Annotated in this window: 73 protein-coding genes and 3 pseudogenes (1 of these 76 only partly in view); 25 read left to right on the top strand and 51 right to left on the bottom strand. The window is 27.2% G+C overall.

What is annotated here, in order from left to right; all coding sequences use genetic code 11:
• The 12 genes from I6E17_RS02385 to I6E17_RS02330 all read right to left on the bottom strand — a co-directional run.
• Positions 1 to 317, bottom strand: partial view of a hypothetical protein gene (locus tag I6E17_RS02385; RefSeq protein ID WP_235235285.1) — the start only. 400 nt of this gene lie to the left of the window's left edge; only the first 317 of its 717 coding nucleotides appear in the window; its start codon is at positions 315 to 317; its stop codon lies off the left edge, out of view.
• Between the two features lie 96 nt (positions 318 to 413).
• Positions 414 to 1,193, bottom strand: a complete 780-nt coding sequence (locus I6E17_RS02380) for a Cof-type HAD-IIB family hydrolase (protein ID WP_235235282.1) — start codon at positions 1,191 to 1,193, stop codon at positions 414 to 416.
• A 224-nt stretch (positions 1,194 to 1,417) separates the two neighbouring features.
• The gene (locus I6E17_RS02375; protein WP_235235280.1) at positions 1,418 to 2,446 is read right to left on the bottom strand and encodes a tyrosine-type recombinase/integrase; all 1,029 of its coding nucleotides are present in this window, start codon (positions 2,444 to 2,446) and stop codon (positions 1,418 to 1,420) included.
• A gap of 68 nt (positions 2,447 to 2,514) precedes the next feature.
• Entirely contained in the window at positions 2,515 to 2,694 is a 180-nt protein-coding gene (locus I6E17_RS02370) for a hypothetical protein (RefSeq protein ID WP_235235279.1), read from the bottom strand.
• Between the two features lie 17 nt (positions 2,695 to 2,711).
• Positions 2,712 to 3,020: a hypothetical protein gene (locus I6E17_RS02365; RefSeq protein ID WP_235235277.1), complete on the bottom strand. Its 309-nt coding sequence runs from the start codon at positions 3,018 to 3,020 to the stop codon at positions 2,712 to 2,714.
• Positions 3,021 to 3,194: 174 nt separating this feature from the next.
• Positions 3,195 to 3,464 carry a hypothetical protein gene (locus tag I6E17_RS02360; protein ID WP_235235276.1) on the bottom strand — a complete coding sequence of 90 codons (270 nt, stop codon included), beginning with the start codon at positions 3,462 to 3,464 and terminating at the stop codon, positions 3,195 to 3,197.
• Positions 3,465 to 3,477: 13 nt separating this feature from the next.
• On the bottom strand, positions 3,478 to 4,371 hold the full coding sequence (locus I6E17_RS02355; protein WP_235235275.1) for a hypothetical protein: 894 nt from the start codon (positions 4,369 to 4,371) through the stop codon (positions 3,478 to 3,480).
• Between the two features lie 497 nt (positions 4,372 to 4,868).
• Positions 4,869 to 5,273: a hypothetical protein gene (locus I6E17_RS02350; protein ID WP_235235274.1), complete on the bottom strand. Its 405-nt coding sequence runs from the start codon at positions 5,271 to 5,273 to the stop codon at positions 4,869 to 4,871.
• Positions 5,263 to 5,784: a hypothetical protein gene (locus tag I6E17_RS02345; RefSeq protein WP_235235273.1), complete on the bottom strand. Its 522-nt coding sequence runs from the start codon at positions 5,782 to 5,784 to the stop codon at positions 5,263 to 5,265. The genes I6E17_RS02350 and I6E17_RS02345 overlap by 11 nt, the downstream gene beginning before the upstream one ends.
• Before the next feature lie 394 nt (positions 5,785 to 6,178).
• On the bottom strand, positions 6,179 to 6,469 hold the full coding sequence (locus I6E17_RS02340) for a hypothetical protein (protein WP_235235272.1): 291 nt from the start codon (positions 6,467 to 6,469) through the stop codon (positions 6,179 to 6,181).
• Positions 6,470 to 6,472: 3 nt separating this feature from the next.
• Positions 6,473 to 7,204, bottom strand: a complete 732-nt coding sequence (locus I6E17_RS02335; protein ID WP_235235271.1) for a Rha family transcriptional regulator — start codon at positions 7,202 to 7,204, stop codon at positions 6,473 to 6,475.
• 69 nt (positions 7,205 to 7,273) lie between these two features.
• Positions 7,274 to 7,477 (bottom strand): helix-turn-helix domain-containing protein, encoded by a 204-nt coding sequence (locus tag I6E17_RS02330; protein ID WP_235235269.1) that lies wholly within the window; start codon positions 7,475 to 7,477, stop codon positions 7,274 to 7,276.
• Positions 7,478 to 7,639: 162 nt separating this feature from the next.
• Between I6E17_RS02330 and I6E17_RS02325 the strand changes: the two genes are divergently transcribed.
• A complete protein-coding gene (locus tag I6E17_RS02325; protein ID WP_235235266.1) occupies positions 7,640 to 8,269 on the top strand; it encodes a helix-turn-helix domain-containing protein in 630 nt (209 codons plus the stop codon).
• 1,190 nt (positions 8,270 to 9,459) lie between these two features.
• On the opposite strand, the gene I6E17_RS02320 is transcribed toward I6E17_RS02325, so the two are convergent.
• The 5 genes from I6E17_RS02320 to I6E17_RS02300 form a co-directional block, all read right to left on the bottom strand.
• On the bottom strand, positions 9,460 to 9,732 hold the full coding sequence (locus I6E17_RS02320; protein WP_235235264.1) for a type II toxin-antitoxin system RelE family toxin: 273 nt from the start codon (positions 9,730 to 9,732) through the stop codon (positions 9,460 to 9,462).
• A complete protein-coding gene (locus I6E17_RS02315; protein WP_235235261.1) occupies positions 9,726 to 10,028 on the bottom strand; it encodes a type II toxin-antitoxin system RelB/DinJ family antitoxin in 303 nt (100 codons plus the stop codon). The genes I6E17_RS02320 and I6E17_RS02315 overlap by 7 nt, the downstream gene beginning before the upstream one ends.
• 116 nt (positions 10,029 to 10,144) lie before the next feature.
• On the bottom strand, positions 10,145 to 10,390 hold the full coding sequence (locus tag I6E17_RS02310; protein ID WP_235235259.1) for a hypothetical protein: 246 nt from the start codon (positions 10,388 to 10,390) through the stop codon (positions 10,145 to 10,147).
• Between the two features lie 26 nt (positions 10,391 to 10,416).
• On the bottom strand, positions 10,417 to 10,818 hold the full coding sequence (locus I6E17_RS02305) for a hypothetical protein (protein WP_235235257.1): 402 nt from the start codon (positions 10,816 to 10,818) through the stop codon (positions 10,417 to 10,419).
• Positions 10,808 to 11,179, bottom strand: a complete 372-nt coding sequence (locus I6E17_RS02300; protein ID WP_235235255.1) for a phBC6A51 family helix-turn-helix protein — start codon at positions 11,177 to 11,179, stop codon at positions 10,808 to 10,810. The genes I6E17_RS02305 and I6E17_RS02300 overlap by 11 nt, the downstream gene beginning before the upstream one ends.
• A 923-nt stretch (positions 11,180 to 12,102) precedes the next feature.
• Here I6E17_RS02300 and I6E17_RS02295 point away from each other — a divergent pair.
• Genes I6E17_RS02295 through I6E17_RS02285 form a run of 3 tightly spaced genes read left to right on the top strand, consistent with a single transcriptional unit; the run spans position 12,103 to position 14,330 of the window.
• The gene (locus I6E17_RS02295; RefSeq protein WP_235235253.1) at positions 12,103 to 12,813 is read left to right on the top strand and encodes an amino acid ABC transporter permease; all 711 of its coding nucleotides are present in this window, start codon (positions 12,103 to 12,105) and stop codon (positions 12,811 to 12,813) included.
• A complete protein-coding gene (locus I6E17_RS02290) occupies positions 12,806 to 13,534 on the top strand; it encodes an amino acid ABC transporter ATP-binding protein (RefSeq protein ID WP_235235251.1) in 729 nt (242 codons plus the stop codon). The genes I6E17_RS02295 and I6E17_RS02290 overlap by 8 nt, the downstream gene beginning before the upstream one ends.
• A 52-nt stretch (positions 13,535 to 13,586) precedes the next feature.
• Positions 13,587 to 14,330, top strand: coding sequence for a basic amino acid ABC transporter substrate-binding protein (locus tag I6E17_RS02285; protein ID WP_235235250.1), 744 nt, complete (start codon positions 13,587 to 13,589; stop codon positions 14,328 to 14,330).
• A gap of 104 nt (positions 14,331 to 14,434) precedes the next feature.
• Here the strand turns inward: I6E17_RS02285 and I6E17_RS02280 are convergent, their stop codons facing one another.
• Positions 14,435 to 14,800 (bottom strand): hypothetical protein, encoded by a 366-nt coding sequence (locus I6E17_RS02280; RefSeq protein ID WP_328225535.1) that lies wholly within the window; start codon positions 14,798 to 14,800, stop codon positions 14,435 to 14,437.
• A 212-nt stretch (positions 14,801 to 15,012) separates the two neighbouring features.
• Here I6E17_RS02280 and I6E17_RS02275 point away from each other — a divergent pair, with 212 nt between their 5' ends.
• From I6E17_RS02275 to I6E17_RS02255, 6 genes and pseudogenes are all read left to right on the top strand, one after another.
• Complete coding sequence (locus I6E17_RS02275; RefSeq protein ID WP_235235248.1) at positions 15,013 to 15,264, top strand: hypothetical protein; 252 nt, start codon at positions 15,013 to 15,015, stop codon at positions 15,262 to 15,264.
• Positions 15,265 to 15,269: 5 nt separating this feature from the next.
• Positions 15,270 to 17,165 carry a hypothetical protein gene (locus I6E17_RS02270; protein WP_235235247.1) on the top strand — a complete coding sequence of 632 codons (1,896 nt, stop codon included), beginning with the start codon at positions 15,270 to 15,272 and terminating at the stop codon, positions 17,163 to 17,165.
• A 244-nt stretch (positions 17,166 to 17,409) separates the two neighbouring features.
• The gene (locus I6E17_RS02265) at positions 17,410 to 18,033 is read left to right on the top strand and encodes a hypothetical protein (RefSeq protein WP_235235246.1); all 624 of its coding nucleotides are present in this window, start codon (positions 17,410 to 17,412) and stop codon (positions 18,031 to 18,033) included.
• Positions 18,033 to 18,770, top strand: coding sequence for a DUF6339 family protein (locus I6E17_RS02260; RefSeq protein WP_235235245.1), 738 nt, complete (start codon positions 18,033 to 18,035; stop codon positions 18,768 to 18,770). Before I6E17_RS02265 ends, I6E17_RS02260 begins: the two co-directional genes overlap by 1 nt.
• Positions 18,771 to 18,936: 166 nt before the next feature.
• Positions 18,937 to 19,197 (top strand): annotated as a pseudogene (locus I6E17_RS10025) (helix-turn-helix domain-containing protein); the annotation flags it as partial.
• The gene (locus tag I6E17_RS02255; RefSeq protein WP_235235243.1) at positions 19,187 to 20,239 is read left to right on the top strand and encodes a DNA cytosine methyltransferase; all 1,053 of its coding nucleotides are present in this window, start codon (positions 19,187 to 19,189) and stop codon (positions 20,237 to 20,239) included. The pseudogene I6E17_RS10025 and the gene I6E17_RS02255, both read left to right, overlap by 11 nt.
• Before the next feature lie 119 nt (positions 20,240 to 20,358).
• On the opposite strand, the gene I6E17_RS02250 is transcribed toward I6E17_RS02255, so the two are convergent.
• The 4 genes and pseudogenes from I6E17_RS02250 to I6E17_RS09965 all read right to left on the bottom strand — a co-directional run.
• Positions 20,359 to 21,573 (bottom strand): IS256 family transposase, encoded by a 1,215-nt coding sequence (locus tag I6E17_RS02250; protein WP_235235241.1) that lies wholly within the window; start codon positions 21,571 to 21,573, stop codon positions 20,359 to 20,361.
• Between the two features lie 160 nt (positions 21,574 to 21,733).
• A pseudogene (nagE, locus tag I6E17_RS02245) lies at positions 21,734 to 23,199 on the bottom strand (N-acetylglucosamine-specific PTS transporter subunit IIBC).
• A 237-nt stretch (positions 23,200 to 23,436) separates the two neighbouring features.
• On the bottom strand, positions 23,437 to 23,868 hold the full coding sequence (locus I6E17_RS09970) for a hypothetical protein (RefSeq protein WP_235235465.1): 432 nt from the start codon (positions 23,866 to 23,868) through the stop codon (positions 23,437 to 23,439).
• A gap of 234 nt (positions 23,869 to 24,102) precedes the next feature.
• Positions 24,103 to 24,464 (bottom strand): annotated as a pseudogene (locus I6E17_RS09965) (DNA polymerase IV); the annotation flags it as partial.
• A gap of 165 nt (positions 24,465 to 24,629) precedes the next feature.
• Here I6E17_RS09965 and I6E17_RS02230 point away from each other — a divergent pair.
• Positions 24,630 to 25,508 carry a mechanosensitive ion channel family protein gene (locus tag I6E17_RS02230; protein ID WP_235235239.1) on the top strand — a complete coding sequence of 293 codons (879 nt, stop codon included), beginning with the start codon at positions 24,630 to 24,632 and terminating at the stop codon, positions 25,506 to 25,508.
• A gap of 120 nt (positions 25,509 to 25,628) precedes the next feature.
• Entirely contained in the window at positions 25,629 to 26,918 is a 1,290-nt protein-coding gene (locus I6E17_RS02225; protein ID WP_235235237.1) for an MATE family efflux transporter, read from the top strand.
• A gap of 62 nt (positions 26,919 to 26,980) precedes the next feature.
• Here the strand turns inward: I6E17_RS02225 and I6E17_RS02220 are convergent, their stop codons facing one another.
• Together I6E17_RS02220 and I6E17_RS02215 are read right to left on the bottom strand one after the other, a co-directional pair.
• Complete coding sequence (locus I6E17_RS02220) at positions 26,981 to 31,237, bottom strand: 2-hydroxyacyl-CoA dehydratase (RefSeq protein ID WP_235235235.1); 4,257 nt, start codon at positions 31,235 to 31,237, stop codon at positions 26,981 to 26,983.
• 66 nt (positions 31,238 to 31,303) lie between these two features.
• A complete protein-coding gene (locus I6E17_RS02215; protein WP_235235232.1) occupies positions 31,304 to 31,672 on the bottom strand; it encodes a hypothetical protein in 369 nt (122 codons plus the stop codon).
• Positions 31,673 to 31,962: 290 nt separating this feature from the next.
• On the opposite strand from I6E17_RS02215, the gene ald reads away from it, so the two are divergent.
• From ald to I6E17_RS02180, 7 genes are all read left to right on the top strand, one after another.
• Entirely contained in the window at positions 31,963 to 33,069 is a 1,107-nt protein-coding gene (gene ald / locus I6E17_RS02210; protein ID WP_235235230.1) for an alanine dehydrogenase, read from the top strand.
• A gap of 158 nt (positions 33,070 to 33,227) precedes the next feature.
• Positions 33,228 to 35,252: a BglG family transcription antiterminator gene (locus tag I6E17_RS02205; RefSeq protein WP_235235228.1), complete on the top strand. Its 2,025-nt coding sequence runs from the start codon at positions 33,228 to 33,230 to the stop codon at positions 35,250 to 35,252.
• 108 nt (positions 35,253 to 35,360) lie between these two features.
• Positions 35,361 to 35,798: a PTS sugar transporter subunit IIA gene (locus tag I6E17_RS02200; RefSeq protein WP_235235225.1), complete on the top strand. Its 438-nt coding sequence runs from the start codon at positions 35,361 to 35,363 to the stop codon at positions 35,796 to 35,798.
• 44 nt (positions 35,799 to 35,842) lie between these two features.
• Positions 35,843 to 36,118, top strand: coding sequence for a PTS sugar transporter subunit IIB (locus I6E17_RS02195; protein ID WP_235235223.1), 276 nt, complete (start codon positions 35,843 to 35,845; stop codon positions 36,116 to 36,118).
• A 44-nt stretch (positions 36,119 to 36,162) separates the two neighbouring features.
• On the top strand, positions 36,163 to 37,533 hold the full coding sequence (locus I6E17_RS02190) for a PTS ascorbate transporter subunit IIC (protein ID WP_235235222.1): 1,371 nt from the start codon (positions 36,163 to 36,165) through the stop codon (positions 37,531 to 37,533).
• A gap of 27 nt (positions 37,534 to 37,560) precedes the next feature.
• Positions 37,561 to 38,457: a carbohydrate kinase family protein gene (locus I6E17_RS02185; RefSeq protein WP_235235221.1), complete on the top strand. Its 897-nt coding sequence runs from the start codon at positions 37,561 to 37,563 to the stop codon at positions 38,455 to 38,457.
• Positions 38,458 to 38,462: 5 nt separating this feature from the next.
• On the top strand, positions 38,463 to 39,422 hold the full coding sequence (locus I6E17_RS02180; protein ID WP_235235220.1) for a ketose-bisphosphate aldolase: 960 nt from the start codon (positions 38,463 to 38,465) through the stop codon (positions 39,420 to 39,422).
• Between the two features lie 79 nt (positions 39,423 to 39,501).
• Here the strand turns inward: I6E17_RS02180 and I6E17_RS02175 are convergent, their stop codons facing one another.
• Together I6E17_RS02175 and I6E17_RS02170 are read right to left on the bottom strand one after the other, a co-directional pair.
• Positions 39,502 to 40,197, bottom strand: a complete 696-nt coding sequence (locus I6E17_RS02175; protein ID WP_235235219.1) for an ATP-binding protein — start codon at positions 40,195 to 40,197, stop codon at positions 39,502 to 39,504.
• 76 nt (positions 40,198 to 40,273) lie between these two features.
• Entirely contained in the window at positions 40,274 to 40,930 is a 657-nt protein-coding gene (locus tag I6E17_RS02170) for a Crp/Fnr family transcriptional regulator (RefSeq protein ID WP_235235218.1), read from the bottom strand.
• A gap of 157 nt (positions 40,931 to 41,087) precedes the next feature.
• Here I6E17_RS02170 and hcp point away from each other — a divergent pair, with 157 nt between their 5' ends.
• The gene (hcp, locus tag I6E17_RS02165) at positions 41,088 to 42,716 is read left to right on the top strand and encodes a hydroxylamine reductase (protein ID WP_235235216.1); all 1,629 of its coding nucleotides are present in this window, start codon (positions 41,088 to 41,090) and stop codon (positions 42,714 to 42,716) included.
• A gap of 100 nt (positions 42,717 to 42,816) precedes the next feature.
• On the opposite strand, the gene I6E17_RS02160 is transcribed toward hcp, so the two are convergent.
• The 25 genes from I6E17_RS02160 to I6E17_RS02040 all read right to left on the bottom strand — a co-directional run bounded on the left by I6E17_RS02160 (position 42,817) and on the right by I6E17_RS02040 (position 51,890).
• The gene (locus I6E17_RS02160; protein ID WP_235235214.1) at positions 42,817 to 43,731 is read right to left on the bottom strand and encodes a LysR family transcriptional regulator; all 915 of its coding nucleotides are present in this window, start codon (positions 43,729 to 43,731) and stop codon (positions 42,817 to 42,819) included.
• Positions 43,732 to 43,910: 179 nt separating this feature from the next.
• Entirely contained in the window at positions 43,911 to 44,921 is a 1,011-nt protein-coding gene (locus I6E17_RS02155; RefSeq protein WP_235235212.1) for a tyrosine-type recombinase/integrase, read from the bottom strand.
• Positions 44,922 to 44,964: 43 nt separating this feature from the next.
• The gene (locus I6E17_RS02150) at positions 44,965 to 45,135 is read right to left on the bottom strand and encodes a hypothetical protein (protein ID WP_235235211.1); all 171 of its coding nucleotides are present in this window, start codon (positions 45,133 to 45,135) and stop codon (positions 44,965 to 44,967) included.
• A gap of 16 nt (positions 45,136 to 45,151) precedes the next feature.
• Positions 45,152 to 45,706, bottom strand: coding sequence for a dUTP diphosphatase (locus tag I6E17_RS02145; protein WP_235235210.1), 555 nt, complete (start codon positions 45,704 to 45,706; stop codon positions 45,152 to 45,154).
• The gene (locus I6E17_RS02140; RefSeq protein ID WP_235235209.1) at positions 45,707 to 46,069 is read right to left on the bottom strand and encodes a helix-turn-helix domain-containing protein; all 363 of its coding nucleotides are present in this window, start codon (positions 46,067 to 46,069) and stop codon (positions 45,707 to 45,709) included.
• The gene (locus I6E17_RS02135; RefSeq protein WP_235235208.1) at positions 46,070 to 46,285 is read right to left on the bottom strand and encodes a hypothetical protein; all 216 of its coding nucleotides are present in this window, start codon (positions 46,283 to 46,285) and stop codon (positions 46,070 to 46,072) included.
• Positions 46,286 to 46,296: 11 nt separating this feature from the next.
• A complete protein-coding gene (locus tag I6E17_RS02130) occupies positions 46,297 to 46,578 on the bottom strand; it encodes a hypothetical protein (RefSeq protein ID WP_235235207.1) in 282 nt (93 codons plus the stop codon).
• On the bottom strand, positions 46,578 to 46,793 hold the full coding sequence (locus I6E17_RS02125) for a hypothetical protein (protein ID WP_235235206.1): 216 nt from the start codon (positions 46,791 to 46,793) through the stop codon (positions 46,578 to 46,580). Before I6E17_RS02125 ends, I6E17_RS02130 begins: the two co-directional genes overlap by 1 nt.
• The gene (locus I6E17_RS02120; protein ID WP_235235205.1) at positions 46,780 to 47,133 is read right to left on the bottom strand and encodes a hypothetical protein; all 354 of its coding nucleotides are present in this window, start codon (positions 47,131 to 47,133) and stop codon (positions 46,780 to 46,782) included. Before I6E17_RS02120 ends, I6E17_RS02125 begins: the two co-directional genes overlap by 14 nt.
• On the bottom strand, positions 47,117 to 47,401 hold the full coding sequence (locus I6E17_RS02115) for a hypothetical protein (RefSeq protein ID WP_235235204.1): 285 nt from the start codon (positions 47,399 to 47,401) through the stop codon (positions 47,117 to 47,119). Before I6E17_RS02115 ends, I6E17_RS02120 begins: the two co-directional genes overlap by 17 nt.
• Entirely contained in the window at positions 47,394 to 47,783 is a 390-nt protein-coding gene (locus I6E17_RS02110; protein WP_235235203.1) for a YopX family protein, read from the bottom strand. The genes I6E17_RS02115 and I6E17_RS02110 overlap by 8 nt, the downstream gene beginning before the upstream one ends.
• Positions 47,784 to 47,873: 90 nt before the next feature.
• Positions 47,874 to 48,014 carry a hypothetical protein gene (locus tag I6E17_RS02105; RefSeq protein ID WP_235235202.1) on the bottom strand — a complete coding sequence of 47 codons (141 nt, stop codon included), beginning with the start codon at positions 48,012 to 48,014 and terminating at the stop codon, positions 47,874 to 47,876.
• An 85-nt stretch (positions 48,015 to 48,099) separates the two neighbouring features.
• A complete protein-coding gene (locus tag I6E17_RS02100) occupies positions 48,100 to 48,384 on the bottom strand; it encodes an HU family DNA-binding protein (protein WP_235235201.1) in 285 nt (94 codons plus the stop codon).
• A 114-nt stretch (positions 48,385 to 48,498) separates the two neighbouring features.
• On the bottom strand, positions 48,499 to 49,167 hold the full coding sequence (locus I6E17_RS02095) for a hypothetical protein (RefSeq protein ID WP_235235200.1): 669 nt from the start codon (positions 49,165 to 49,167) through the stop codon (positions 48,499 to 48,501).
• On the bottom strand, positions 49,157 to 49,342 hold the full coding sequence (locus tag I6E17_RS02090; RefSeq protein ID WP_235235199.1) for a hypothetical protein: 186 nt from the start codon (positions 49,340 to 49,342) through the stop codon (positions 49,157 to 49,159). The genes I6E17_RS02095 and I6E17_RS02090 overlap by 11 nt, the downstream gene beginning before the upstream one ends.
• The gene (locus I6E17_RS02085; RefSeq protein ID WP_235235197.1) at positions 49,320 to 49,457 is read right to left on the bottom strand and encodes a hypothetical protein; all 138 of its coding nucleotides are present in this window, start codon (positions 49,455 to 49,457) and stop codon (positions 49,320 to 49,322) included. The genes I6E17_RS02090 and I6E17_RS02085 overlap by 23 nt, the downstream gene beginning before the upstream one ends.
• Before the next feature lie 12 nt (positions 49,458 to 49,469).
• Positions 49,470 to 49,772: a hypothetical protein gene (locus I6E17_RS02080; protein ID WP_235235196.1), complete on the bottom strand. Its 303-nt coding sequence runs from the start codon at positions 49,770 to 49,772 to the stop codon at positions 49,470 to 49,472.
• A gap of 11 nt (positions 49,773 to 49,783) precedes the next feature.
• Positions 49,784 to 50,089 carry a hypothetical protein gene (locus tag I6E17_RS02075; protein WP_235235195.1) on the bottom strand — a complete coding sequence of 102 codons (306 nt, stop codon included), beginning with the start codon at positions 50,087 to 50,089 and terminating at the stop codon, positions 49,784 to 49,786.
• Between the two features lie 9 nt (positions 50,090 to 50,098).
• Positions 50,099 to 50,299: a hypothetical protein gene (locus I6E17_RS02070; protein ID WP_235235194.1), complete on the bottom strand. Its 201-nt coding sequence runs from the start codon at positions 50,297 to 50,299 to the stop codon at positions 50,099 to 50,101.
• A gap of 9 nt (positions 50,300 to 50,308) precedes the next feature.
• A complete protein-coding gene (locus tag I6E17_RS02065) occupies positions 50,309 to 50,467 on the bottom strand; it encodes a hypothetical protein (RefSeq protein ID WP_235235193.1) in 159 nt (52 codons plus the stop codon).
• Between the two features lie 164 nt (positions 50,468 to 50,631).
• A complete protein-coding gene (locus I6E17_RS02060; protein WP_235235192.1) occupies positions 50,632 to 50,955 on the bottom strand; it encodes a hypothetical protein in 324 nt (107 codons plus the stop codon).
• A complete protein-coding gene (locus tag I6E17_RS02055; protein WP_235235190.1) occupies positions 50,939 to 51,136 on the bottom strand; it encodes a hypothetical protein in 198 nt (65 codons plus the stop codon). The genes I6E17_RS02060 and I6E17_RS02055 overlap by 17 nt, the downstream gene beginning before the upstream one ends.
• Positions 51,130 to 51,324 carry a hypothetical protein gene (locus I6E17_RS02050; RefSeq protein WP_235235188.1) on the bottom strand — a complete coding sequence of 65 codons (195 nt, stop codon included), beginning with the start codon at positions 51,322 to 51,324 and terminating at the stop codon, positions 51,130 to 51,132. The genes I6E17_RS02055 and I6E17_RS02050 overlap by 7 nt, the downstream gene beginning before the upstream one ends.
• 15 nt (positions 51,325 to 51,339) lie before the next feature.
• On the bottom strand, positions 51,340 to 51,618 hold the full coding sequence (locus tag I6E17_RS02045; protein ID WP_235235187.1) for a hypothetical protein: 279 nt from the start codon (positions 51,616 to 51,618) through the stop codon (positions 51,340 to 51,342).
• A gap of 35 nt (positions 51,619 to 51,653) precedes the next feature.
• The gene (locus I6E17_RS02040; RefSeq protein WP_235235186.1) at positions 51,654 to 51,890 is read right to left on the bottom strand and encodes a hypothetical protein; all 237 of its coding nucleotides are present in this window, start codon (positions 51,888 to 51,890) and stop codon (positions 51,654 to 51,656) included.
• Positions 51,891 to 52,017: 127 nt separating this feature from the next.
• Here I6E17_RS02040 and I6E17_RS02035 point away from each other — a divergent pair, with 127 nt between their 5' ends.
• The 5 genes from I6E17_RS02035 to I6E17_RS02015 all read left to right on the top strand — a co-directional run bounded on the left by I6E17_RS02035 (position 52,018) and on the right by I6E17_RS02015 (position 54,997).
• Complete coding sequence (locus I6E17_RS02035; protein WP_235235185.1) at positions 52,018 to 52,479, top strand: helix-turn-helix domain-containing protein; 462 nt, start codon at positions 52,018 to 52,020, stop codon at positions 52,477 to 52,479.
• Positions 52,480 to 52,498: 19 nt separating this feature from the next.
• Entirely contained in the window at positions 52,499 to 52,906 is a 408-nt protein-coding gene (locus I6E17_RS02030; protein ID WP_235235184.1) for an ImmA/IrrE family metallo-endopeptidase, read from the top strand.
• A 219-nt stretch (positions 52,907 to 53,125) separates the two neighbouring features.
• Positions 53,126 to 54,184 carry a hypothetical protein gene (locus tag I6E17_RS02025; protein WP_235235183.1) on the top strand — a complete coding sequence of 353 codons (1,059 nt, stop codon included), beginning with the start codon at positions 53,126 to 53,128 and terminating at the stop codon, positions 54,182 to 54,184.
• Complete coding sequence (locus tag I6E17_RS02020; RefSeq protein WP_235235182.1) at positions 54,172 to 54,555, top strand: hypothetical protein; 384 nt, start codon at positions 54,172 to 54,174, stop codon at positions 54,553 to 54,555. The genes I6E17_RS02025 and I6E17_RS02020 overlap by 13 nt, the downstream gene beginning before the upstream one ends.
• Complete coding sequence (locus tag I6E17_RS02015) at positions 54,539 to 54,997, top strand: hypothetical protein (protein ID WP_235235180.1); 459 nt, start codon at positions 54,539 to 54,541, stop codon at positions 54,995 to 54,997. Before I6E17_RS02020 ends, I6E17_RS02015 begins: the two co-directional genes overlap by 17 nt.
• The last annotated feature ends 119 nt before the right edge of the window (positions 54,998 to 55,116 follow it).

Here is a 55,116-nt window from a genome sequence, read left to right as displayed (position 1 = left end):
ATTGGAAGTTTGTATAAAAATTTATCTAAAGAAAATGTTTTTTCTTTTTCAGAATCTTCTTTTTCAAAAGAGTTAATTTTATTAAGAAATTCATCTTTTTCTTTTTTTAATTTATTATTTTCTTCTCTTAATGCCTTAAGATTTTTTTCAAGAAGTTCAACTTGCTTAGGAGGCATATATGTATCTTTTATAACCTGTGTTTCAATTTTAAGCCTTTGTATCTCAACTTCTTTTTCTTTAATTATAACATTTAACTTTTCAATTTCTTTATTAATGTTGCTATCTTTGTCTTTGAATAAACCCTCTAATAATCCCATCAGACAAAACCTCCATTATTGATAAAGTATCTCTCTATTGATTATAATTTATTTTTTATAAAACTTCAATCTGTTTTAAAAATAGAATTCTAAACTCTAAAGGCTGAAAAACTCTTCAAGATATTTTGCAACACCATTGTCTGTATTTTTAGGAGCTCTGTTCTTTATTTTTTCTTTTAAAGAATCAAGTCCATTTTCCATTACAACAGGATGTCCTACTGCTTGAAGCATATCAAAGTCATTTTCTCCATCTCCAAAAGCCATAATATTTTCTAAAGGTATATTTAATTTTTGAGAGATAAGTTTTATTCCTTTTCCTTTACTACAGTCTTTATCAACTATATCAAGACATCTTGGCTGTGAAATGGTAATATCAACTAAATGAGAAAATTGATCTTTCATATCATCACGAAGATGTCTTATTACTTCAGGATCATCTTTAACAATCATCTTTGTCATAAAAGGAAATGTTTCTGCTTCTTTTAGTTTTACAAAATTAAATCCTGTTTCTATTGTAAGAACAGATTCTTTTGTTCCTTCATCTGTGAAAAGATTTTTTTGATAAAAACCATTGTAAGTAACTTTTTTTTCTCTGAAATATTTTATAAGTTTTTCTATAACTTCACTGCTCATTACTCTTTCAAAAATAACTTCTTCATTTTTATTATATATATTAGCTCCATTATTGCAGATAAGATAAATATCATGTCCTATTCTTTCTTTGAAAGCTCTTACAGAACCTATTCCTCTTCCTGTTGCAATAGCAAAGTCTACACCATTTTCTATAAGTTTTCTTATAGCATTTCTTGTCTCATCAGAAATTTGGCTGTTTTGGTTTAGAAGTGTTCCGTCTAAATCTGATACTACTAATTTCATAAACTCCTCCAATTATTCTAAATGTTCTGATACTATTTTAACATTAATTTGATTTTATTAAAACAAAATAAGTAATTAAAAAAATATTTTCCTTTAAAATCAATATGTTATGTAAATACCTTTTCTTATATTTTTTTTGTTCTCTTATTTTTACCTTAATTTTAGGCATTTTTTTTGTTGTAGCAAACAAATAACAAACAAATTTTTTTCTTTTTTTTGTTATGTTATTGTATTAAATCCATAGCTTTTTTTAATTCAGTTTCACTCTTATGAGTGTATACCTTAGCAGTCATTTTGGCATAATCTGTATGTCCTAAAATATTAGCAATGCTTACAGGATTAGCACCTGCATTACTTAATAGAGTGGCTGTTGTATGTCTACAATCATGGATTGTATGGTCATTTATACCTATTTTTTCCAAAACATTTTTAAAAGCCACACGGAATAAGTTATAAAGAACTTTTTTCTTTTTGTGTGTTATTAGATATTCACTATTATTATTTTTCATTCTGTCAGTTATTAATTTTAAAATCTGACTGTTTATTGGTATAGTTCTTATTCCAGCCTCAGTCTTACTTTTTGTAACAAACAATTTTTTATTTTCTAGGTCAATATCATTTATTTTAAGATTTAAAAGTTCATTTATTCTTAAACCTGTATAAATCATTATTAAAATAGTATCTACAAATTCAAATTCAATATTATTCCATAATATGTTTATTTCTTCATTTGTAAAAATTCTTCTTTGTATTTTTGGTTTATGCTTTCTTAGTTCTACAAACTCAATAATATTTTTTTCTACTATGTCATTTTTAACGGCAAACAAATATATCATATTTAGCATTGCTTTTATTTCTTTGATAAATCCAGTAGATAAATTTATATTATTAAAAAAATCTTGTATAATGATTAGCTTTATATCTTTAAAAATGAATTTATTAAAAAATGATAAATGATTGTCATAGATTGAAATTAATATCTTTATTCTTTTTTCAGATACTCTTTTATAATGCTCTTTGCTCCACATTTCATATATGTTTTTAAAGGTCAACTTATCTGTATTAAGTTTGTCAGGATTTTTATAATACTCCGTTAATTTTTCTATTGCTTGTACTTTTGTTTCAAAACTTCCTAAAGTTTTTCTTTTTTGTTTTCCGTCAATGGTATAGCCTACTGTTATAACTGCTATATAAGGTTTTCGCCTTTTTCCTGATAGCTTGTAAACACTTCCAAAACCGTTAGGATTTTTCATTTTTTACCTCACTTTCTAAAAGAAGAGGGATTTTTATTTTGTCCCTCTTCCTGTACTCTCCACTGTTGTTATTCTTTTATATTTAATCGTTCATATAAATAAACCTTGCTTACTCTTCCACTTAGGATATAATATCCTTTTTCTTTTAGTTCATCATTTAAGGCTCTAATAATGTTATATGCTTTAGTAACTGATACATCACAAATTTTACTTACATCTTCGGCTCTTAAAAATATATCTTTACTCATATGTTATCAACTCCCATTTATAAAATAGTTACTGGTTTTTTAATAAATTCAGTTTTTGTTTTTATAGCTTTTCCCACTTCCTGTATATCATTGAAAATCATTTTTAAATCTTTCTTAAACTCAAATATAGAATTTAATAATACAGTGATGTTGGTATCATATTTTACAATAGTGTATTTATCAATTTTGTAATTTTCAGCAGCCCTATTTATCTTTTTTATTAGTTCTTTGTATCCGTTGCAATTTCTAGAAAATACAATTTTTTCATTTCCAATAACATAAAGATTTATATTATTACGGTTTTCTAAGTTTATAAATAATAACATTCTTTTCTCACTTCCTTATTTTGTTTTTTCTCTCTCTACTCTATTTTATAAAATCAATTTTGAGGTCAGAAAGTAAGCCTATACACCTGTTTTTTTATCATCGTTTACTTTTTAGGTATAAAGTATCGGGCTAAACTTTCCAAGTGTCTAAAACCCCACTTTTTTTAATTATTTTTATATTTCTTCAACATAAATATTTTTTAATAAAGTTTGTACCATTGCATCTATTCTGACGGCTTTGTCATATTCCACTAACTTACTTATTAATCTTTCTTTTTCAGCTAAAGGCATTTCTAAGGTATTTATAAAATCACTCATATCTTGTACAAGTTGTAAATACTTTTCACTTCTTACAATTCCTATTGCTGTATTATCTAGGTCAAATTCTATAGAGTTGTTATTTTTATTAAAATGGTCAATGTTTTTTATTTTGATTTTTTTCATTTTGTCATCACTCCTATTTTTTATTTTTTAATAAATCAAATACATTTATTCCTACCTCTTCCATATCTTCAATATTGATATAATAAAGATTTTCCATATTTCCTATGCTTATTGTTTCAATTTCTCCATCTATTGTAGTAACTTCAATTTCTTTTGTATTTTTTTTATAATCTGTTAATACTGTTGTATCTTCCAATTTATTAAAAAGTTCATTATAAATATGTTCTTTGCTTAAGTCATATAAAAATCTTATCTGTTTTTTATTATATAAATCTTTTTCTGTTAAGGCTTTTATATATGGACTTATTGTCTGTCGCACCATTCCTGTGAACTCAACTATATCTTTAATATTAAACCTAGCAAATAAATTATTATATAGTTCTCCATGGAAGAAAGCTATTTTCTTAATGATTAGAAATAATATTAAATGTTTGTTTGTGATTTTAGCCCTAAGTTTTATTTTTTCATTTTCTTCATTTGTTTTTGTTTTACTCCAAGCATTTAAAAAATATAAGTCTGAAATATTAAGATATATTCCTTTTTCTCCATTTCTTAAAAATATATTGTTTTCAGGAATAATAAATCTTTCTGCATTTTTAAAGTTTTCATAATTTATATATCTTCGTGAAATTCCTGTTTTAAATCTTCCTTTTCCGTCTGTAAACCTTTCTGGATTGCATGAAATATATTTTTTTCTTTTTAAATTCTCAAAAATTATTTTTATCATATAAGTATTTAAAGATAAAATTTCTGATAATGTTTCAGCTTTTGCATTATATTCAGTTCTTCCGGAATGAATTTCTTTATTATAAATATCAGACAAAACTAATTTTTCATTGATATTTAAATTCTTTATAGTCCATATTTCAAAAGGTATAAATATACCTTGTTCTTTTTTATCTTCCATATTTTTATACCTCTTTAAAAAAACAAAATGATTGATTGATGAGCCGTCAGGCGAACACTCCAACACCTGAAAGGTGTGTTTATCATCAGTGTTTATATTAGTGTTTATATATTTATATATAGTGTTTATATTATAACGGTAAAATTTAACATCCACATCGGTAAAATTTAACATTTAAATTTTTATATTTATTTATTTTTTCAGCATTTATGATTTTAACCACATCGGTAAAATTTAACACCATATCGGTAAAATTTAACATACCACAAATAAGAATTTTGACATTCCACAAACAAGAATTTTAACATTTTTATAATAAATCCTTTGTTTCCAATGCTTTTTAATTTTAGTACCTACATCCAATGTACATACATTTTGTATAGGTAGTAACATCTGATGTAGGTGGTATCCTTTATAAAATAAGTCTTTACTAGTAAAGTACAGTTTACTGCACTAGTACAGTCTTTTATACTAGTACAGTATTATGTACTACTGATTTATAAATCAATTTCTTTTTGAACTTTTACCAATACACCCAAGATTTTTATATTATTTTTTCTTTTTAGTACCCTTTTCAATTTGTCATCTAATATAAAACAGTCAAACTCTTGGTTATATTCTCCATACAAGTGAATAGCTTTATTTCTTGAGTTTATTTGTAAAAGATAGATATTTTTATTTCTTAATTCTGTTTTATTTTTATCAAATATTAAAAGGTCATCTTTATTAATGGTTTTATAGCTTGTTAGAGCCTTAACATATTTATATGATGTTTGTCTATTTCCCTCTTCTATGGTTTTTTTATACTCTTCTATAACTTCATTAAGATTTTTACCTGTTTGTTTGGCTTTTACTTCAAGCATTAATAAAATACTTCTTGGTAACTGTGTTTTATCTTCCATTTATTTTGTCATCTCCATAAAAATTAATATTTTTTATAAGTTTTATTATAGTATTCTCTAATATCTCACAATTATTTTTTAAAACTTCGGCTGTTCCTATATGATAATAATTTATTTCTTCATCTGTTCCGGGCTTGTTTTGGCTTATCATTCCATTTAATAAAGTTGTTGCTAATGAAGAAATTAAAACGATTTTATTTAATCTTTCGTTAAGGTTATCTTTTAATTTTTCTTTTAATGTCTCCAATTTATCATCGCCGTTTATATTGTTAATGTCATTTTTTAATGCTTCTAACTCTTCAATTAGTGTTTCAAGTTCGTTCTTTAAAATATCAGCCACTCCACAAAATTCAACGGATATTGTGTCATCTTCTTTGAAGTTATAACCCATAACTTTTATAAGGCCATGTATTTTGAAAAAATTAAATCTTAATTCTTTTATTCCTTTGTAATAATCTCTGTTAAATTCAATCATTCCTTTTCTTTGCTCTGATATATTTCTATTTTCCATTTATTTTGTCATCTCCATTGCTTGTTTTACTGTTGTATACCCTAGGGCAATTAAACAATTTATAAAATCTATACAATTTAAATTATTATCTTTTAAAGTTTTAACTTTCATTTTAAATTCTCCTTTCTTGACTATAAAAGGGCTTTATAATATAATAAAAATAAATCTAGGAATATTTAAAATAGCTTTGGTCGGCAAATATTAAATTTTCCTTTTGGTCGTTAGTAGGTTAAACTGCTAACGATTTTTTTATTTTTTTTCTCCCTCTTCTGTATCTTAAAATCAATTTTAATCTTTCTAGCTATATCTATTTTATAGTTTTGATAACTTCGTTTCTTTCTCACGATAAAATACTCAAGTGATAAATTCCTCTTCAAATATTCGTTAAATAGCTTTATATTTTCCCTCTGTTTTCTGCTCCCATTCTGTAACGGTATAGATAACACTCTTTAAATTCACAATTTCTTACATCAGGACTATAAAATCCACTACAATTTAAACATCTTTGTCTAATTGCTTTTGATTTAGTCAGCTTTGGTTTATTTGGATTTTTACCCCTTCTATACTCATATAAACTACAATTAACAGAAATACAATTTTTTACTTCTTCACGGTTACCACCACAACATTCTGTACAATATTTTCTAATTGATATACTGCGATTTAATCTTTTTTTCTCTTCCATGTCTTACACCTCTTTAAATGGTCTTGTACAAGTAATAACCATATTATCAAATTCTTTTTGTTTTAATTCTGCATATGCTTTCTCTAGGGCTTTTATATGGTATGTATTTATAAAGTATCTCCCTTTGACTTTCCCTTTTTTAATGTTGTGTTTGTATATTCTCCCAATAGGAAGATTTAATTTTTTTGAAATTGTAGTCGCTTTTATTCCTAAAACTTTAGGTATATACTCCCAATTATTTAAATGCTTACTTTCTGCAAATTCTGAAACAGTAATACAAGTTTGATTATATCCAATAAAATTATTATTTTTTTCTAGGTTATCAATTCTGTTTTCTATATCATCAAGTCTTTTTTCATATTCAACCATTAATTTTGCTTGTTCCAATAAAAACTCTGATGTACTTAATATCTTTTGTTTAGGTTGTCCATTCTCTAACTCTTCCAATTTGTGTATCACTGCTTTTCTTACAAATCTGCTTTCACGAGTTAATACCTGTTTTCCTTGTGAAATAGTCAGTATATACATTGGTCTAAGTTCTCCCTTTTTATCTTTATAAGTAACGGGCAAAATTTTTTGCTCGTTAATTTCTTCTTCAAATTCATTTCTGATTATTTCTAATAATGTTTTATGTTGTAGTGGTTTTTTGTTTCCCTCTTCTTTTCTAAAAAAATTAATCTGTTCTAGTAATTCAAGGCTTGTTATTGTTTGTTTATTCATAATAGCTTTGGTCATTTTCTCAACTCCATTTTTATATATTTGGTTGTTTTCAGTTGTCAACCTCAACCGTACCAACATATTTTATTAATTTTCCTTTTCCAGTAGTTCTGTTACATCTACATTTAAAGCTTTAGCAATTTTTCCAACTGTAACAGTTCTTAAATTACTGTTTTCCTTTCCAATTTTATATAAAACAGCTGTTGCAACTTTGGATTTTTTAGAAAGTTCTTTTAATGTCATACAGTTTTTTGCTAATGCTGTATCTAAGTTATTTTTATTTATTTTCATTTTTTCACCTCTCATTTAATTAAATTTATCTTTTAAAAGATTAATTTATATATTTTTTATCACAAAAAAGATTAATTGTCAAATAAATTTATCTTTTTTTGTCTTTTTTATGATAATATGATATATTTTATTTATACTATTCAATATTAGAAAGGGGGCAAAATGGGCTTTAAAGAAAATTTGAAAATGTTAAGAAAGTCAAAAGGAATGACACAAGAAGAATTTGGAAAATCAATAAATAAAACTTTATTAACTATAAGCCGATATGAAAACGGTGCTATTTTCCCGACAAATAAAACTTTAAAAGAAATTTGTAAGGTTTTTAATATTGAACCTATTGAAATTTTAATGAATATTGAATACAAAAATAAAAAATATAGTTTTGAAGAAATTGAAAAAATGTTAAAAAATAAAAGAAATGAAATAATTCATAAAAATTCATCTGAAATTGAAAACCAAAATATAATAAAAAATGCTGATGAAAATCATGCCTTTCACATCACTATTTCAAGTAAAAAAATATGGGATGAAATTAACAAGCAAGTAGAAAACTACGATTTTTCAAAATTATTTGAAAATAAAGCAGATATAAAAAATTTTATTCATGATTTTTCCTTAATGCTTAGATATGACCTTATAGAAAATCATAATAATATAAGTCATGATGATAGATTGAAAATACTAGAAGATTTAAAAAAATATTACTTCTTTCTAATGTCAGACTATAAAGAAAACTTTAATGTTGCACATGAATTAGGGCATGAAATTTTAAAAGAAGATGATAAAAAATAATATTTACTTTCCCTCTTCTTGCATGGAAGAGAGATAAATATAATATCGTTTATACTCTGTTATAGATATAAGGGGCTTATATGTCAGTATTATTAATATTTTTTAGTCTTGTTATAATTGGTATTATATTACTTATATTTTGTAGTGATGTTCTAGAAAAGATATTTTCTTTTATGGTTTTTATATCTAGAGTTTTTCAGAATTTATTTTTATTAGTAGTTTATTTTTTTATTCTTATATTAGCAATAATAATTATAATATCTATTTTTGAATGAATTTATAAAAATTTTTTAATTTTAATATTGCTTTAATATCCTTTACTTATCTTTTTTTGACATTTTTATATATTTTTGATATACTTTTGATATAAGGTACAACCCTTAAGGGCAACCTTTAAGATTGGAATGTAAATACTCAAGGTCAGAATATTAGCTCTCAAGAAATTGGGAGCTTTTATTCTGTCTTTGACCGGACAGAACATTCTAATCTTAAAAGGGGGCTTTACTATGAGTATTTACATTCAGAACATCAATATTGATACAGGATTTATTATAATTCTATGTATTTTTATATGGTGGTGGTGTACTAGAAAATAGTAGCCCAGCCCTTAGGGGCAACCTGAATAGAAAATGTTATGAATTGTTTTAGCTTAGAATATCAGCCCTCATATATTGGGGGCTTTTATTCTATATTTTTTATTATATATATAACTTAGTTATGATATAATATATCTGTTCCAAGACTTCATTTTTTATTATTTGAAGTTCATTATATCAATCTCTAAAAAGTCATAGTTGTATAGGCTCACAACTGTGGCTTTTTTTCTTTTGTTCCTATTTACTTGATAAAAACTATTAAGAAGTTATTAGAAGTATGAAAAATGATTAAATAGGACATGAAAAAACATTAAAAAAATTATAAAAATTATAAGATTTTTAAATATATCTTAAAAAATGCGTGCAAGATACCCCCCTATTTTTTAAATATCCAAAATATAAAACTGTTCTTCTTGTATCTGGAATTAATAAAAAAGTGTAATAGTCAGAATAAGAAAAGTATTGAAAATATTATGTTTTTTAGTGGTCCACTTAAAAAATAAGTTTTTAATCAGATACAGCCTTATTGTTTTTTTATAGGGAAAAATGTAATAAGAAGAGGGAAAGAAAAAAAGAACGGCTTACACCGTCCCTTTATCTTTTAAATTGCTTGTATATTTCGCCTCTGTTTCCTGCTAGGATAGTATTAATTATAATTATTTTGCCGTCTACTATTTCAAAAAGTATTCTGTAATCATTTACCCTTATTCTATAAATAGGCTTTTTAGTTCCTTGCATTTTCTTAATGTCTACTTTCTCGCCTGCATAAAGTGAATAGATAGTTTTTTCAAATTTGCTTTTTACAGCTTTATGTTTTGATAAAAATTTATTAGCTTGGTTTGAATATTCAAATTTAACATTTACCATGTAACCACTTCTGATTTAACTATCTTTTTATCTTCCTCGCTCATAGAGTTTAGGGCTTGTAGTAATTCTTGGTTTTCTTGGTCGTCGCATACTTCCGCATTTTCAAGAGCTTTTAAAAAATTTTCTTTACTTGGTTTTTGCCCTTTAACTTCAAAAGGTATACCCCATTCTTTAACAGCTTTTTTAATAAAAATATTAATAGCTGTTGTAACATTCATCCCTAAATCATCACATAATAGATTAAATTCTTTTTTTAGGTCTTCATCTAATCTGATATTAATATTTGTTTGTCCCATGATAACACCTCATTTTTTTATATTTTATATTAATATTATAACGCTATATAATTACATTGTCAATATAATGTTAATATATTTATATAAAAAAAGTATTTGACAAGTCTATTTTTCTTTTATTTTATAATATTACAATTTATTACAACACAATTTTTATTATCTTCCTTGTCTTTTAAATACTCTTTTAATTCATTTTCATTGTTGAAATAAAGGTCTTTAGGAGTAAAACCATCGCTTTCTTGAACTTTATATCCTGTTCCATTTGGGTAAATCACTATAAGCATATATTTATCATTTTTCTTTTTCAAATACTCATCTAATCTATTTATAATCTCATCATAATTAATTCTTTTTCTTTTCATACATTCAACCTACTTTTCCAAATTTATTATTTTAAAATATCGCCTTTTTTCTCTGTCAACTCTTCAAGATTTCTTTTTAATATTTGCCCGATTTCTTTTTCTTGTCCCTCTTCTTCGTTCAATATCTTATAAAGTTCCTCATCTGTGGAAGTAATTAAAACTTTACTTGCCATTTCTTTAGGGATACAGTTTAAAATATCGTCAATTATAACAGTACATTTATTTTCATCTATTTTTTCAAGAAAATTATTGAATTTTTCCTCGCCCTCTATAATAAAATCTTTTCTTTTATAGTTCTCAAAGGTTTCAGCTATCTGATAACTTCCATTTTCTAACTTTTCAGCTATTATAATTATAGGTGTTTTGTTGCTCTCTGGGATTTTTATTTTATCCATTCTTTTTAAAATCAGCTTATAATTACTCTTCATCTTGGTTCATCTCTCTTTCCAATGCTTCCAATTTCTTCAAAATAACTTCTTGGTCAAACATAGATTGCCCGAACTCTATCATTTTACAGCTTGCACTCACTCTACTATTGTGCGGTGCTTCTTCATCTCTTGCAATGTTCATTAATATTTCTAAGGCTTCCAAGCTGTATGCTTGGGCTTTGGTCATAGTATTACTGAATAACTTTTCTTTCTGCTCGTTTAAAATTTTTATGAAGTCATCTTCTTTTCTAAGCCTGTATAAAGTGGCTTCACTGATTTTATTCTTTTTACAAACTTCTATATTTGAAGAGCATAACAGTAAATCTAATGCTATTTGCTCCCTGTTATATTTATTCGCCATTTTATCATCTCCTTAAATCCTTTCATTTCTTTTCAATTCTGTTCTGTGGTAGTCAACTAATAGTTTATAACCACCTAACCATTTTGCCTTTTAACCTAACCGTTATTAACTTTTTAAATTTATGCTATTGTGAAAAATTTCTATTTTTACCTAACCGTTTTTATGTTTTGTCTGTCCTGTGTCTATTTTTATAAAACCAAGTAGGAAAAATTGAATTCATTTTTCTTTCCCTCTGCTCTATCCTGTAAAATGAATTTTAAGGTCAAAATACCCCACTTATTTGATGTTTTTGGCTCGTCGTTTTGTTTTTAGGTATAAAGTATCAAGCAACTTTTACAACTGCTTAAAAGTGTCAAATACTTAATAATATTTTATAAAAATTATATCATAACTAAGTTATAGTATAAAAAAGAGAAAAGAGGGTATATTTTCACTCCCTCTCTTCATGTTATATGAAAAATCTTTAATATTACGGTAGCAAACAAATAACAAACAAGGTTTATTCATAGTTTTTATAACTTTATAAAAATAAAAGAAATATAAACTAATAAAATTTAACAATTTTATCAAAACAAAATATAATTAAATAAAAAATAAATTGACATTTATATATTTATCTGTTACTATTGTCTTAATATAATATGAAATTATTTCGGAGGAAGAAGATGTTATTTATTATTAGGAGAAACAGGAACAGATAATTATATAATTTAATATACCGGTTTCTTTTGATATGGCTGAATAATGACTTTATTCTTTTGTAAAGATTGGAAATTTTTCCATGAGCATAGATTGATTTATTAGCCAATAGTTTCACTATTGGTTTTTATTTTATGGTTATTACAGGTTTAGCTTGTCAAAAGCTAGACCTTTTTATTTTAGTTTAATAAAAAAATTTAGCATAGATTTTAAGGAGGAAAAAAATGTTTCAGTATCTTGATACATTAAAAGAAATTTTTATTGATGGAGCCAGATATAATTATATTATTCAAGGGCTTATTTTTTCTGTGGGAGTAACATTTTTCTCAGCAGTAATCGGAATTATTTTAGGAATACTTTTTGCACTTATGAGAATTTCAAGATTTTACCCTTTAAAACATTCTAAAAGATTTAAAGATTTTAATCCTCTAGAATGGCTTGCAATATGGTATACTGATATTATAAGAGGAACACCAGCAGTTGTTCAGCTTATGATTCTTGCTAATGTTATTTTTGCAGGATTCAGAGATATGCCAGTTTTTCTTATAGCAAGTATGTCATTTGGAATAAACTCTGGAGCTTATGTTTCTGAAATTATAAGAGCAGGTATAGAAGGACTTGATAAAGGACAGATGGAAGCAGCAAGAGCATTAGGAATGCCTTATGGAACTGCCATGAAAGAAGTTATTATTCCTCAGGCTGTAAAAAAGATTCTTCCAGCTCTTGTAAGTGAGTTTATAACACTTTTAAAAGAAACTTCAATAGTAGGATTTATTGGAGGAGTAGATCTTCTTCGTTCAGCAAATATTATAACAAGCCAAACTTATAGAGGAGTAGAACCTCTTCTTGCTGTAGGTATTATTTATCTTATTATGACAGGTTTATTTACTAAATTTATGAGAAGAGTGGAAAAGGGGATGAAGGTAAGTGATTAGAGTAGAGCATTTATATAAAAGTTTTGGACAGCTTGAAGTTTTAAAAGATATATCAGTAAATATAAAAAAAGGTGAAGTTATTGCAATAATAGGACCTTCAGGAAGTGGAAAATCAACTTTCTTAAGATGTTTAAATCTTCTTGAAGAACCTACAGGGGGAGCAATATATATTAAAGATAAAAATCTTATGGATGATAAAACAGACATTAACCTTGTAAGAAGAAATGTAGGAATGGTATTTCAGCATTTTAATCTTTTTCCACATAAAACAGTTTTAGAAAATTTAACTCTTGCTCCAATGAAAGTAAAAAATATGAAGCAAGGAGATATAGAAAAGAAAGCATTTATGCTTCTTGAAAAAGTTGGACTTAGAGAAAAGGCTTCTGCATATCCTAATCAGCTTTCAGGAGGACAGAAACAAAGAATAGCTATTGCAAGAGCTCTTGCAATGGATCCTGAGGTAATTCTTTTTGATGAACCTACATCAGCACTTGATCCAGAAATGATTAAAGAAGTCCTTGATGTTATGAAGGACCTTGCTGAAGAAGGAATGACAATGATAATTGTTACTCATGAAATGGGATTTGCGAAAAATGTTGCAGATAGAGTTTTCTTTATGGACAGAGGAAATATTCTTGAAGATACAACTCCTGAAGAACTTTTTAGTTCTCCAAAACATGAAAGAACTAAAGAATTTTTAAATAAAGTTTTAAACCGTTAAAATTTTGTAAGTTATTTTATAAAAATAAATATTATTATTTAGGAGGCATGAAATGAAAAAAGCACTGAAGGTATTAAGTATTTTAATGTTAATGTTAGTTTTTGTGGCATGTGGGGGAGAAAAGAAAGCTGCAGAAGAAAAAGCTCCTATTTATGTAGGAACTAATGCTGAGTTTCCTCCGTTTGAATATCTTGACGGAGATAAAATAGTAGGTTTTGATATTGATTTTATCAATGCTATAGGTAAAGAAATGGGAAGAGAAATTATTGTAAAAGATATGAGCTTTGATGGACTTCTTCCAGCTTTACAAACTAAAAAAGTTGATGTTGTTGTAGCAGGAATGACTGCAACAGAAGAGAGACAAAAAACTGTTAATTTTTCTCAGCCTTATTATTCAGCAAATCAAGTTATAATTGTGCCAGAAGGAAATACAACTATAGCAGATTTTAATGATTTAAATGGAAAGAAAGTAGCAGTTATGCTTGGATTTACAGGAGATGTTGTTGTAAGTGAAATGCCTGGTGTTGAAGTAGAAAGATTCAATGCAGCTTATGCAGGTATTATGGCTCTTCAGTCAGGAAAAGTTGATGCTGTTGTTTTAGATTCTGAGACAGCAAATAATTATGTTGCTAAAAACAGTGGATTAAAAATAGCTGAAGGAAAAGGAGAATCAGAAGATTATGCTATTGCTGTAAGAAAAGAAGATTCTCAGCTTCTTGAAGAAATTAATGCTGCTATAGATAAAATTAAAGCAGATGGTACTTTCAGTGAAATAATAGAAAAGCATTTTAACTAATATTTTATTAAAGAATAAAGAAGGAAACTGTAAGATTGCAGTTTTCTTTTTTTGTTGTATATAAGAAAACTGCCTTAGAATTTTCTAAGATAGTTTTATAAGATTTATTTTTTTAAATCTAATTTTTTTATTAGTTCAACAGTATATTCTTGACACCAAATTGCTGTTTCAGGATTAAAATCTTCATTATGTACATCTGTGTTTGAAAGTATTCTTACTCCCATAAAAGGAACATTAAATGCTTTTGCTACTTGAGCTGCTGCTACTGTTTCCATTTCTTCTGCTGATGTTCCATATCTTTCATGGATAAATTTAATTCTTTCAAGTTCTCTGTTCCATTGGTCTGCTGTTCCAATAGTTCCTACTACTACTTTTCCATTTTTATAGTCAATAGTTTTTGCTATTTCCATAACTTTTTCATCACTTGAAAAATGAGGATAATCTACTGTATTACCTTTAGAGTCTCTTATCTTTTGAATATCTTCAAAGAATATACCATAAAATTTTATATTTTCTTATATTTTTAAATAATTTCAAATTATAATTAAAATATTATTATATATTTAAAATATTATTTTCTATTTAATTGATAATATTTTAAAAATATTATATAATATATTAAAAATAATATTTAATATTTTAATTTCTTTATATATAACAGAACATAAAAAGGAGGTAAAATATGAAAAAACAAGCTGATGAAAGTAAACATGATAAATTTATCAGGCTTGTAGAAGCTAGGACTAATAAAATAATTGATACTTTAAAGCTTCTTGGCAACTGTTCAAATACTTCTATCTATGAATATACTCAAGACGAAGTTGAAGAAGTCTTTAAAGCAATAGAACAAGAGTTACATGAAGCTAAAAAAAAATTTACAAAGCCTGAGCCTGAGAAGATTTCAAGATTTTCATTAAGTAAGAATAAGAGGTGATATATATGTTTAGTTTTACACAAGAATGGAACTTTCCTTCAAATAATTATGGACAAATTTTTGGTATTTCTGATTCTGGTGTTGAAACTTTCAAAGGAAATCCTATTAAATCACTTGCAAGAGAAATTTGCCAGAACTCCTTAGATGCTACACTTGAAAATGGAAAACCTACTCGTATTGAATTCAAAACCTTTGAAATTTCTCCAGATAAAATTCCAGATTATCTAAGCTTAAAAGACTCTCTTAAACGTTCTTTAGATTTTTGTTCAGAGCAGAAATCTAATAAGGCAAAAAATTTTTTTAAGCAAGCATTGAAAGAAATGAATAAATCTACAATCACATGTTTAAGAATTAGTGATTTTAATACTTCAGGTCTAACAGGTTCTCATGAAGAGTATAATTCACCTTGGTGCAACTTAATAAAATCTTCAGGAACATCAGATAAATCCGGCAGCAACGGTGGTTCTTTTGGAATTGGTAAATTTGCACCATATGCCTGCTCAGTTTTGAGAACAATTTTTTACAGTACTTGTGATAAAGATGGTATTTGTGCTTCTCAAGGTGTTTCAAGATTAACTTCTTTTAAAAATAGAGAAAATGAAATCACTCAGGGAATTGGTTTCTATGGCAATAAACATAACAGTCCTATGTATAAACAATTTTCTTTAGACCCTGATTATTTTCGCAGTGTTGAAACTTCCGGTACTGATATTTATATCATCGGCTTTACTGGTGACAGCGACTGGAAAGAACAGATGACAGCTTCTGTTTTAGACGGTTTCCTTCATGCAGTTTACAATGAAACATTAGAAGTAAATGTTGATGGAATTATTATTAACAAAGAGAGTCTTTCAGATTTGATAACTTTGTATAAAAATTATTTTAAAGAACATGCTGATGAATATTTTCAGACACTTACAGATTCAGTGTCTGCCAGAACTTTTGTTAAAGAATTTACAGATGACCCTGAAACTGCTGGTAAAGTTACTTTAAAACTGATGATTATGCCTTCTTTCAGCAGGCGTGTTGCAATGATTCGCCAGACAGGAATGAAAATTAAAGATAAAGGAAATATTAATGGATTAATTCCTTTCGCTGGAACTTTATTCATTGAAGGAAATGCAATAAATTCATATCTTCGTAATCTAGAAAATCCACAGCACCTTGAATGGGAAATAGAACGTGCAGAAAATAAAAGTAAAGCAAAACATCTTCTTCAATCATTAACACGTTTTATTAAAACATCATTAGATGAAATGAAAAATGATGACAGTGAAGAAGCACTTGACCCAACTGTAGGAGAATATCTTTCTGCTAATGATTTTGAGGATTCTTCTAATCAAGAATGTGCAGAAGCTCTACGAGATACTGTCAAAGACATTAAAATTCGTGTATCTGAAGTTATATCAAAACCTTCAAATCCTAAGAGTGAAGAATTTAGTACTTCTCTTATAGACGAAGAGGAAGAAGATTTTGTTGATGATGATTTTTCTGGTGAAGATATTAGTCTTAATCATAAAGGAAAAAGCAACAATGGAAATAATCACAGGACTAAAGAAGAAAACATTCCTGCAGAGAATTATAAAAAAATATCAGAAATTCCTATAATTAATGCCCGTAATGTTGTTCGTAACAAAGATACCGGAGAATACACTATTGTATTTACCCCTGATTCTTCTGCTGTAAATGGTATTTTAGAAATATTTATGTCAGCTGAATCACAAAGTTATGAAGCTTCTATTATTGCAGCTTCCTGTTCTGAATGCCCTAAATTAAAATTCAAAAAAAATAAAATATTTAATCTAATATTTACAGAAAAAAAAGCTCTTCGAGTTAATATTCAGCTTGATTATTATGATTATTGTTCTCTGGAGGTAAAAGCATATGGAAATCAAATATAAATTATATCCCTATCCTGTCTTAACTTTTTATTCTAATGACTATAGTTCCGGTAGTTTTGAGACATCTGTTAATGTTATTCGCGATGGATACGATTTATGTATTAATTTCTCTGCATCTCTTACCTGTCAAAGTCTTCAAGATTGTATAAATCAGGGTACAGCTAAGTTTGTTTATCATTTAGAATGCTCACAGACAGGGTTTCGTACAGTTGTTCAAACAGATAAATTAAAAGAAAAATATACTTTGCTAAGTAGAACTGTAAATGGAAAATTACAAATATGTCCATTTATCGTAGCAGTTGATGATTTAAATTCTTATACAAGCCCTAATTTTCATGAAGATTATCAAGGAATTACTTTTAATATAGAAGCAGGGTGTGTTATGGCTGTAGGTAAAATGGTAACTGTAAATATTTCTAAAGATATTGATGAGATTGCAGATACACCTTCCATTTTTAATATCAGTAAAAATCCTGATGAAAGCTGCAGACAAATGTTAGTTGATATGTCACAACGTAAGATTATTATTAAGCTACCACTTAGTGATTTTTACAGCTATAAAGTTTTGAGTTCTACTCCGTCAGCACAGTATATTCTTAACTCTCTTACTGTTATACCTGCACTTGTATTTGTTTTGGAAGAATTAAAATCTTTATCTATCCATGAAAGAAGTGAGTATTCTGATACACTATGGTATAAAGTCTTATCAAAGGTCTTACAGACACAGTTTGAATGCAATATTGAAAGTGAAGAATTTAATAGTCAAAATTGTCTTGAACTTGCTCAAAAATTAATAAATAATCCTATTACAGACGCTTTTACATTCTTGACAAGCAGTTTTGGTATAGCCGGCGGAGGTGATGAATAATGAAGCTTCAATTTATAAGCTATGACAATATCGATATTATTAAAACTAATATTAACAGCTGGGTTGATAATTTTAAAAAAGATTCTTCTGATTGGCTGCAGGAAGAATTCAATAATACATTATTCATTGATACAAAGTTCCCTGAAGTTCATGACTTTGGCTTAGATATGAGTGCTGATAAACCTTTTCTTACAGAGCCTGAAAATGTTAAACGTATTTATGAAAATCTACATTTTTTATCTGATTCTCAGGCATCTGATGAACGTTTATGGGCTGGATTATGTCTTGGAACTTTTTGGAATTATGTAAAATATAGATGGAATATTGATAAAAATTGTACAGTTTCTAATGTGTTGCAGCATTTCTTCTTTGATTTCGGAAACAGACGTTCTTTAACAAGAAATGCCCTTGCAAGGCTGTGGTGGATTGGACGCCTTACCTATGATAAAAATCGTTCTAATCCTTGGGAACTTACTGAATTTGTCTGTGAAAATTCTGACTATATTATGCACATTTTAGAACGTAATACATCAAACAACCCTTCTATTATCCGTCCTTTTCTTGGTGCTGTAATAGAAGCTAGAGAACAAGGACTGAGTATCAATACAGATGTCGTTGGTGAGTTAGCTAAATACTTAAATTTATTAGGTGGTACATATATTCTGGATTGTCTTCCAGAAGAACGTATTCACGATAAAATCCTTATTAAAGCAATAGAAATATGTCAAACTTCTTAAAAAGTTAAATCTATAAAATACCGAAAAAATTTTTCGGTATTTTTTTTATTTTTAAAGAAAAATATTTGATTTTTAGCAACAAATATGATATGCTGCATTTAGAAGTGCAGTTTTATGAAATATGTTGGGAAATTATTAAATAAAGAGCGTTTGAAAAAATTTAAGTTTAAAACAAGTTCAATACGCAACAGGAATTCCTGATTCTACATTAAGCAGAATAGAACAAGAGAAGATTACAAGACCTTCCATTAAAATTATAAAAAAATTAGCAGATTTTTATAAAAGTAGCATTATTCCCCTTTATATTTCTTGTGGATATTTGCAGGAAAGCGATTTAGAAAAGTATCAACAATATTTTTCTGAGCATATCCAAAATTTAATCAATTTACTTTTAAAAAATAAAGGAGATGAAAATAATGATATTTAAATTAGGTGAACTTTTCTGTGGACCGGGAGGACTTGCCTACGGTGCAATAAATGCTTCTATTGAGAATCCTTTATTCAAAATAGTACATCAATGGGCAAATGACTATGATGCTGACACATGTGAAACATATAGATTTAATATTTGTCCTGATAAACCAGACACAGTCTATCATGCAGATATAAGGCATTTTGATTTGTCAAATCTTGCTCCAATAAATGCTTTAGCTTTTGGTTTTCCCTGCAATGATTATAGTATTGTAGGAGAGCAGAAAGGAATAGGAGGGCTTTATGGACCTTTATATTCTTATGGGATTAAAGCTTTAAATTTATATCGTCCTTTATGGTTTTTAGCTGAAAATGTTGGCGGATTAAGAAGTGCTAATGCTGGAAATACATTCAAAAAAATTCTTAAAGAAATGGAAAATGCAGGCTATACTGTTACACCTCATTTATATAAATTTGAAGAATATGGTGTTCCTCAAGCTAGACACAGAATTATTATCGTCGGAATCCGTAATGATTTAGATGTTATTTATCGTGTTCCATCACCTGTACCATATAGTAGCTTAGATAATACTTGTAAAACAGCTATAGAAATTCCACCTATTCCTGTTAATGCTTTAAACAATGAGCCTACAAGACAATCTGAAAAAGTTATAAAAAGACTTAAATATATAAATCCGGGGGAAAATGCTTTTACTGCAAATATTCCTGAAGAGTTGCAATTAAATGTTAAAGGAGCAAAAATTAGCCAGATTTATAAAAGATTAGACCCAAATAAACCTGCATACACTGTTACTGGAAGTGGTGGTGGTGGAACTCATATCTACCATTGGTCTGAACATAGGGCATTAACTAACAGAGAAAGAGCAAGGCTACAAACTTTTCCAGATTCATATAAATTCTTTGGTTCTAAAGAAAAAGTTCGTAAACAGATTGGGATGGCTATTCCATGTAAAGGAGTTCAAATCATATTTGAGGCTATACTGAGAAGTTTCGCTCATATAGATTATGAATATATAGAAGCAAATATTAAAGAGTAAAAAATAGTGCGATGGGTGTAGTGAACCAATTTTCTTAGATACTGAGAATGTAAATAATTTTGTGTATTTATCATCTCTTGATTATTAATTTTTAAATTACTTTAAAGGCTGAAAGGAAATTAAAAACCTTTCAGTCTTTCTTCATATTCTATTGCCAATTGTCCTTTTATCAAATGCCAATCTTTCGCATAACCTGTTTTCCATTTTTCTGTTAAATTAATTGTTGATAAATATAATAATTTCATTAGAGCCATATCTGTTGGAAAACTACTTCTTGTTTTTGTTACTTTTCTGTATATTCTATTTAAATTTTCAATTGCGTTTGTTGTATACATAATTCTTCTAATCTCTGGACTAAATTTAAAAAATGTTCTTAATTCACTCCAGTTATTCTCCCAACTTTTCAGCGCATAAGGATATTTTTTAGACCATTTTTCTTTTAATTCCTCCAGCGCAGAAAACCCTGTTTCTTCATTAGGAGCTGTATATATTTCTTTTAAATCTTTTGCAAATTCTTTTTTCTCTTTGTAACTAATAAAACTTAAAGTATATCTAATTTGATGAATAATGCATCTTTGAATATCTACATAAGGAAATACTGTTTTAATAGCCTCCGAAAATCCTGTTAAACCATCTACAGAAGCTATCAAAATATCTTTTACTCCTCTATTTCTTAAATGATTTAAAACAGATAACCAGAATTTAGCTGATTCATTTCCACCTATATAGATTCCTAATACATCTTTTTTTCCTTCAGAATTAACTCCTAAAACTATGTAAGCAGCTTTTTTTACTATTGCTTTATCTTCTTTCACATGAAAATGGATTGCATCTAAAAAAGTAAAATAATATACTTCTTCAAGAGGTCTATTTTGCCATTCTTCACTTAAAGGAATAATTTTATCAGTAATTTTGCTTACCATTTCAGCAGAAACATCAACACCATAAATCTCTTGGATATGTTTGTTAATATCTCTTGTAGACATACCTAATCCATACATAGAGATAACTTTTTCTTCCAAGTTAGAGATATCACGCGAATATTTTGGAACTATTTTAGGTTCAAACTCACTGTTTCTATCGCGTGGAATATCAAGTTCTATTTCTCCAAAAGAAGATTTAACTTTCTTTTTAGAATATCCATTTCTAGAGTTATCACAATTCTCTTTTTTCTCGTATTTTTCATATCCTAATTGATTGTTCAATTCAGCTTCAAGCGATTCTTGTATAAACTCTTTCATTAAATCTTTAAGAGCTTCCTGGATATCAGTAGCAGACTTAAAATTTCCTTTTCTAACAATCTCTTTGATAAGTTCTTTTGGTAATAAAGACATAAAAAAACCTCCCTTAATATTAATTAAATTATATTTATAATTCATTAATAATCAAGAGAGATTTTTATTTACACAAAATTTATTACACTAACCGTGTAAATTAATAATTTTAAGTTACTAATTTACAACAGTTCTTATTTTTTAATTATTTACTTTTTAATTAAACAAGTTTTTTCATTTCATCAGCAACGAATTCTACTTGAGTACCAACTATAACTTGAACATTTGTTTTATTAGGTTTTAAAACACCAGGTACAAGTTTTTTGATTTCAGCATCATTAACTAAAGAGCTGTCTTTTACTTCAAGTCTTAATCTTGTAGTACAGTTATCAACACTTACAATATTTTCTTTTCCACCTAAAAGAAGAAGAAGTGCTGCAGCAAGTTCAGCGTGTGATGCATTTCCAGAAACTGTATTTTCAGCTTCTTCTAAATCAGCCTCTTCTCTACCAGGAGTTTTGATGTTGAATTTAGAAATAGCAAAGCTAAATATTACATAGTATAGAACAAAGAAAATAATTCCAAGAACTATTAACATATATGGTTGATTTGCATTTGGATTACGAAGTGATAAGAAGAAATCAACAAATCCTGCAGAGAATCCAAATCCAGCCATCCAGTTAAATGAAGCAGCAAGGAATACAGCTATACCAGTTAAAACAGCATGAAGAAGATATAATACTGGAGCAACGAACATGAAAGCAAATTCAATAGGTTCAGTAACTCCTGTAAAGAAACTTGCAAATCCAGCAACTAACATGATAGATTTGATTTTAGCTCTGTTTTCAGGTTTAGCAGTTTTAATAAATGCAAAACAAGCTCCTAATAATCCAAACATCATGATTGGGAAGAATCCAGCTTGATCATTCCAACATGGTAAGAACCAGCTACCGCTGCAGGAAGATCTGCATATGCTGCTGCAGGGTCTCCCCAGAATCTTCCAATGTCGTTAATTCCAGCAACATTAAACCAGAATACAGAGTTAAGAGCATGGTGTAATCCAACAGGAATAAGAAGTCTGTTAAAGAATCCATAAACTCCAGCTCCTACAGGTCCTAATTTAGCAATTCCTTCTCCGAAAGTAACAAGTCCACTGTAAATAACAGGCCATATATATAAAAGAATAAAAGATACAACAAGCATTACAACTGATGTAATGATAGGAACAAATCTTTTTCCACTGAAGAAAGCAAGGAATTTAGGAAGTTCTAAGCTATGGAATCTGTTATATAATTCTCCAGCTATAACCCCACAAAGGATTCCAACGAACTGGTTGTTTATTTTTCCAAATGCAGGAGAAACCTGATCAGGAGAAACACCAGTCATTTGTGCAACAGCACCAGCAGAAAGTAAAGTAGTAACTACTTCAAAAGCAACTAACCCAGCAAGAGCAGCAGCTCCATTTTTGTCCTTAGATAGTCCAAAAGCAACACCAACAGCAAATAATATAGGCATATTGTCTATTATAGCAGCTCCTGCTTTAATTAAGAATGCAGCAAGTTGGCTGTTTCCTCCCCAACCAGTAGGGTCAATCCAATATCCAATACCCATTAGAATAGCAGCAGCTGGAAGAACTGCAACTGGAACCATTAAGGCTTTACCAATTTTTTGTAAATAACCAAACATAAAATTTCCTCCTCAAAGTTAAATTATAGAATTTTTATAAATATACTACCTATACTTTATTTTACTTTAAAATAGAAAAAAAGCAAGCATAATTTAGGCACCTTTTATAAAAAATGTACAGAAAGTAGCAGAAAACTATTGTAAAACAACACTTTTTGTTAAATTATTTTTTCAAAAAAATTTTTAAAATTTTTGAAAAAATGAATTTATAATTCATATTTTATTTCATTTTTCCTTCTAAAATTTAAAGGATAATTGAGTTTTAAGAATATTTTTTTTAATTAAATGGGAAAAAGAAACTCCCACAAGTCTTATTTCATTTCTGTATTCAATATTTTCTATAAGATTAACTACGATTTCAAAAAGGTCTGTCTTATTGTCAGTGGGAGTAGAAAGATGTTTAGATCTTGTAATAGAACTAAAATCTTTATATTTTATTTTTATATTAACACATGAACATAAGAAATTTTTTTCTTTAAGTCTTTTGTAACTTTTTTCAAAAACTGCAGTATATTCTCTTTTTAAATCTTCATCTGTTTGGAGAGAAAATCTATATGTATTTTCATTTCCAACAGAAGCTGCTTTTCGCTCTTTTTTTACAGGCCTGTCATCAAGTCCTCTAGAATAATAATATAAAAGAGAACCTCTTGATAATCCAAAAAGAGAAATAAGTTCATGAAGAGAAAAGTTATATATATCTTTAGGTTTAAAAATATTGTTTTTTTCAAGTATAGGAATAAATTTTTTACCAACTCCTGGAATTATACTTATACTTTTATTAGAAATATAAGCTGTGAATTCTTTTGGAGAATTAAATATATAGAATCCATTGGGTTTATTACAGTCACTTGCTATTTTAGCAGTGAGCTTGTTATAACCGATTCCTACAGAACATGTAAGTCCTGTATTTTTAAAAATTCTTTCTTTAAATTTTTTTGCAAAATATTCTTTAGAAGGATAATTTTCTATAATACTTGTAACATCAAGAAATCCTTCATCAAAAGCGATATATTCAACTTTATCAGTTACTTTTTCTACAAGAGTATGAATATGATTAGATTCAGCTGCGTATTTTTTTTGTTACATGGAAGAATAATAAGTGAAGGGCAAAGTCTTTTTGCTTCAGCTGTGCTCATAGCAGAATGTATTCCATATTTTCTAGTAGCATAGCTTGCTGTAGTGACAATGCTTTCTCCTACAACCAAAGGTTTGTTCTTTAAACTTTTATTATCTCTTATTTCTACAGAAGCATAGAAGGCATCCATGTCATAATGAAGAATAACTCTTGGCATTTATTACTCCTTTTTTAAAAATATTTACAGATATATATTATCATAAAAAATAGATAATTAAAAGGTAAGCTTTGGTTTTTTTTAATTATGGTATATACTATAAAGTGGAGAGATAAATTTATCTTTTTGGAGGGTGCTATGAATAATAATATTTTAAGCATTATTAAAAATGTAGAGGATAAGAATGGAAATCTTATCTTCCAAATTTTTGTAACAGATGCAGTTATTCTGCTTATAAAAATTATTTCTTTCATTATTATAATGTATGTAGGTAAATTTTTTGTGAATGCAGTTGATAAATATGTAGATAAAATATCTATAAATAAAATAGATGCAGGGGCAAAACAATTTACAAAATCTTTTGTAAAACTTGGAATATATGGAATATTTTTTCTTTTTGCTATGCTTATGTTTGGATTTAAAGAGCAGTCAATTATAACAATGATAAGTGCTATAAGTTTAGGTATAGGTATTTCTTTAAAAGAATTTCTTTCAAATTTTGCAGGGGGAGTCGTAATTTTATTTTCAAGACCATTTACTGTGGGAAATTTCATAGAGATGAATGATGCAGTTGGAGAAGTAAGTGAAATAGGTGTATTTTCTACATGTATTAATACTCTTGACAGCAGAAAAATAATAATTCCTAATAATGTTGTTATAAGTAAAAATATTACAAATTATGATGCCAATAAATACAGAAGGATACAGCTTACTGTTCCTATTGCATATGAAGCAGATCCAAGAGCTGCTGTATTAGAACTTCAGGATATCACAAAGACATTTAAAGGGATAGAAAATGACAGAATACCTTTTATAAATATAATGTCTTATGGAAGTTCTTCAGTGAATATAGAATATCTTGTATGGACAGAAAATAAAGGATATCATGATTATTATAATGTTCGTGGAGATCTTATGCAATATATTATAAAAAGATTTGCAGAAAAGAATATTGAAATTCCATACAATAAATTGGATGTTCATTTTTATAATTATGATGAAAACAAAGAAAAATAAAAATTGAAGGAAAAAAGAATTGTTTTATGATATAATCTTACTGTTTTTAACAATATATTTTAAAACAGAAAAGAGGGATTTAAAACGATAGACTTAACTAATGGAAATCCAACAAAAAAGATGTTAAAATTTGCTCTTCCTGTGTGTCTTGGAAATATTTTTCAGCTTTTTTACAGTCTTGCTGATACAAGAATAGTAGGAAGTACATTAGGGGAAACTTCTCTTGCAGCAGTGGGAACAACTACTTCCATAAGTACTTTGCTAATAGGGTTTCTCCTTGGGCTTACAAATGGTTTTGCAATAGTAGCAGCTCAAAAATTTGGAGAAAAAAATGAAAATGAAATAAAAAAAACGGTTGCAGGGACAATTTTTCTTGGAATTTTAACAACAGTAATAATTACAGTTATAAGCATATTTTTTCTTGATAATATTTTAAATTTATTAAATGTTTCAGATGCTCTTTATTTACAATCAAAAGCATATATAAAAGTCATTCTTTTTGGAATAACAGTTACAATGCTTTATAATGCTTCTGCAGGAATATTAAGAGCAGTTGGAGATACTGGTGCTCCTTTAATTTTTTTAGTACTATCATGTGTATTAAATATTTTTCTTGATTTTTATTTTATTCTTGTTCTTAGAACAGGAACATCAGGAGCAGCTTGGGCTACAGTAATTTCACAAAGTATTTCTGTTTTCCTTTGCTTTGCTTATATGTGGTTAAAATATCCAATGTTCAGGATAAAAAGAAAAGATTTTAATTTTAAAATAAAATTCTTAAAAAATCTTTATTTTTCTGGAATTTCAATGGCACTTATGATGTCTCTTGTATTTTTCGGAACACTTATACTCCAGACAGCAATAAATACTTTTGGAACAAATACAATAGTTGCTCATACAGCAGCAAGAAAAATTACAGAATTTTTTATGCTTCCTTTCGCAGTTTTGGGAATTACTATGGCTACATACTGTGGGCAAAATAAGGGTGCTGGAAAAAATGAAAGAATAAAAAAAGGAATTATAAGTGCACTTATAATAACTTCAGTTTGGAGTTTAATAGTAATTATTATGAGTTATAGTATAGCTCCAAAACTTATTTATATGGTAACAGGAAGTAAAATACAAGAAATTTTAGATACAGCTGAAAATTATTTAAAATTAAATACAATTTTTTATTTCATTCCAGGTGCAATAAGTGTTTTAAGAAATGCGATGCAAGGAATAGGAGACAGAGTTACTCCTGTTATTTCAAGTTTTCTTGAACTTGCAGGAAAAGCAGCAGTTGTTATTTTTATTGTACCTTATACTAAATATTTTGGAATAATTATTTCAGAACCCATTGTATGGATAATAATGGTAATTCCTCTAATAGTAAGAATAATAAAAAATCCTGTTTTTCAAAAAAATTAAATATAAATAAAAAACAACCTCGTATATAATTAAACGAGGTTGCTTTTATAATATATTTTTTATTATGCTTTTTGTAAGTTATGAGTCAAAAGATTTTTCTTAGCTACAGAAAGCATAAGTTTTATTCTGTTTATTTGATTAACTTCAGAATAAGCAGGATCATAATCTATTGAAACAATATTTGAGTAAGAATATTCTTCTTTTAATTTTTTTATCATTCCTTTTCCAGTTATATGATTAGGAAGACATCCAAAAGGCTGAACACATACGATGTTTGGTACGCCGTGTTCTATAAGTTCTATCATTTCTCCAAGAAGAAACCATCCTTCTCCAGATTGATGTCCTATTGAAATATATTTTGAAGTTTTATCAGCAATATTTCCAATAAAATCTTCTTGTCTAAATCTTTCGCATTTGCTTAAAGCTCTGTTTACAAATCCTGTATAGAATCCTGTTACAGCAAGAGCTGCTTTTTGTTTTAAAGAAGAAAATCTTCCGTGAAATCTTTCCTGAAGAAATTGTTCACTGTAAATACAATAGTTTACGAAACTCATAAGGCTTGAAGTACGAGCTTCTCCTCCTTCACTTTCAATAAAATCAACAAGATGGTTGTTTGCAAAAGGACTGAATTTAACAAGTATTTCTCCTACGACTCCTACTTTTATTTTTTCTTCTTGATTTATAGCTATTTGTGAAAAATCTTTTACTATATTATTTAGATTATTTCTAAACTGTAAAAGTTTTCCATTTCTGATATTTGGTCTTACAAGTTCGTACCATTTATCAAAAATTTTATTTGTCATACCTTTTATTTTTTCATAAGGTCTTGTACGATAAAGTAATTTCATAAGAATATCCCCATATGAAACAGCCATAAGTGTTTTATGAGCAAGCTTCATAGTAATTTTAAATCCTTCTTGTGCTTCATATCCCATTGAGTTAAGAGAAAGCACAGGAACATTTGCAAACCCACTATCTCTTAATGCTTTTTTTAGAAATCCTATATAGTTTGTAGCACGGCAACTTCCTCCAGTTTGAGAAATAAGAACAGCAGTTTTATGTATATCATATTTTCCAGATTTAAGGGCTGAAATTAATTCTCCAATTACAAGAATTGAAGGATAACAAGCATCATTATTTACAAATTGAAGTCCTGCATTTAAAGCTTCTTTTGTTTCTTCTAAAACTTCCAATTTATATCCTTCAGCAGAAAAAGCATCTTTTAGAAGTCCAAAATGGATAGGAGACATCTGAGGTGCAAGAATTGTATATTCTTCTCTCATTTTAGCTGTAAATAAATTTTTTCTGTATTCTATTTTATTTTTAACAATCTTTTTTACAGCTTTCTTTTTATCTTGAAGAGCAGCTAAAAGACTTCTTATTCTTATTCTTACAGCTCCCATATTGCTTACTTCATCAATTTTAAGAAGAGTGTGAACCTTTCCATAATTTGATAATATTTCCTCAACCTGATCAGTTGTAACAGCATCAAGTCCGCAACTGAAACTGTTAAGCTCAACAAGTTCAAGGTTAGGGTGTTTTCCTACAAATGTAGCAGCTCTGTAAAGTCTTGAATGGTAAGTCCACTGATCAATAACTCTAAGTCCATCTTCAAGTGAAGTAAGACTTGCAACAGCATCTCCAGTAAGAACAGCGATTCCAAAAGAATTTATAATATTTGGTATTCCATGGTGAATTTCTTTATCGTTATGGTAAGGTCTTCCACAAAGAACAATTCCTGTTTTTCCTGTTTTTTCAAGCCATTCCATAACCTCTTTTGCTTTATTCTGCATATCTTTTCTGAAATTATATCTCTCTTCCCAAGCTGCATCAACAGCATCTTGAGCTTCTTTTTTATCAACTCCATATTTTTGGAATTCTTCATAAACTGTTTTATAAAGAACTTCTTTGCTTGCCATTGAGAAGAATGGAATCATCATATCAATATGTTTTTCTTTAAGGATATCAAGATTATTTTTTATAACTTCAGGATAAGAAATTACAATTGGGCAGTTGAACTGATTTTGAGCTTTCTTATCTTCTTTTTCCTCAAAAATAACACAAGGATAAAAAATGGTTTTTACTCCTTTTTCAATCAGATTAATAATGTGTCCATGAACCATTTTAGCAGGATAACAAATAGAATCTGATGAAATAGTATCAATTCCTTTTTCATAAATTTTCTTTGATGAATCATCAGAAATTATGACTCTGAATCCTAATTTTGTAAGCAAAGTAAACCAGAATGGATAAGAATCATAAATATTAAGAACTCTAGGTATTCCTATTTCTCCTCTTACAGCTTTTGAAGGTTCAAGAGGCTGGTAGTTAAAAAGTCTGTTATATTTATATTCAAACATATTAGGGGCAGAATCTTTTTTTCCTTTTCCAAGAGGTTTTTCACATCTGTTTCCTGAAATAAATCTTTCTCCATTTTGAAACTTATGAATAGTTAAAAGACAGTTATTTCCACAAATACCACATCTTGTAAGATTTGTAGCAGCAGAAAAACTATACAAGTCTTTTTCAGTTAAAATTGAAGACTTTTCAAGAGAATGTTCTTCAGCATATTCTTTTGAAATCAGAGCAGCTCCAAAAGCTCCCATAAGCCCAGCTATATTAGGTCTTATTGCTTCTCTTTCTGAAATTAACTCAAAGGCACGAAGAACACAGTTGTTAAGGAAAGTTCCTCCCTGTACTACAATTTTATTTCCGAATTCTTCTTTGTTTTTCATTTTAATAACTTTGAATAAAGTATTTTTTACAACAGAATAAGAAAGACCAGCAGAAATATCTCCTACATCTGCTCCATCTTTCTGAGCTTGTTTAACTTTTGAATTCATAAATACAGTACATCTTGTACCTAAGTCTGAAGGTGCTTTTGCTTTCATTCCAAGCTCTGCAAATTCTTGTATTTTCATTCCTAAACTTCCTGCAAAAGTTTCAAGAAATGATCCGCATCCTGATGAGCAAGCTTCATTTAAAAGAATAGATGTTATTACACCATCTTTTATTTTTAAACATTTCATGTCTTGACCTCCAATATCAAGAATGAAATCAACATCAGGAGAGAAAAATTTTGCACCTTTATAGTGTGCCATTGTTTCAACAATTCCTACATCTACATTAAGAGCAGCTTTAATAAGATTTTCTCCATATCCAGTGACACAAGAACTTCTAATTGTAATTTTATCTGAAAGTTTTGAATAAAGAACTTTCAAGTTTGAAATAATGTTATCAAGTGGATTTCCTTTGTTGTGCGAATAATGAGAATAAAGAATTTCATTATTTTCAGAAACAAGTACAAGTTTTATTGTTGTAGAACCTGCATCTATTCCAAGATAAGCATTTCCTTCATAACTTTCAATATCTTTTGATTCAACAGTCTCTTTTTCATGTCTTTCCATAAAGTCTTTAAGCTCTTTTTCATTTTCAAAAAGAGGAGGCAGACTTGTTGTTTCTGGAAGCCCTTGGTTGTTAAGAATTTTTATTTTATTTTTTAATTCTTCAAAAGATAATTCTTTTGTATTTTCTTTTGAGAGAATACAAGCTCCTTGAGCGACAAAAAGCTGAGAATCTTTAGGAAATATAATGTTTTCAGGAGTAAGTTTAAGTGTTTCTATAAATCTCTTTCTAAGTTCACTTAAAAAGAAAAGAGGCCCTCCCAAAAAGGCAACTTTTCCTGTTATTTTTTTACCACATGCTAGACCTGTAATGGTTTGATTTACAACAGCCTGAAAAACAGAAACTGCTATATTTTCTTTTCTTACTCCTTCGTTTATAAGTGGCTGAATATCTGTTTTAGCAAAAACTCCACATCTTGAAGCTATTGGATAAATTGTATCATACCCTTTTGCTAATTCATTAAGTCCCGCAGCATCAGTATCAAGAAGAGAAGCAATTTGATCTACAAAAGCTCCTGTTCCCCCTGCACAGCTTCCATTCATTCTTTGTTCCATATCATTTTTAAGATATGTTATTTTTGCATCTTCTCCACCAAGCTCAATAGCAACATCAGTTTCAGGAATAATAGTTTCAATTGCTTTTATACAAGCAATTACCTCCTGAACAAAATCTACATCAATCCATTTTGATACTCCAAGCCCTCCGGAACCAGTGATGCTTACTTTAAAACTAATATCAGTTCCATAAGTTTTTTCAATGTAAGCAAAAAAATCTTCAAAAAGGTCTTTTGAAGTTTCTCTTACATTAGAAAAATGCCTTTGGTAAACTGAATAAACAACATTGTTTTCTTCGTCAAGGCAGACGATTTTTACAGTAGTTGAACCTACATCAGTTCCCACAAATAATTTTTTCATTTTGGCAGTTCTCCTTGTATAAATTTTATTTAATTGTATTTTTTAAAATTACAAAAATAAAATTTATCAAATAAGGAGAATCCGTTCTTTATATCTTTGCAGAATAGAACATACAGCAGCTATTTCTCCTGCATTTCTTTCTGATAATCTGATTACTTTTTTAAAAAATGTATACTCTTCTACTTTTTTGACAAAACTTGGAAGAGTATCTCTTCCCATAAAAATTTCAAAAACACCAGTTCTTGAAATTCTCATAGAAATATAATTTTCTGATCCATTTGATCTTTCAAAGAAAATAGCACTTTCTTTTTCAGCTTTCAGAGGAATATTTACTCTGCTGTTATTTATATTTAAGCTTTGCATGAAAACAATAAATACAAACGAAATAATAAAAGGTATTATATAAAGTGATACTTTATTATTTTTTTTCAGCATAATTATCCCTCCTTTTTCAGAAAATTTTTAAGTTTGTTATATCTTTATATATTAAAGATATAAGACTTTTTAAGTTAACTAAATTATACTTCAATTAATAAAAAAAATCAAAAAAACATATGTAATTCATAATTAAAATTTTAAAATGTATAAAAATTAAAAAAGAAGTATAAATTTTTGACATTAAACTTATTTAGATTTTTTATTTAACAGTTTTAAAATTTGCCTATTTTTTAAAAATTATATATAATTAAAATGACACTGAATTGAACTGGACATAGGAGGATTGTATGAAGATAGGTATTCCAAAAGAAATAAGAAATAATGAGAACAGGGTTGGGTTAACTGCTGCAGGAGTAGGGCAGCTTGTTCTTGATGGGAATGAAGTCTATGTACAAAAAGGAGCCGGACTTGGTGCAGGAGTCTTAGATGAAGATTATATTTCAAGTGGTGCAAAAATGGTTGACACTGCTGAGGAAGTTTTTGAAGAAGCTACTCTTATTATAAAAGTTGAAAAATTTCAAAAAGAAGAAAGAAAATTTATAAAACCTCATCACATTTTATATTCTTATCTGCACCTTGCAGCAGATAAAGAAACTACTTTAGATCTTGTTGAATCTGGAGCAACATGTATTGCATATGAAACTATAGTTCTTGATGATGGTTCTATCCCTCTTCTTACACCAATGTCTGAAGTAGCAGGAAGAATGGCTGTACAGGTTGGAAGCTTTTATTTACAGAAGAACACTGGGGGAAAAGGAATTGTACTTGGAGGAGTTCCTGGAGTTGAAAGAGGAAAAGTTGTAGTTTTAGGTGCTGGAGTGGCAGGTCAAAGTGCTATAAAAGCAGCAGTTGGTCTTGGTGCAGAAGTTATTGCCATTGACATAGATGTAAGCAAACTTAGATATTTAGATGATACATATAGAAGTCAGGTTACTACCCTTTATTCTACACCTAGAAACATTGAAAAAGCAGTAGAAAAAGCAGACCTTCTTATTGGGACTGTTCTTATTCCTGGAGGGAAAACACCATGCCTTGTTACTAAAAAATATATTGCAAATATGCAAAAGGGAAGTGTAATTGTTGATGTGGCAATAGACCAAGGAGGTTGCTTTGAAACTTCAAAAGTTACATCACATGAAAAACCTACTTATATAGTAAATGGTGTTCTTCATTATTGTGTAGGGAATATGCCAGGAGCTTATCCTATAACAGCAACTATTGCTCTTGAAAATGCAACTTTAAAATATGCAAGAGCTATTGCAAATATGGGACTTAGAGATGCCTGCGGTACTTATCCTGAACTTCTTAGAGGAATAAATATTATGAATGGAAGAGTTACATGCAGAAAAGTAGCAGACAGTTTAGCTCTTGATTATGTAGGAGTAGGATTCTAAAGAATAGATAAAAGGCAGATTTTATATCTGCCTTTTGTATTTAAAAAATAAAAAATTATTTCCCAAAAAAAGAGAATAGGGTATAATATGAATATGTATAATTATTTTACAAAAATAAGTACTTTAATTTGTTGTTCATATTTTGAAAGGGGATAAGAATGCTAACAAGTAAATCTATAGAACTATTAAAATTCTTATTGGATAAAAAAGATAAAATATTATTGAAAGAAGCTGCTGAGCATTTTAATCTCAGTGAAAGAAGTATAAGATATGAAATAGAAAAAATAAAAGAAGAAACAGAAACTGAAAATTTTAAAGTTATTCTTAATAAAGGTGAATGCTGGATTGAAAATTATGAATTTCTTGAAAACTTTTTAAAAAATAATAGTGGTTATGTTCCTTCTCCTAAAGAAAGAGAATTGTATATACTTTTAAAAATATGTTTTGAAAGAGAAATAAATCAGACTATAATTTCTGATGAACTGGAAATAAGTAAAAGTACTGTAAAAACTCATCTTCGTGACATAAGAAAGATTTTAGAGGTATATAATTTAGAGCTTGATCTTCTTCCTAAAAAGGGGCTTATTATAAAAGGAGATGAAGAACAGTTACGCCAATGCACTTTAAAGGCTGTATATCTTTCTAAAAAACAGAAAAGTAAATTTTTAGATGATATTATTTTTGGTTATTTGAAAAATATTGATAAAGAAGGTTTAAAACTTTTTATAAATTATTGCCAGAAACTGATGAATAAGATAATTTCAGATGAAGCTTATGGAATTATTTTGAGATATCTTACAATGGTAATTTATTTTAATAAAAAAGGTTATGTTATAAAATCTATTAAAAATGAAAACTTTTTAAAGGGAACTAAGGAATATGAATCTGTACAGAAATCAAAAGCCCTTCTTGAAGGATACTATGAAACTGAATTTTCTGAAGCAGAATATTTGAAAATAACAGATTACTTTTTAGGAAGTCATACATATAATATTTCATATTCATATTATGAAAATTGGGTAGAGATAGAAATAATTGTAAGAAATTTCATTGAAAAAGTAAATAAAGAATTAGATGTTGATATTTCAAATGATGAAACTCTTATTTTAGGGCTTGTGAATCATATAAAACCTACTATTTATAGAATAAAAAATGGAATAGAACTTGAAAACACAATTTATGAAGAGGTAGCTGAAAGTTATCCAAAACTTTTCTCTCTTGTTAAAAGCAGTGTGGGAGAATTAGAAAAATTTATAAATAATAAATTTACTAATGATGAGATTGCATTTATAACAATTCATTTTAAAGCAGCTATAGACAGAAATGTTAAAAAGAAAAGAGAAAAAATAAAAGTCTTAATTGTGTGTGGTTCTGGGTACGGAAGCTCAAGACTTCTTGCACAGCAAATAAAAGATATTTACAGAGTGGAAATCATAGATACAATTCCAAGATATCTTTTAGAAAAAGTTAATAAAAGGACAGATATAGATGTAATATTAACAACTGTTCCTATTGAAAATTTTAAAACAGACAGACAAATAATAAAAGTCAGTCCTCTTTTAACAAAAGAAGATCTTTTAAAATTAGACAGTTATCCGATTCCAAGAGATAGTAAAAAAATATTATTTTCTGAACTTATAGATGTTATTGAAAAAAATACAGGTGAAAAAGTTTCAGATAAATTAAAAATAGGATTGAAAAATTTTCTTGATACGAGATTAATAGATGATATTTTTCACAAAAAAATTACAATTTTTGACCTGTTATCAGAGCAGAGAATTAAGTTAAAAGGAAAAGCAAAGAATTGGAAAGAAGCTATAAGTGAAGCAGGAGAGCTTCTTTTAAAAGATGAATGTATAGAACCTGACTATATTGAGGATATGATTAAGGTAGTTGAAGAATTTGGAAGCTATATTCTGTTAGTTCCTAATGTAATTTTTCCTCATGCTAAAGCTAGAACTAAAGTAAAAAAGACTGCATTTTCAATAGTTATGTATGATGAAAAAATAGATTTTATAGATGGAGAAAAGATAGATATGGTAATATCTTTCTGTTCAAAAGATGAAAGAGAACATCTTGATGGGTTGATAAATATAATAGATAAGATTGAAGAAAATAATCTTAAAGAAAAATTAATGAAGATAAAAAATCCAAAAGAAGTAATAAAATACTTCACAAATTAAAAAAGAGAGATTGACACCTCTCTTTTTTTTGTGAATTAAATAGAATCTTTCGTTTTTTTTATAAATGAAATATAATAAAATTGAACAAAAATAATGGAGATGATAAAAATGTTAAAAAAAGTTTTAGAAAACAAAATTAACATAGTTGATAATGTAAAAGACTGGGAAGATGCCATAAGAACAGCAGCTAAACCTTTATTAGCTGATATGTCAATTACAAATCATTATGTAGAAGCAATGATAAACAATGTGAAGAAATTTGGTACATATATAGTGGTTGCTCCAAAGGTAGCAATGCCACACTCAAGACCCGAAGATGGTGTTAATAAAAATTGTCTTGCTCTTCTAAAAATAAATGAAGGAGTATTTTTTGGAGATGAAACAGATGAAGATGAAAAAGTATATTTTATATTTGTTCTTGGAGCAGTTGACAATGGATCACATATAGAAACTTTGACACAGCTTATGGATATAATAGATGATGAAGATAAAATAGATGCTATGGTAAAAGCTGAATCAATAAATGAAATTATGGAGTTAATTTAATTAAAATAAAATAATATAACAGAATTTTTTAAGGAGGAAATCAAATGATAAAAATTTTAACAGTATGTGGAAATGGAATAGGAAGTAGCTTAATGTGTGCTATGAAAATTGAAGAAATTTGTAAAGAAGAGGGAATTCAAGCTGAAGTAGCTTCTTCAGATTTTAACTCTGTAGCAGGAAAAGGAGCAGATCTTATTGTTACAGTAAAACAACTTGCAGATCAATTAAAAGATTATAATGTTGCTGAAATAAGAAGCTACACTAATAAAAAGAAAATAAAAGAAGATGTACTAGACAGAATTAAAGAGTTAGTAAAATAAAATTAAATTAAAAAAATTGTTTTAACTTTAAGGAGGAGAAAATTATGAACTTTTTAAAAATAATTGCTAATGATATTTTAACAAGCCCTGCTTTCTTAATGGGACTTATATCACTTTTTGGACTTTTAGCTCTGAAAAAACCTTTTAACAAACTTATAACAGGAACATTAAAACCTATTTTAGGTTATATAATGTTAGGGGCTGGAGCAAGTTTTATCGTATCAAACCTTGATCCACTTGGAAAAATGATTGAAAATGGATTTGGAATAACTGGAGTTGTGCCAAATAACGAAGCTATAACTTCAATAGCTCAAAATCTTTTAGGTAAAGAAACAATGTTTATTCTTGTAACAGGACTTGTAATTAATATAATAATTGCAAGAGTAACTAAATTTAAATATATCTTTTTAACAGGACACCATAGCTTCTTTATGGCTTGTATGTTCTCAGCAGTTTTATCTACTTCTGGATTAAAAGGTGGAATGTTAATACTTGTAGGAGGATTCTTACTTGGAGCATGGTCAGCAATATCTCCTAGTATCGGTCAAAAATATACAGATTTAGTAACAGATGATGATGGAATTGCTATGGGACACTTTGGTTCTTTAGGATATTATCTATCAGCTTTCATTGGATCAAAAGTTGGAAATAAAGAAGACAGTACAGAAGATATTGTTATTCCTGAAAAAGTAAACTTCTTAAGAGACAGTACAATTTCTACAGCAATAACTATGATTGTATTCTATATGATAGCAGCACTTGCAGCAGGTCCTGAATATGTTCAAACTAACTTATCAAATGGAACTAACTATATTGTTTTTGCACTTACATCAGCTTTAAGTTTCGCTGTTGGAGTTACAATAGTTTACAATGGTGTTAGAATGATTCTTTCAGAACTTATTCCTGCATTCCAAGGTGTTTCTCAAAAACTTATTCCTAATGCAATCCCTGCAGTTGACTGTGCAGTATTCTTTACATATGCACCAAATGCAGTACTTATCGGATTTATTTCTTCATTCATTGGTGGAGTAATAGGAATGGTAATTCTTGGAGCAGCTGGAGCAGTTTTAATTATTCCTGGACTTGTACCTCACTTCTTCTGTGGAGCAACAGCAGGAATTTATGGAAATGCTACAGGAGGAAAAAGAGGAGCTATAATAGGAGCATTTATAAATGGACTTTTACTTGCTTTCCTTCCAGCAGCACTTCTTCCAGTACTTGGAAGTATTGGATTCCAAAATACAACATTTGGAGATTTTGACTTCGCAGTTCTTGGAATATTAATAGGTAAAACAGTTGAAAATATTGGAGAAATAGGAATATATGCAATAATTGCAGTCCTTCTTGTAGTTTTAATTGTTCCTAACTTTATAAAAACAAAATCTCATGTTATAAATGCTAAGGATGAATATTAATTTCTGAATTAACAGAAAGGATAAATTATGAAAAAAATACTTTGTGTAGGGCATTCGGCATATGATATAACTTATCTTTTACCTAATTTCCCTATAGAAAATAGAAAATATAAAGCTGAAGATAGAATAATGGTAAGTGGCGGTCCTGCTGGGAACGCTTCTTACCTGTTAGGAAAATATGGAGAACAAGTTTCATATATTACAACTCTTGGAAATGATGTCTATGGTCGTGAAATTTTACATGACCTTAATGAAATAGGAGTAGACACTAAAAATATAGTTATAAGAGATGAATTTGTAACTCCATGCAGCATTATAATTGCAAATGGAAGCAATGGTTCAAGAACAATTATAAACTATAGAGAAGAAAGAAAAGTTGACGGAGTAGAATTTCAATATGAAAATAAACCTGAGATAATTCTTTTTGATGGGCATGAATTAGAACTTGCAATGCAAGCTGTTGAAAGATTCCCTGAAGCAATAAAAGTTCTTGATGCAGGAACATATAAAGAGGGAACAAGGGTTCTTGGGGCAATTGTTGATTACCTTGTATGTTCTGAAGATTTTGCAAGAGATTATTGTGGCTTAGAAAAAATAGAAGAAAAAGATTTTGAATATGTTCTAAAGAAATTAAAAGAACTTAATAAAAACACAGTAATAGTTACACTGGGTGAAAGAGGCTCTATAATGGAAAAAGATGGAAAAGTAGAAAGATTCAAAGCTTTTAAAGCAAAAGCTGTGGATACTACTGGAGCTGGAGATATATTCCATGGAGCGTTTGTATATGGATTAAGTAATAATTTTTCTATTGAAAAAAATATAGAATTTGCTTCTGCTTGCGCTTCTCTTTCTGTAGAAAAACTTGGAGGAAGAAATTCAATCCCTGAAATTAAAGATGTTTTAGAAAGAATAAAAAGAGGTTAATAAAGATGAGAAAATATGATTTTAAAGAATTAGGTCTGGAAAATACTAGAGAAATGTTTAAAAGAGCAAATGAAAGTGGATATTCAGTTCCAGCATTTAACTTTTGTAATATGGAACAACTTCAAGCAATCCTTGCAGCTTGTGTAGAAGCAGAAAGTGATGTAATTCTTCAAATTTCAGCAAGTGCAAGAAAATATATAGGAAAAGAAACACTTCCTTTAATGATTAAAGGAGCTATAAACGAAATAAGAGAACAAGGATCAAAAATATCAGTAGCTCTTAACCTTGATCACGGAAAAGAAATTGACATGATAAAAGATTGTCTTGATTATGGATTCTCTTCAGTTATGATAGATGCTTCAAAATATGACTTTGAAAAAAATATAGAAATTACAAAATCAGTAGTAGAAATGGCAAAAGAATATGGAGCTTCTGTTGAAGGAGAAATTGGAGTAATCAGTGGAACAGAGGATGAACATACTTCAGATGACAGTCTTTTCACAAAACCTCATGAAGCAGTTGAATTTATAGAAAGAACAGGAGTAGATTCTTTAGCAATAGCAATAGGAACAGCTCATGGAGCTCATAAATTTAAACCAGGAGAAGATCCTAAATTAAGACTTGATATCCTAGAAGCTATAAAAGAAAAAATAGGAAACTTCCCAATAGTACTTCACGGATCTTCATCAGTTCCTCAAGACTATGTAAAAAGATTCAGAGAATTTGGAGGAGAAATAAAAGATGCTATAGGAATTCCTGATGAAGAATTAAGAAAAGCTTCAAAATCAACTGTTACAAAAATAAATGTAGACACAGATGGAAGACTTGTTTTTGTAAGTAGCATGAGAAAAACTCTTGCTGAGAATCCAAAAGAAATGGATTTGAAAAAAATTCTTGAATATCCTAGAGAAGAAATGAAAGAATTTTATAAGAAAAAAATAAATTCTGTTTTTAAAACAAAGTAATAATTGTATAGAATTTATTATACTACCAAAAAGGATTAATTTCTGTAAAATGCAGAAATTAATCCTTTTGTCATTATACTTATTTTTTTCTTCCATCTCTTGTAATAGTTACAATCTGCCAAGGAATAAATTTTCCACTGGCTTTTAATGCTTCTGTACAAGCTCTTTCAATACCATTACAGCAAGGTACTTCCATTTTTACAACAGTTAAAGATTTTATATCATTTAATCTTAAAATTTCTGTTAATTTTTCTGTGTAGTCAACAGAATCTAATTTTGGGCATCCTATAAGAGTTATGTGATTTTTTATAAACTCATTATGGAAATTTCCATAGGCAAAGGCTGTGCAATCAGCAGCTATTAAAAGATTAGCTCCTTGAAAAAATTCAGCATTAACTGGAACTAGTTTTATTTGAACAGGCCATTGACTAAGTTTACTTTTTAAAAAATTACTTGTATAAAATTCATCTTGTATATTATCTTCAGAATTATTTTTAAAAACTTCAATTTTATGTCCCATACAAGAAGGTTTTAAGTTACTGTTAGATTTAGCCATAACAGCTTTTTCATCATATGGAAGTGCTTCTCTCTCTTCAAAAGTTATTGCTCCAGTATGACAGCTTGGAAGACAATCTCCAAGTCCATCACAATAATCATCTCTTAAAAGTTTAGCTTTTCCATTAATAATTTCTATTGCTCCTTCATGGCAAGCTTTTACACAAGCTCCACAGCCATCACATTTTTTTTCATCTATTTTTATAATTTTTCTTATCATAATATTCCTCCTTGAACTTTAATTTAAGAATATTATAAATAAAAAAGAAATAAAAATATGTTGCAGATGCAACACACTATTTTATTAAAGTAAAATGATTTTTTTTGTAATCAATCAATCTATCTTTTTTCATAGAACTAAGTTCACGGGATAAAGCACTTCTTTCAACAAAAAGATAATCTGCTAATTCCTGTCTATCAAATTTTATTAAAAAAGAATTTGTTTTATTTTTTTGAGCTTCTGTTGAAAGATAGGAGATTATTTTTTCTCTTATAGATTTCTTACTAATATGTTCCAGTTTTTCTGTAAATAATATATTCTTTTTTAATGAAATTTTAAAAATATTAGATAAAAATTTTGTAATTTCTTCAGAATTTTTTTTATTTTCTATAGAGAAATTTTTTAAATCTAAAAATAAAATTCTGCAATCTTGTGAAGCCTCTACCATTATATTTGATGAAGCTTTAGAAAGAGCAAAAACTTCACCAAAAATTTCTCCCTCTCTAAATTTATTTAGAATATTTCTATTTCCCCAAAAGTCTTCTTTTATAATATTTATTTCTCCAAATATAATTATTCCTATTTTATCTATCTTTTTTTCTATTTCAAAGATAAAATCATTTTTTTTAAATGATTCTTCATAATATTTAAAAAATTTTAATACAGAAATGATTTCCTCATCTTTTAAATTAAAAAAGATAGGTAATTTTTTTAAAAATTCTAATTTTTCCATGAAATCCTCCTGATTTTTAAATAAATTATATCATATTTATCTGTTGCATGTGCAACATAAAAATACAATAAAATAAGTTACAATACAAACACAAAATCACAACAGAAGGAGGTTGTATAGATAAATATTTTTATATATTTATCATACAAGAAAAAATATGGAAAATAAAATGTTTTGTTATCAATGTCAAGAAACAGCAGGCTGTACAGGGTGCAAAATGATAGGAGTGTGTGGAAAAACTTCAGAAATTGCTTATTTACAAGATCTTTTAATATATATAACAAAAGGAATATCTGAAATAGCTTCAAAGTTAAGGAGAGAAAATAAAGAGGTTTCTAAAAAAATTGATACTTTAGTAATAGAAAATCTTTTTACTACAATAACAAATGTAAATTTTTACGAGGAAGATTTAAAAAATAAAATAGAAAAATCTTTAATAATAAAAGAGAAACTTCTATTAAAATTATCAGATAAAAAAGAGTTGTCTGAAGCAGCTTTAATTTTTATTAAGAAAGATGATTATTTGAAAAAAATTAGTGAAGTAAGTATTTTATCAGAAAAAGATGAAGATAAAAGAAGCTTGAAAGAAATGATAACTTATGGTTTAAAAGGATTAGCTGCTTATGTTAAACATGCTGAAGTTTTAGAAGAAATAAATGAAGATATTAATATTTTTATAGAATATTCTTTGGCAAAAACTTTGGATAAAAATATTTCTGCAGAAGAACTAACAGCTTTAGTATTGGAAACAGGAAAATACGGGGTAATGGGAATGGAATTGCTAGATAAAGCCAATACTAAGAATTATGGAAATCCTGAAGTTACTAAAGTTAATATTGGTGTTGGTAAAAATCCAGGAATTCTTATTTCAGGACATGATTTAAAAGATTTGGAAATGTTATTAGAGCAAACTCAGGAAACAGGCATTGATGTATATACTCACTCTGAAATGCTTCCTGCTCATTACTATCCTAAATTTAAAAAATATAAAAATTTTGTTGGAAATTATGGAAATGCTTGGTGGAAACAACAGGAAGAGTTTGAAAGTTTCAATGGACCTATTTTAATGACAACAAATTGTATAGTTCCTCCAAAGGAGTCATATAAAAACAGAATTTTTACAACAGGACTTGTTGCATTTGAAGGCTGCAGACATATAAGTGGAAAAGAAAAAGACTTTTCTGAGATTATTAATTTAGCAAAAAAATGCCTGCCTCCAAAAGAAATTGAGACAGGAGAAATAGTAGGAGGTTTTGCTCACAATCAAGTTTTTCAGTTAGCAGATAAAATAGTAGAAGCTGTAAAAAATGGAGATATAAAGAAATTTGTTGTAATGGGAGGCTGTGACGGAAGAAGTTTAAAAAGAGAATACTATACAGAGTTTGCAAAGAATCTTCCAAAAGATACTATTATTCTTACAGCAGGCTGTGCAAAATATAGATATAATAAGTTAGAGCTTGGAGAAATAAATGGTATCCCAAGAGTACTGGATGCAGGACAATGCAATGATTCTTATTCCTTAGCACTAATAGCTTTAAAATTAAAAGAAGCATTTAATTTAGATGATATTAATAAGCTTCCTATTATTTATAATATAGCTTGGTATGAACAAAAAGCAGTAATTGTACTTTTAAGTTTACTTTATTTAGGAGTAAAAAATATTCATTTAGGACCTACTTTACCAGCTTTTTTATCTCCAAACATAGTGAAAATTTTAATGAAAAATTTTGGAATTAGTGGAATAGGAAATGTCCAAGAAGATATAGAAAAATTTTTTGTATCATAGAAAATTATATTATTTTTAACAAAAAATTTTAAAAGGAGCTGTTGCAAATCTACGAAAATAAAATTTTATTTTTATAAATTAGAAAATGCAACAGCTCTAATTATTCTGATTTTAAATAATCTTTGCAGACATTAATAAAAAATTTCATATTTTCATCAAGAGCTACATTTTTTAATTTTATCCAACCAATATCTATTTTAGGGATATTTTCTGATATAGGAATAGTAACTATACTGTCATTTCCTATTTCTTTTACAATATTTCCTGTTCCGATATTATAAGCATCTGTGTGCTGTATGATATTATAAATAGTTCCTCTGTCAGTAACTTTTATTAATTTAGTATAACTTTTAAGGTTTAAAAGTTCTTCATAAAAGTTTACAGCATTTACTTCTTGTTCAAAAAATACTGCTGGATAATTTTTTAAATCTTCCATAGTAACACTTTTATATTTTGTAAGAGGATGATCTTTCCTTACAAAAACATGAGGATTAAATTTTTTTAATGAGAAAAATTCTATATTTTTTGCATTGAGATAATTTTTTGTAAAAGGCTGTGCTTCCTCAGAAATAAAAAGTATTCCTAAACTGCTTTTCTGTGTCCTTACATCTTCTATTACTTCATGTGTTTTTTCCTCTCTTAAAATAAATTCAAAGTTATTACTCATTTTATTTTGTATAAAATTAATAAAGCCTGCAACAACAAAAGAGTAATGCTGTGTAGAAACTGAAAATTTTTGATAATTAGAATTTAATTTTTTTATAAATCTGTTTTCAATAATATTGAATTGTTCTGTAAGGCTTTTTGCATACCATAGAAGTTCTATTCCTTCTGGTGTAAATGTAATACTTTTACTTTTAGTATTTCTGTAAAACAGGGTTGTATTTAACTCATTTTCAAGTTCTTTAATAGCTTTTGTAATGTTTGGCTGTGTTACATAAAGGGATTGAGCAGCTTTATTTAAAGAACCGCATTTTGAAATTTCAAGAAGATATGTCAGTTGTTTAATGGTCATATTTTAAAAATCTCCTTTTACTGTTTACTTATAATTTTTTTTTATAAATTGTCTTATATTGAAATTCCTTGAAAATAAATATGCATTAAAAAATAATAGTTTTATAATTTTGTTCTTTTTTAAATTTTACATATTTTTTGTATTTTTTACAATAGATAGCACACAAGTAGCACTCTTTTTTAGCTTAATGTACTCATAGCTTTTTGAAGCTCTATTTCATTTTTATGTGTATAAACTTTAGCTGTCATTCCATTGTAATCAGTGTGCCCCATAATTTTTGCAATACTTATAGGATTTGCTCCAGCATTACTTAATAGAGTAGCTGTTGTATGTCTACACTCATGAGGAGTATGTGGCTGTATTCCAATATTTTTTAAAGTAGCTTTAAAATTATATTTATAAGAAATATAACTGTAATTCACTCCTTTTGAATTTGTTATTAAATATTTTTGATTGTACATTCTTTTAATAATTATAGGGAATATTTTATTATTTATTGGGATATATCTTATCCCTGCACTTGTCTTACTTTCTGAAATAAATATTGTTTTGTTTTCAAGATTTATATTTTCTAGTTTTAAATTTAACATTTCTCCTACTCTCATACCTGTATAAATAAGAATAAGAATAGTATCTACAAAAGGCTTATCTAAATTATTCCATAAAATTTGTATTTCTTCTTCTGTAAATTCTTTTTTCTCATATACTTTTTTATATTTTCCTATTTCTATATATTTAATAGGATTTTTTTCAATAAAATCATTTTTTACGGCATAATTAAAAATCATACTTAATAATGCTTTTATGTGATTTAATATACTTGAAGAAGCATTTATACTATTAAAAAAATTTTGTAATTGTTGTAGTGTAATTTCAGATATATATTTATCATCTAATTTAGAAACATAAACATTATACCTTGATTGCATATTTAGTTTACTTCTAGGAGATATTTTTTCATAATGTGTTTTGCTCCACATTTCATAAACATCTTTTAATTTTAGCTTTGCATTAGGATTGTATATATATTTTCCTAATGCTTCCATTGCTTCCTGTTTACTTTCATAATATCCTATTGTTATTCTTTTTTGCTTTCCTTCTTCCCATCTTATAGTCTTAACAGCTCTCCATTTTTTTCTTCTTTTACCTGACATTTTATATACAGTGCCAAAGCCGTTTGGATTTTTCATTCTTACCTCCTGTAAAATCTAATGAAAAAATAAAGGTGCATTTCTACACCTTATCTAGTCCTAAATATTCTTTAAAAATTTTCTCCGGCACAAATGCTTCAGGATATTTTAATTTGTATTTCTTTTTAATGTCTTTAATTATGCCATAAGATTTATTTAAAGAATACCCAGAAATCTCCATGACCTCTTTGACTCGTAACATCTTATCATTCATATATTACCTCACTTTTTTATTTTTTCAAAGTCCAATCTTTATTAATTCTTTCCATATTTTTCTGCCATTTTTCAAAATACTTATCTAAAATATCCTGCTTAGAAAATTTTCTCCAATTACACAACATTTTATAATCTTCTAAAATATCATCTCTAAATTGTTCATGGTATAAATCTTTTTTGAAAAAATAAACTATTATTTTTCTAGCTTCTAGTTCTGTTTCGTACACTGTTTTTATTTTAGGCTCTACCCAATCATCAAAAGATTTTTTAAAAGGTATTTTATAAAATTCTTCATAATTTGTTAATTGTAGAATAAAGAATAAAATATCTGTAATTTCTTCGTGTTCCTTATCTCTACTATATTCTTTCTGCTTCCAAGTTTTAAAATTTAATTCGCTTGGTAATTCTTTTAGCCATTCCTGTAATTCATCATCAAGTGATAAAATTATATCAATTTCATTTCTTTGTCTAGGTGTAAATCCATTTTCTCTTGTTTTAGTTGTATTTTCATCTAATATTCTTTGTAATTCTAATAATTCTTCAAAAGTTTCAGGTTTTTTAATCTGCATTTATTTCACCTCTTTATAAAATTTTAAACTTTCTTTAGTAATATTTAATATTGCTTCCTGTTCTTCAATTCTATAATCTTTTATAATAGCCAATATTTCTTTAGACTTACTAAAAACATCATCTAATTCTTTTGAATGTTTTTTAATATCTTTTATTTCAGAAATATCCACTTCTCCCATTAATGTATATATAGGAACTTCTAATACTTTACATAAAAGTTCAACAGTTGCAACAGACGGTTTAGTTACACCATTTTCATATCTAAGTATACTCTGTCTTTCTTTTCCGATTAGTTTAGCAAGTTCAGGTTGAGATAATTTTCTTTTCTTTCTTATTAGTTTTAGAGCGTCTTTAAACTCCATTTAATTTTCCTCCCAATAAGCTATATCTTCTATTCTTTTATAAACACTTGCTTTGTTTCCACAATCTGCACATTGTAATTGTTCCTTAAAAATAGAATTAGTCTTTTTAATTTCCTCTCTAATTCCTTTTTTATTAAATTTAACAAAGCTTTCTTCAGCTTCAATTTTTGTTAAAATAAAACTTTCACTATCACATCTTTTACATTTCCAAGCCATTTATTCCACCTCTAAAAAAACATTTTTATAAATTTTTTTATTTTTGATTCTATAAATATAATAAAGTTTTCAATTTTATTTGATGTAACTGCAAAGATACATTCTAAAAAACTAAAAAGTATATACAACATAAAAAATTCTGAAGATAATAAAACTGCTATTATCGCAGAATATAATTCTATTTTAGCTCTTAAATTATGAGTATATTCATGGTAAAATGCTATTATTAAGACACATCTAGAAGCTATACAAAAGAATATTATTAACCAAAATATCACTTCATTAATATTCATTATTTATCTTCCTCCCACTCTGCTATATCTTCTAAATTTCCTTCATTACCACAATGTTCGCAAAGTATTTCTTTTATTTTTGCATTCTTTAAATCTATTTTTCTGTAATCTTCATAATCAAATATTTTTTTATTTTTATCTAAAAATACTTCATACAATACTGGAGTTACTGCTAAAACAGTAACTTCTTTACCACATTCTTTACATTTCCACATTTATTTCTCCTTTTTTCTTTTTTTCCAATGCTAACATACGACAAAGTTTATTAAATGTTTTGCTTTTATAATATCTCTCTTTACATTTATTTCCTGCCCTTTCTTTTAAAAATCTTATGTCTACTTTTCTTCTTTTTTCAGATTTTTTATAGACTATAAAGCTAGGTACTTTAAGTATTCCAAGTATCTTAGCTGTAGTATCGTTAAACAAAACCTTAAATATTATTTCTTTATTTTTTATATTACGACTATAAAATATATTTCTATCTATTATCCAACAATATATAACTTTAGTTTTAGTATGATGTTTTGGTCTTCTTCTTTTATTCCATGCTCTCATCTTCCACCTCTTCATAAGTTTTTTCAAAAATATCAGGTTTACAAGGATAAAACTCTCCATTAATTCCTTTTATAATATAATCTCCAACCTCTGCTCTCATAGTTCCTTCAAGTGTTTCTATTAATACAGCAGGTCTGCCATACATAGAATAGTCAACTCTCATTGTTTCATTTTCCATAAAGTTAAATATTTCTTCAATTCTTTCAGGTGTATCTATAAATTCTATTGCTTCAATTTCTACTGGTTTTTTCCTATATTTTTTAATCACTTAAACCACCTCTAATATTTTCTAATAATTCAGGATTTTCATAAATATTTCCTATTATTTCAAGTCTTGACTTAAATGCAAATGAAATATTTACATTTTCATATTTGTTAGATAATAACCAAGAATCATTATATTCAACTTCATAAAAAAAAGACTTTTTGATAAATGTATATTTAATAATATCTCCATTATAAATATATTTTCCATTTTTATCTTTAAACCCAGAACATTCTAAAATAATATATCTACCTTCATCATCTATAAAATCCCATTCACTATTAAAAGAGTGATAATTTGTAAACATCAATAATCTTCCGTTAGGCATAACGAAAACATTTTCAATAAACTGTTTTTCTTTTTTATCCCAAACTCTATATTTCATCTAAATAACCTCTTTATCCTTTCCCACAGGCTCAATCTTCCAACTAAGAAAGAGCCTTGTTTTTTAATTTTTATTTTCATACATTTTCTCCTAAGCTAAAACTACATAATAAAATCTTTTAGTCTTTTTTTGTGTTTTATTATGTTCATCAGCTATTTTCATTGCTTCTTCTTTAATTAAATTTCTTAAAATAATAATATCATCACAAATTATGTTATATAGGAATGGCATATAATCACCTCTCTATGATATAATTAAGGTGCTTACGGTCGGCAAACTATAAGCACCTTGAGATAGTATTTATTACCAGTAAATGCTATCTCTTTTCATTTAACATTCTTGCAAAATCTTTACCTGCTTTAAACTTAACAAATTTTTTAGGTTTTAATTTAATAATTTCTCCTGTTCTTGGATTTCTTCCTTCTTTTCTGTTAGAAGTTTTTATAGAAAAAATACCAAAGTCTCTAAAAAATAAAGTATTTCCTTTTGCTACTTGTTCTTTTACAGTTTGTATAAAAGCTTCTGTTGCTCTTTCAGCTTCTGTAAGTGTTGTAAGTCCTGAGTTTTTAAATAATTCCTTTGCAAATTCTTTTTTTGTCATTTTCTAATCTCCTTTTTATTTTTATTTTCAAGTTCTATACGGAACTTTTTTAACTTTTTACCAAATATTCCACGATGTATTGTAACTGTTATATATTTTTTCATAGGCTATCACTTATAATTTTAGTTTTGTTTTTACTTCTATTAATTGACTATTTGTAAGTTGTATTAAACCTGTTACATCATATGCTTTTAATATTTTTTCCATATTATCAGGGTCAGTAACTCTATTTATGATAGAAGCTATTATTTTACTTCTGTCTTCTTCACTTAAATTTAGCTGTTTTTTACCTGTTTTATCATAAACAAATACAACTTTATTTCTACTATCAGATATTGTTAATTTTGTAATAACTTTATCTACAATTTCAATATCTTTAACTATAAACTTCTCATATACTGTTTTTTTACCGTTTCTATCTTTTAGATAACTTGTATCACTTATCCATATAAAAGGTGCTGTATAAAGTTCTCTCCCTATTCCTACATTAAATCCTGCTCTTTTAAAACTATCAGAAGCAAGTCCTTTTTCTTTTTCTGTAAAACTTTCAGTACCTGTATCTTCTTTAGAAATCCACTGTTTATTTTCCTTGTCCCAGATAAGAATTGTACAGTTAGCATTATCTCTTGAATGTATTCTCTGCCAACCAAATATTCCAAAGGTTTCATCTAAGATGTCCATATCCACTCTTGCGTCCTTATAAAGTAAAAGTGAAAATCCTTTGTCTGATACTGTTTGAACTCTGCAATCAATTTCATTTGCTTTTAAGTCTCTAATCTTCATTTTCATCTCCTCTTATTTCTTTTATCATTTCTTCAAGTTTTTTAATTCTTTCTTCAAGTGATTTATCTGCAAATTCATAAGCTACTGGATATTGCTCTTTAAATCCCCTTTTTTTCATTTCAACTATCATATCAGCTATTGCTAACATTTCTTTACTTACTTGTCGTATATCCATTTATAATCTCCATAAATAGTTTTAAATCTTCTTCTGTATCATTAATTTCTGTTTTAAAACTTTCTTCATAATCTAAATCAGACATCGTTTTCCATTGGTCATATTCATATCCCATAGTCAACTCCTTTTATTCTGTTAAATTTTCTAATTCTTTTATTTTTTTACTGTAATATTTAATATCAATTTTATATAACATATTCTTTGTTTTATTATATTTTATTAAAGAATCTTTAAGTTTTCTTTTGTATACCATTAAATAGCTATTATAAACACACATAAATCTATCTACATTTCTAAAATATGAGTCTATATATAGATTATTAACAAAATTTTTTTCGCAATCTTTCATCACACATTGATGACATACTATTAATTTACGATACACAAAAATATCTTCATCTAATTCTTTGCCACACATAGCACATTTCATAGTCAACTCCTTTAAGCATTCCTATATAGTTGCTTATCCCAATAGACTTTATTCTTATATGCAAGTTCTCTTTTTTCTTCCTCTGCTCTTTCTCTTAATATTTCTTCTATATTGTCTATACCTTCATCATCGTAGATTAGATGTGTAAGTGCTTCTTCTAGTGTAAATCCGTCTCCATAGAACATATTGTCTTGCAAGTCTTCTTCCATTACATAAGCTTGGAAAACATCGTCGGAATATCTTATTTCTATGCCTTGTTCTATATTATATTTTTCTAATTTTTTAGCAGCTTTAATAAGCATTTCTTCACTTGTCATTTTTTCTCCTTATGCTACATTTTTTATTTTTACTAAAAGATTTTTTAAAGCTTCTTCTTTTGTTTCTCCTTCTCCTGTTAAATCTTTATAAGGAAATTTAATTCTCCATATATCTTTATTTATCCTAGAAATAACTAAATCTGTATTTAAAAAAGTATAATGTTCTTCTATTACATCAAAAACATATTTTTCAAGTTCTTCAACTGTCATTTATTCCTCCTAAATAAATTCTGCATTGTATATTTCATTTGTAATTCTTGCTACTTCCTTAGCTGTTTCAGATACTCCTTTACCTTTTATAGAAACTGCAAAATCTTTTATTTTATAAGAAATTAAACATTCTCCATTTATATATTTAAAATTCATATACTTTTTCATTATTTATCATCTCCCTTACATTCTTGAAATAGTCCATACATTAAATACATAAATAAACCTATTTGAGACATACATAAAATCCATTCAACCATTTTACAAACCTCCTTGAACCCTTTAATTATTTTGTAGATGTCCTTAATTTTTCAAGAACATCAGCCTAATAATTAATCTTTTTCGTATAAATCTAACCAGATACTATCCTCTCCTTGAGCTAAGAAAAATCTTTTATAATCGTATATTTTAAGACTATGTAAAGAACTTAAAAGTATTTGCTCTAGCTTTGAAATATGTATTTTTCTTTCAATACGACTTGCTTCTTCTCTCGGATATGTTATCTCATTAGACATTGTGAAATAATTTCCATTAACTGCTATTGTAAAATGTTCTAATTTTCCGTCAGCTCTAAATATAGATAATAAGAAAATATTAAAGTTTTTTATAAAATGTTTTTTTACTAAGAATTTTGATAATTTATCGCCTATTTTCATGTTTTTTAACTCCTCCGATTTTATTTATCATATGTAAAACCTCTTTTATATTTTCATAATCTTCTACATCACAAAAATCTTTTAATGCTTCTGCTCTTTCTATAATTTGATTTAAAAATTCTTTCTGTGCTTTTAATTTTATTTTTTCTACTCCTGTCGTGTTCTTCTCCTTTACTAGCAATCATATATTTTTACTTTGTATCCATTCTTTTTATATTCTTTTACTTGTTTATCTAGTTCTGATAAAGAATATTTAATATTAGGTGTTTCTCCATTATCTTCTTCTTTTTCAAAGAATACATATTCTCCATTTACTTTTTCTACTTTCTCAAACCAATTTTTTCCTTTGTAAATACTAACTTCTTTCATTTTCTTGCCTCACTTTTAAATTACTATAAAATCCTTATCAATTTTTTCTGAAAGTACCCATCTATAAAATGTTAAATAACATTCTGTTAATGATTTAGATTGAAATTTGAAATTTTTATCATCTATTACAAACATTTCTATTTCTTTTTTATATTCTGGGAAAACAGGATTTTCATTAAATAATGATGAATAGCTAAAAGTTATCATTTCTTCAATAAATTTAATATCCCAATTACCTAAAAATTTTATTAATGTGTTTATTCTTTTTTCTTTTTCATTTTTATTTATTTTCATTTAACTTTCCTCCTGTTTATCTTTTCTACTCTCCTTTAAGAAATCCAAACATCATTTATAAAATTATTTTCATCCACTTTAAATAAAAATTGTGTACTATCATAATCATTTATATAAGCTGTAAAATCATATCCATTGTTTGAACTTTCACTTACTATAACTTCATTTTTTCCATTTTCTTCAAAGTCTTCAAAAGCACAAATTACATCATTTGCATTAAATTCAAATCCTATTAATTTTTTTAAGTTCTTTAAAACATCTTGTTTTGTCATTTCTATAACCTCCTATAAAAGTTAATAACTTGTTTTCGTTATTATTATATAACTATTTTTAGTTATTTGTCAATAACTTTTTTTTGTTATAAAATAAGGATATAAAATCTTTGCAGGAGGAACAATTATGAAAAGTAGCGAAATCCTTATTAATTATAGAAAAAATAAAGGTTTAACTGTTGCAAAATTTGCTGAAATGTTAGGTGTTTCGCAAGTATTTTTAACTCATCTTGAACACGATAGGAGAAAAATTTCTGAAGAATTATTTAAAAAATTAGAAACTTTTTTACCTGCAAGCGATATAGAAATCTTAAGAGAGACAGAACAGTATAAAGATGTTCCTGAAAAAATAATGGATAAATTAAAAAAATTAGAAAAAGAAAATAAAGTTCTAAAATCAAAACAAGAAAATTTAGATCCTAGAATTTTAAATTTAAATAAAAGAGAAAGATTACAATTTGATGATTTTATGAATGACGCTGTTTTATATTTCCAAGATGAAAAAGTATCAGAAGAAGATAAACAAAAATTATTTGAGTCTTTACAAAATGCATTCTTTAAAATTAAATATGCCAATAAAAGAAAATAATTTATAAGGGTGGGAGCTTATGAATATTCCATTAAGAGTTAGGAATTTAAAAAGAAAGTATGGTACGAATAATCCTTTTAAACTGTGTGAGTATCTTGGCATATTAGTTATTTATTCTGATTTAGGAGATATAAAAGGATATTCTATAAAAAGGCTAAGAAAAAAATTAATTTGTATAAATGAAGAATTAAGTGATTTTGCAAAAATGCTTGTATGTGCTCATGAGCTTGCACATTGTTTATATCATCAACTAGATAGTATAAATTTTTTACTAAATAATACTAAGATTGTAAGAAGAAGTTATTTAGAAAGAGAAGCTAATCAATTTGCTGCAGAATTACTTTATGATGAAATAGCTGAAGATTATGAAGAATGTAAAGATATTGATATAGATTTATTGGAACAAATAAGAGAAATGAAAAAATAAACAGTGAAGTTTATTTACGAGGGGAATTTGTAGGGATATTAAGGAGAGAGGATAAAAATAAGTAATTTTTTAGAATATTTAGATAAAAGAAAATGGAAAATAAATAATAAAAATAAAGCTAAAAAATATTTTATAGAAATACCTAAAATATTTTCATTAACAAAAAACTCTGATGAAACGATTAAAGTTTTAAAAGAAATACTTTTTTTTAAAGAAGTAATGAAAAAGAAATCACTCTTTTTAAAATGGGTAGATTGCATAGAACTAGATTTATGTGCCTCCACTGTTTTAAGTTTAATATTAATGAATATAAATTCTTTAGCAAAAAAGGAGAAAATTGATATTTGCACTCAAGGAGTAATATCAGATACCAATGAAGTAAATATATTATTGCTGAAGAATGGTTTTTTTAAATATCAAGGATATGGAAAGGATGCTCCTGTTTTAGAAGAAGTAGAAAGCATGAATGATAAAATAGAAATATTACAACTTGTAGCTGGTGGACAAACGGATTTAGAATTTAGAGGAATAGAAACAATCTCTAAAGAAATTAAATTTGATTATTTTTTTGATTGTGGAAGTCATATTACTAATTTTTTTGATAATTGCATACAAAAATCAAATTGTTTTTTAAATGATAATGGTAAAAATGCAGTTAATAAATTAGTAGGAGAAATATTAACGAATCTAAAAGAACATTTAGGTAAAAGATTTTCACAATATTTTATAATTGGATTTTTTAAAAAAAATGGAGATGTAGGAGAAGCAAATTTAGCTTTTATAAACTTTGGAGACACATTTTATGAAGGCTTAAAAGAAAATTCAACAGAAGATATGCTTGAATTACTAAACCAATATACACATATATATAAAAGATTAAATGGAGATTTTACAGAAGAATTTACTGAAGAAATGTTTTGGACACAGTTAGCTTTGCAAACTAGTATTAGTAGAAAATATGAAAAAGATAGTTTTGACATAAGAGGAACAGGGACAGTTTCATTAATTGATTCGTTTTTTGATTTAAAAAATAGTAGTAACGATTTTGTTCCTAAGTTTTGTTTAATAAGTGGTAATACCAAAATACAGTTTGATATAAATGATAAAAGCTATTATAATGAAGGTATACTAATATTTAACGAAAATAAAAATATTTTTGAGAAACAAAATAATGATAAAATCATGAATTTATCAGAGTTTTTCCCAGGAGCTATAATATCTTTAGATTTCACATTAAAAAGTTCTTGGATAGAAGAGGAGGAAAAGTGGAAAAGTTAATATACTTAAAAAAATATTTGCCAACATCAAATCATAACTACTTTAACGGAAGACCAGAAGGGAAAGACACAAGAATATCTCTACAATTAGATATTAAAGATGAAAAAAAAGAAAAACTTACATTTTTTGTTAATAAAGGATTAGTAGGAATGAATGTTTCTTTTTTTCTAGGTTTATTTAGTAAAACTATTTTAAAGTGTGGATTGGAAGATTTTAAAAATAGATATATTTTTGAATATGAAGATGAAGATACTAAAAAATTATTTGAAAAAGATATAGAATATGGAATAAAAGCTGCTTTAAGAGAAACAAATCCAGAAAATTTATTAGATAAATTAAGAGGAAATATCAACAATGATAGAAATAACTAATAGCATAGCAACAGTCATTTCTTCGTTAGCAGCTTTAGCCACAATATATTTAGTCATAAAACAATATAAAGATTCAAAGAAATCAGACACAAAGCATTTTTGGTATAGAAATTATATACTTAATAATGATTTAAAAGATTATGAGAAAATATTTTCAGATATTTTAGATATTTATAAAAATAATAATATGTCAGACACAGATAAGTTACTTGTTTTAAAAGAAAAGTTTAATACTTTAAGAGAATTTTTTTATAAAGTTGAATTTTTTGATAACGATTTATATAAGCAATTGAATAATTTTATAAATACCTGTGAAGAAGAATGTATGAGCAATATTAATATGGAATCTGAAAATATATTAGTAATGAAAAGTATATTTTTAAAATCATTGTTTGAATATGAATTAAATGATTATAAAGACTTTAGAATTAAATATCATTAATAAAACAACCCACAAGCCAGTTTAACCACTGGCTTTTTTATTTCTAAGGAAATTATAAATTGATTTTATATAAAAATTTTTTAATTTTTTATATGAAAATAGACAAAAATAAGTAGAAA

It is taken from the genome of Fusobacterium perfoetens (assembly GCF_021531595.1).
Classification (GTDB): Bacteria; Fusobacteriota; Fusobacteriia; order Fusobacteriales; family Fusobacteriaceae; genus Fusobacterium_B.
This window is presented reverse-complemented; position numbering and strand designations above follow the sequence as displayed.

Coding starts and splice junctions, on each gene's coding strand:
- I6E17_RS02380 (WP_235235282.1), bottom strand. CDS start 1,193: ATGAAATTAGTAGTATCAGATTTAGACGGAACACTTCTAAACCAAAAC.
- I6E17_RS02375 (WP_235235280.1), bottom strand. CDS start 2,446: ATGAAAAATCCTAACGGTTTTGGAAGTGTTTACAAGCTATCAGGAAAA.
- I6E17_RS02370 (WP_235235279.1), bottom strand. CDS start 2,694: ATGAGTAAAGATATATTTTTAAGAGCCGAAGATGTAAGTAAAATTTGT.
- I6E17_RS02365 (WP_235235277.1), bottom strand. CDS start 3,020: ATGTTATTATTTATAAACTTAGAAAACCGTAATAATATAAATCTTTAT.
- I6E17_RS02360 (WP_235235276.1), bottom strand. CDS start 3,464: ATGAAAAAAATCAAAATAAAAAACATTGACCATTTTAATAAAAATAAC.
- I6E17_RS02355 (WP_235235275.1), bottom strand. CDS start 4,371: ATGGAAGATAAAAAAGAACAAGGTATATTTATACCTTTTGAAATATGG.
- I6E17_RS02350 (WP_235235274.1), bottom strand. CDS start 5,273: ATGGAAGATAAAACACAGTTACCAAGAAGTATTTTATTAATGCTTGAA.
- I6E17_RS02345 (WP_235235273.1), bottom strand. CDS start 5,784: ATGGAAAATAGAAATATATCAGAGCAAAGAAAAGGAATGATTGAATTT.
- I6E17_RS02340 (WP_235235272.1), bottom strand. CDS start 6,469: ATGGAAGAGAAAAAAAGATTAAATCGCAGTATATCAATTAGAAAATAT.
- I6E17_RS02335 (WP_235235271.1), bottom strand. CDS start 7,204: ATGACCAAAGCTATTATGAATAAACAAACAATAACAAGCCTTGAATTA.
- I6E17_RS02330 (WP_235235269.1), bottom strand. CDS start 7,477: ATGAAAATAAATAAAAATAACTTAGATACAGCATTAGCAAAAAACTGT.
- I6E17_RS02325 (WP_235235266.1), top strand. CDS start 7,640: ATGGGCTTTAAAGAAAATTTGAAAATGTTAAGAAAGTCAAAAGGAATG.
- I6E17_RS02320 (WP_235235264.1), bottom strand. CDS start 9,732: ATGGTAAATGTTAAATTTGAATATTCAAACCAAGCTAATAAATTTTTA.
- I6E17_RS02315 (WP_235235261.1), bottom strand. CDS start 10,028: ATGGGACAAACAAATATTAATATCAGATTAGATGAAGACCTAAAAAAA.
- I6E17_RS02310 (WP_235235259.1), bottom strand. CDS start 10,390: ATGAAAAGAAAAAGAATTAATTATGATGAGATTATAAATAGATTAGAT.
- I6E17_RS02305 (WP_235235257.1), bottom strand. CDS start 10,818: ATGAAGAGTAATTATAAGCTGATTTTAAAAAGAATGGATAAAATAAAA.
- I6E17_RS02300 (WP_235235255.1), bottom strand. CDS start 11,179: ATGGCGAATAAATATAACAGGGAGCAAATAGCATTAGATTTACTGTTA.
- I6E17_RS02295 (WP_235235253.1), top strand. CDS start 12,103: ATGTTTCAGTATCTTGATACATTAAAAGAAATTTTTATTGATGGAGCC.
- I6E17_RS02285 (WP_235235250.1), top strand. CDS start 13,587: ATGAAAAAAGCACTGAAGGTATTAAGTATTTTAATGTTAATGTTAGTT.
- I6E17_RS02275 (WP_235235248.1), top strand. CDS start 15,013: ATGAAAAAACAAGCTGATGAAAGTAAACATGATAAATTTATCAGGCTT.
- I6E17_RS02270 (WP_235235247.1), top strand. CDS start 15,270: ATGTTTAGTTTTACACAAGAATGGAACTTTCCTTCAAATAATTATGGA.
- I6E17_RS02260 (WP_235235245.1), top strand. CDS start 18,033: ATGAAGCTTCAATTTATAAGCTATGACAATATCGATATTATTAAAACT.
- I6E17_RS02255 (WP_235235243.1), top strand. CDS start 19,187: ATGATATTTAAATTAGGTGAACTTTTCTGTGGACCGGGAGGACTTGCC.
- I6E17_RS02250 (WP_235235241.1), bottom strand. CDS start 21,573: ATGTCTTTATTACCAAAAGAACTTATCAAAGAGATTGTTAGAAAAGGA.
- I6E17_RS02230 (WP_235235239.1), top strand. CDS start 24,630: ATGAATAATAATATTTTAAGCATTATTAAAAATGTAGAGGATAAGAAT.
- I6E17_RS02225 (WP_235235237.1), top strand. CDS start 25,629: ATGTTAAAATTTGCTCTTCCTGTGTGTCTTGGAAATATTTTTCAGCTT.
- I6E17_RS02220 (WP_235235235.1), bottom strand. CDS start 31,237: ATGAAAAAATTATTTGTGGGAACTGATGTAGGTTCAACTACTGTAAAA.
- I6E17_RS02215 (WP_235235232.1), bottom strand. CDS start 31,672: ATGCTGAAAAAAAATAATAAAGTATCACTTTATATAATACCTTTTATT.
- ald (WP_235235230.1), top strand. CDS start 31,963: ATGAAGATAGGTATTCCAAAAGAAATAAGAAATAATGAGAACAGGGTT.
- I6E17_RS02205 (WP_235235228.1), top strand. CDS start 33,228: ATGCTAACAAGTAAATCTATAGAACTATTAAAATTCTTATTGGATAAA.
- I6E17_RS02200 (WP_235235225.1), top strand. CDS start 35,361: ATGTTAAAAAAAGTTTTAGAAAACAAAATTAACATAGTTGATAATGTA.
- I6E17_RS02195 (WP_235235223.1), top strand. CDS start 35,843: ATGATAAAAATTTTAACAGTATGTGGAAATGGAATAGGAAGTAGCTTA.
- I6E17_RS02190 (WP_235235222.1), top strand. CDS start 36,163: ATGAACTTTTTAAAAATAATTGCTAATGATATTTTAACAAGCCCTGCT.
- I6E17_RS02185 (WP_235235221.1), top strand. CDS start 37,561: ATGAAAAAAATACTTTGTGTAGGGCATTCGGCATATGATATAACTTAT.
- I6E17_RS02180 (WP_235235220.1), top strand. CDS start 38,463: ATGAGAAAATATGATTTTAAAGAATTAGGTCTGGAAAATACTAGAGAA.
- I6E17_RS02175 (WP_235235219.1), bottom strand. CDS start 40,197: ATGATAAGAAAAATTATAAAAATAGATGAAAAAAAATGTGATGGCTGT.
- I6E17_RS02170 (WP_235235218.1), bottom strand. CDS start 40,930: ATGGAAAAATTAGAATTTTTAAAAAAATTACCTATCTTTTTTAATTTA.
- hcp (WP_235235216.1), top strand. CDS start 41,088: ATGGAAAATAAAATGTTTTGTTATCAATGTCAAGAAACAGCAGGCTGT.
- I6E17_RS02160 (WP_235235214.1), bottom strand. CDS start 43,731: ATGACCATTAAACAACTGACATATCTTCTTGAAATTTCAAAATGCGGT.
- I6E17_RS02155 (WP_235235212.1), bottom strand. CDS start 44,921: ATGAAAAATCCAAACGGCTTTGGCACTGTATATAAAATGTCAGGTAAA.
- I6E17_RS02150 (WP_235235211.1), bottom strand. CDS start 45,135: ATGAATGATAAGATGTTACGAGTCAAAGAGGTCATGGAGATTTCTGGG.
- I6E17_RS02145 (WP_235235210.1), bottom strand. CDS start 45,706: ATGCAGATTAAAAAACCTGAAACTTTTGAAGAATTATTAGAATTACAA.
- I6E17_RS02140 (WP_235235209.1), bottom strand. CDS start 46,069: ATGGAGTTTAAAGACGCTCTAAAACTAATAAGAAAGAAAAGAAAATTA.
- I6E17_RS02135 (WP_235235208.1), bottom strand. CDS start 46,285: ATGGCTTGGAAATGTAAAAGATGTGATAGTGAAAGTTTTATTTTAACA.
- I6E17_RS02130 (WP_235235207.1), bottom strand. CDS start 46,578: ATGAATATTAATGAAGTGATATTTTGGTTAATAATATTCTTTTGTATA.
- I6E17_RS02125 (WP_235235206.1), bottom strand. CDS start 46,793: ATGTGGAAATGTAAAGAATGTGGTAAAGAAGTTACTGTTTTAGCAGTA.
- I6E17_RS02120 (WP_235235205.1), bottom strand. CDS start 47,133: ATGAGAGCATGGAATAAAAGAAGAAGACCAAAACATCATACTAAAACT.
- I6E17_RS02110 (WP_235235203.1), bottom strand. CDS start 47,783: ATGAAATATAGAGTTTGGGATAAAAAAGAAAAACAGTTTATTGAAAAT.
- I6E17_RS02105 (WP_235235202.1), bottom strand. CDS start 48,014: ATGCCATTCCTATATAACATAATTTGTGATGATATTATTATTTTAAGA.
- I6E17_RS02100 (WP_235235201.1), bottom strand. CDS start 48,384: ATGACAAAAAAAGAATTTGCAAAGGAATTATTTAAAAACTCAGGACTT.
- I6E17_RS02095 (WP_235235200.1), bottom strand. CDS start 49,167: ATGAAGATTAGAGACTTAAAAGCAAATGAAATTGATTGCAGAGTTCAA.
- I6E17_RS02090 (WP_235235199.1), bottom strand. CDS start 49,342: ATGGATATACGACAAGTAAGTAAAGAAATGTTAGCAATAGCTGATATG.
- I6E17_RS02085 (WP_235235197.1), bottom strand. CDS start 49,457: ATGGGATATGAATATGACCAATGGAAAACGATGTCTGATTTAGATTAT.
- I6E17_RS02080 (WP_235235196.1), bottom strand. CDS start 49,772: ATGAAATGTGCTATGTGTGGCAAAGAATTAGATGAAGATATTTTTGTG.
- I6E17_RS02075 (WP_235235195.1), bottom strand. CDS start 50,089: ATGACAAGTGAAGAAATGCTTATTAAAGCTGCTAAAAAATTAGAAAAA.
- I6E17_RS02070 (WP_235235194.1), bottom strand. CDS start 50,299: ATGACAGTTGAAGAACTTGAAAAATATGTTTTTGATGTAATAGAAGAA.
- I6E17_RS02065 (WP_235235193.1), bottom strand. CDS start 50,467: ATGAAAAAGTATATGAATTTTAAATATATAAATGGAGAATGTTTAATT.
- I6E17_RS02060 (WP_235235192.1), bottom strand. CDS start 50,955: ATGAAAATAGGCGATAAATTATCAAAATTCTTAGTAAAAAAACATTTT.
- I6E17_RS02050 (WP_235235188.1), bottom strand. CDS start 51,324: ATGAAAGAAGTTAGTATTTACAAAGGAAAAAATTGGTTTGAGAAAGTA.
- I6E17_RS02045 (WP_235235187.1), bottom strand. CDS start 51,618: ATGAAAATAAATAAAAATGAAAAAGAAAAAAGAATAAACACATTAATA.
- I6E17_RS02040 (WP_235235186.1), bottom strand. CDS start 51,890: ATGACAAAACAAGATGTTTTAAAGAACTTAAAAAAATTAATAGGATTT.
- I6E17_RS02035 (WP_235235185.1), top strand. CDS start 52,018: ATGAAAAGTAGCGAAATCCTTATTAATTATAGAAAAAATAAAGGTTTA.
- I6E17_RS02030 (WP_235235184.1), top strand. CDS start 52,499: ATGAATATTCCATTAAGAGTTAGGAATTTAAAAAGAAAGTATGGTACG.
- I6E17_RS02025 (WP_235235183.1), top strand. CDS start 53,126: ATGAAAAAGAAATCACTCTTTTTAAAATGGGTAGATTGCATAGAACTA.
- I6E17_RS02015 (WP_235235180.1), top strand. CDS start 54,539: ATGATAGAAATAACTAATAGCATAGCAACAGTCATTTCTTCGTTAGCA.